At 50.6% G+C, this 56,994-nt stretch carries 55 protein-coding genes (2 of these 55 running past the window's edge); 32 read left to right on the plus strand and 23 right to left on the minus strand.

Annotation, left to right across the window (positions count from 1 at the left end; translation table 11 throughout):
- Positions 1–674, minus strand: the 5' portion of a protein-coding gene (locus ABDW72_RS12130) for a vWA domain-containing protein (RefSeq protein ID WP_347158832.1). Its footprint begins 1,216 nt before the window's first position; 674 of the gene's 1,890 nt are visible here — the first part of the coding sequence; its start codon is at positions 672–674; the stop codon falls past the left edge of the window.
- A gap of 97 nt (positions 675–771) precedes the next feature.
- Here ABDW72_RS12130 and ABDW72_RS12135 point away from each other — a divergent pair, with 97 nt between their 5' ends.
- From ABDW72_RS12135 to ABDW72_RS12165, 7 genes are all read left to right on the plus strand, one after another.
- The gene (locus ABDW72_RS12135) at positions 772–1,371 is read left to right on the plus strand and encodes an RNA polymerase sigma factor (protein ID WP_347158833.1); all 600 of its coding nucleotides are present in this window, start codon (positions 772–774) and stop codon (positions 1,369–1,371) included.
- Positions 1,358–2,722, plus strand: a complete 1,365-nt coding sequence (locus ABDW72_RS12140) for a carboxypeptidase-like regulatory domain-containing protein (RefSeq protein ID WP_347158834.1) — start codon at positions 1,358–1,360, stop codon at positions 2,720–2,722. The genes ABDW72_RS12135 and ABDW72_RS12140 overlap by 14 nt, the downstream gene beginning before the upstream one ends.
- Before the next feature lie 76 nt (positions 2,723–2,798).
- Positions 2,799–3,863, plus strand: a complete 1,065-nt coding sequence (locus ABDW72_RS12145; protein ID WP_347158835.1) for a 2Fe-2S iron-sulfur cluster-binding protein — start codon at positions 2,799–2,801, stop codon at positions 3,861–3,863.
- 158 nt (positions 3,864–4,021) lie between these two features.
- The gene (locus tag ABDW72_RS12150; RefSeq protein WP_347158836.1) at positions 4,022–4,897 is read left to right on the plus strand and encodes a WG repeat-containing protein; all 876 of its coding nucleotides are present in this window, start codon (positions 4,022–4,024) and stop codon (positions 4,895–4,897) included.
- A gap of 74 nt (positions 4,898–4,971) precedes the next feature.
- Entirely contained in the window at positions 4,972–5,829 is an 858-nt protein-coding gene (locus ABDW72_RS12155; protein WP_347158837.1) for a DUF5694 domain-containing protein, read from the plus strand.
- A gap of 29 nt (positions 5,830–5,858) precedes the next feature.
- Positions 5,859–6,548, plus strand: coding sequence for a 2'-5' RNA ligase family protein (locus ABDW72_RS12160; RefSeq protein WP_347158838.1), 690 nt, complete (start codon positions 5,859–5,861; stop codon positions 6,546–6,548).
- A gap of 157 nt (positions 6,549–6,705) precedes the next feature.
- Positions 6,706–7,374 carry an SGNH/GDSL hydrolase family protein gene (locus tag ABDW72_RS12165; RefSeq protein ID WP_347158839.1) on the plus strand — a complete coding sequence of 223 codons (669 nt, stop codon included), beginning with the start codon at positions 6,706–6,708 and terminating at the stop codon, positions 7,372–7,374.
- 108 nt (positions 7,375–7,482) lie between these two features.
- Here ABDW72_RS12165 and ABDW72_RS12170 read toward each other — a convergent pair whose 3' ends face one another.
- Both ABDW72_RS12170 and ABDW72_RS12175 read right to left on the minus strand, forming a co-directional pair.
- Positions 7,483–7,986 (minus strand): cupin domain-containing protein, encoded by a 504-nt coding sequence (locus ABDW72_RS12170; protein WP_347158840.1) that lies wholly within the window; start codon positions 7,984–7,986, stop codon positions 7,483–7,485.
- A gap of 337 nt (positions 7,987–8,323) precedes the next feature.
- A complete protein-coding gene (locus tag ABDW72_RS12175) occupies positions 8,324–8,752 on the minus strand; it encodes a hypothetical protein (protein WP_347158841.1) in 429 nt (142 codons plus the stop codon).
- 451 nt (positions 8,753–9,203) lie between these two features.
- On the opposite strand from ABDW72_RS12175, the gene ABDW72_RS12180 reads away from it, so the two are divergent.
- On the plus strand, positions 9,204–9,635 hold the full coding sequence (locus ABDW72_RS12180; RefSeq protein WP_347158842.1) for a hypothetical protein: 432 nt from the start codon (positions 9,204–9,206) through the stop codon (positions 9,633–9,635).
- 96 nt (positions 9,636–9,731) lie between these two features.
- Here the strand turns inward: ABDW72_RS12180 and ABDW72_RS12185 are convergent, their stop codons facing one another.
- Together ABDW72_RS12185 and ABDW72_RS12190 are read right to left on the minus strand one after the other, a co-directional pair.
- The gene (locus ABDW72_RS12185) at positions 9,732–10,001 is read right to left on the minus strand and encodes a hypothetical protein (RefSeq protein ID WP_347158843.1); all 270 of its coding nucleotides are present in this window, start codon (positions 9,999–10,001) and stop codon (positions 9,732–9,734) included.
- A 252-nt stretch (positions 10,002–10,253) separates the two neighbouring features.
- Positions 10,254–10,700: a nucleoside deaminase gene (locus tag ABDW72_RS12190; protein ID WP_347158844.1), complete on the minus strand. Its 447-nt coding sequence runs from the start codon at positions 10,698–10,700 to the stop codon at positions 10,254–10,256.
- Between the two features lie 184 nt (positions 10,701–10,884).
- On the opposite strand from ABDW72_RS12190, the gene ABDW72_RS12195 reads away from it, so the two are divergent.
- Complete coding sequence (locus ABDW72_RS12195) at positions 10,885–11,217, plus strand: thioredoxin family protein (RefSeq protein WP_347158845.1); 333 nt, start codon at positions 10,885–10,887, stop codon at positions 11,215–11,217.
- Between the two features lie 237 nt (positions 11,218–11,454).
- On the opposite strand, the gene ABDW72_RS12200 is transcribed toward ABDW72_RS12195, so the two are convergent.
- Positions 11,455–12,375, minus strand: a complete 921-nt coding sequence (locus ABDW72_RS12200) for a cation diffusion facilitator family transporter (protein ID WP_347158846.1) — start codon at positions 12,373–12,375, stop codon at positions 11,455–11,457.
- 226 nt (positions 12,376–12,601) lie between these two features.
- Between ABDW72_RS12200 and ABDW72_RS12205 the strand changes: the two genes are divergently transcribed.
- The gene (locus tag ABDW72_RS12205) at positions 12,602–13,081 is read left to right on the plus strand and encodes a DinB family protein (RefSeq protein WP_347158847.1); all 480 of its coding nucleotides are present in this window, start codon (positions 12,602–12,604) and stop codon (positions 13,079–13,081) included.
- A 29-nt stretch (positions 13,082–13,110) separates the two neighbouring features.
- On the opposite strand, the gene ABDW72_RS12210 is transcribed toward ABDW72_RS12205, so the two are convergent.
- Positions 13,111–13,521: a hypothetical protein gene (locus ABDW72_RS12210; RefSeq protein ID WP_347158848.1), complete on the minus strand. Its 411-nt coding sequence runs from the start codon at positions 13,519–13,521 to the stop codon at positions 13,111–13,113.
- 227 nt (positions 13,522–13,748) lie between these two features.
- Here ABDW72_RS12210 and ABDW72_RS12215 point away from each other — a divergent pair, with 227 nt between their 5' ends.
- Positions 13,749–13,940 carry a cold-shock protein gene (locus ABDW72_RS12215; protein ID WP_347158849.1) on the plus strand — a complete coding sequence of 64 codons (192 nt, stop codon included), beginning with the start codon at positions 13,749–13,751 and terminating at the stop codon, positions 13,938–13,940.
- 100 nt (positions 13,941–14,040) lie between these two features.
- On the opposite strand, the gene ABDW72_RS12220 is transcribed toward ABDW72_RS12215, so the two are convergent.
- Entirely contained in the window at positions 14,041–14,805 is a 765-nt protein-coding gene (locus ABDW72_RS12220; protein WP_347158850.1) for a creatininase family protein, read from the minus strand.
- 389 nt (positions 14,806–15,194) lie between these two features.
- Between ABDW72_RS12220 and ABDW72_RS12225 the strand changes: the two genes are divergently transcribed.
- Complete coding sequence (locus ABDW72_RS12225) at positions 15,195–16,379, plus strand: alpha/beta hydrolase (protein WP_347158851.1); 1,185 nt, start codon at positions 15,195–15,197, stop codon at positions 16,377–16,379.
- A gap of 163 nt (positions 16,380–16,542) precedes the next feature.
- Here the strand turns inward: ABDW72_RS12225 and ABDW72_RS12230 are convergent, their stop codons facing one another.
- Both ABDW72_RS12230 and ABDW72_RS12235 read right to left on the minus strand, forming a co-directional pair.
- A complete protein-coding gene (locus ABDW72_RS12230; RefSeq protein WP_347158852.1) occupies positions 16,543–16,821 on the minus strand; it encodes a hypothetical protein in 279 nt (92 codons plus the stop codon).
- Positions 16,822–16,904: 83 nt separating this feature from the next.
- The gene (locus tag ABDW72_RS12235; RefSeq protein ID WP_347158853.1) at positions 16,905–17,342 is read right to left on the minus strand and encodes an acyl-CoA thioesterase; all 438 of its coding nucleotides are present in this window, start codon (positions 17,340–17,342) and stop codon (positions 16,905–16,907) included.
- 280 nt (positions 17,343–17,622) lie between these two features.
- Between ABDW72_RS12235 and ABDW72_RS12240 the strand changes: the two genes are divergently transcribed.
- The 6 genes from ABDW72_RS12240 (at position 17,623) to ABDW72_RS12265 (ending at position 26,737) form a co-directional block, all read left to right on the plus strand.
- Positions 17,623–18,087 carry a GbsR/MarR family transcriptional regulator gene (locus tag ABDW72_RS12240; protein WP_347158854.1) on the plus strand — a complete coding sequence of 155 codons (465 nt, stop codon included), beginning with the start codon at positions 17,623–17,625 and terminating at the stop codon, positions 18,085–18,087.
- A 93-nt stretch (positions 18,088–18,180) separates the two neighbouring features.
- Entirely contained in the window at positions 18,181–19,611 is a 1,431-nt protein-coding gene (locus ABDW72_RS12245; protein ID WP_347158855.1) for a TolC family protein, read from the plus strand.
- Between the two features lie 24 nt (positions 19,612–19,635).
- The gene (locus ABDW72_RS12250) at positions 19,636–20,703 is read left to right on the plus strand and encodes an efflux RND transporter periplasmic adaptor subunit (protein ID WP_347158856.1); all 1,068 of its coding nucleotides are present in this window, start codon (positions 19,636–19,638) and stop codon (positions 20,701–20,703) included.
- 55 nt (positions 20,704–20,758) lie between these two features.
- Entirely contained in the window at positions 20,759–23,914 is a 3,156-nt protein-coding gene (locus ABDW72_RS12255; protein WP_347158857.1) for an efflux RND transporter permease subunit, read from the plus strand.
- A 144-nt stretch (positions 23,915–24,058) separates the two neighbouring features.
- A complete protein-coding gene (locus ABDW72_RS12260) occupies positions 24,059–24,535 on the plus strand; it encodes a DUF4126 family protein (protein ID WP_347158858.1) in 477 nt (158 codons plus the stop codon).
- A 141-nt stretch (positions 24,536–24,676) separates the two neighbouring features.
- Entirely contained in the window at positions 24,677–26,737 is a 2,061-nt protein-coding gene (locus tag ABDW72_RS12265) for a M13 family metallopeptidase (protein WP_347158859.1), read from the plus strand.
- Between the two features lie 201 nt (positions 26,738–26,938).
- On the opposite strand, the gene ABDW72_RS12270 is transcribed toward ABDW72_RS12265, so the two are convergent.
- The 5 genes from ABDW72_RS12270 to ABDW72_RS12290 form a co-directional block, all read right to left on the minus strand.
- On the minus strand, positions 26,939–28,039 hold the full coding sequence (locus ABDW72_RS12270) for a DUF4421 family protein (RefSeq protein ID WP_347158860.1): 1,101 nt from the start codon (positions 28,037–28,039) through the stop codon (positions 26,939–26,941).
- A 142-nt stretch (positions 28,040–28,181) separates the two neighbouring features.
- The gene (locus ABDW72_RS12275) at positions 28,182–28,580 is read right to left on the minus strand and encodes a lysozyme inhibitor LprI family protein (protein WP_347158861.1); all 399 of its coding nucleotides are present in this window, start codon (positions 28,578–28,580) and stop codon (positions 28,182–28,184) included.
- An 11-nt stretch (positions 28,581–28,591) separates the two neighbouring features.
- Positions 28,592–28,966 carry an arsenate reductase (glutaredoxin) gene (gene arsC, locus ABDW72_RS12280; protein WP_347158862.1) on the minus strand — a complete coding sequence of 125 codons (375 nt, stop codon included), beginning with the start codon at positions 28,964–28,966 and terminating at the stop codon, positions 28,592–28,594.
- 325 nt (positions 28,967–29,291) lie between these two features.
- Entirely contained in the window at positions 29,292–30,056 is a 765-nt protein-coding gene (locus tag ABDW72_RS12285; protein WP_347158863.1) for a metallophosphoesterase family protein, read from the minus strand.
- A 2-nt stretch (positions 30,057–30,058) separates the two neighbouring features.
- Positions 30,059–30,829, minus strand: a complete 771-nt coding sequence (locus ABDW72_RS12290; protein ID WP_347158864.1) for a nucleotidyltransferase — start codon at positions 30,827–30,829, stop codon at positions 30,059–30,061.
- 390 nt (positions 30,830–31,219) lie between these two features.
- Here ABDW72_RS12290 and ABDW72_RS12295 point away from each other — a divergent pair, with 390 nt between their 5' ends.
- Positions 31,220–32,119, plus strand: coding sequence for a dermokine domain-containing protein (locus ABDW72_RS12295; protein WP_347158865.1), 900 nt, complete (start codon positions 31,220–31,222; stop codon positions 32,117–32,119).
- Positions 32,120–32,400: 281 nt separating this feature from the next.
- Here ABDW72_RS12295 and ABDW72_RS12300 read toward each other — a convergent pair whose 3' ends face one another.
- Both ABDW72_RS12300 and ABDW72_RS12305 read right to left on the minus strand, forming a co-directional pair.
- On the minus strand, positions 32,401–33,255 hold the full coding sequence (locus tag ABDW72_RS12300) for a glycoside hydrolase family 25 protein (RefSeq protein ID WP_347158866.1): 855 nt from the start codon (positions 33,253–33,255) through the stop codon (positions 32,401–32,403).
- A gap of 32 nt (positions 33,256–33,287) precedes the next feature.
- On the minus strand, positions 33,288–34,406 hold the full coding sequence (locus ABDW72_RS12305; protein ID WP_347158867.1) for an alanine racemase: 1,119 nt from the start codon (positions 34,404–34,406) through the stop codon (positions 33,288–33,290).
- Positions 34,407–34,583: 177 nt separating this feature from the next.
- Between ABDW72_RS12305 and hemN the strand changes: the two genes are divergently transcribed.
- The 3 genes from hemN (at position 34,584) to ABDW72_RS12320 (ending at position 37,516) form a co-directional block, all read left to right on the plus strand.
- Positions 34,584–35,960, plus strand: a complete 1,377-nt coding sequence (gene hemN / locus ABDW72_RS12310) for an oxygen-independent coproporphyrinogen III oxidase (protein ID WP_347158868.1) — start codon at positions 34,584–34,586, stop codon at positions 35,958–35,960.
- A gap of 200 nt (positions 35,961–36,160) precedes the next feature.
- Positions 36,161–36,691: a CopD family protein gene (locus ABDW72_RS12315; RefSeq protein ID WP_347158869.1), complete on the plus strand. Its 531-nt coding sequence runs from the start codon at positions 36,161–36,163 to the stop codon at positions 36,689–36,691.
- 195 nt (positions 36,692–36,886) lie between these two features.
- Positions 36,887–37,516 carry a hypothetical protein gene (locus ABDW72_RS12320; RefSeq protein WP_347158870.1) on the plus strand — a complete coding sequence of 210 codons (630 nt, stop codon included), beginning with the start codon at positions 36,887–36,889 and terminating at the stop codon, positions 37,514–37,516.
- Between the two features lie 117 nt (positions 37,517–37,633).
- Here ABDW72_RS12320 and ABDW72_RS12325 read toward each other — a convergent pair whose 3' ends face one another.
- The 5 genes from ABDW72_RS12325 to ABDW72_RS12345 form a co-directional block, all read right to left on the minus strand.
- Positions 37,634–38,545, minus strand: coding sequence for an AEC family transporter (locus tag ABDW72_RS12325; RefSeq protein WP_347158871.1), 912 nt, complete (start codon positions 38,543–38,545; stop codon positions 37,634–37,636).
- A 183-nt stretch (positions 38,546–38,728) separates the two neighbouring features.
- Positions 38,729–40,636: a DUF294 nucleotidyltransferase-like domain-containing protein gene (locus tag ABDW72_RS12330; protein WP_347158872.1), complete on the minus strand. Its 1,908-nt coding sequence runs from the start codon at positions 40,634–40,636 to the stop codon at positions 38,729–38,731.
- Entirely contained in the window at positions 40,633–41,325 is a 693-nt protein-coding gene (locus tag ABDW72_RS12335; RefSeq protein WP_347158873.1) for a 3'-5' exonuclease, read from the minus strand. The genes ABDW72_RS12330 and ABDW72_RS12335 overlap by 4 nt, the downstream gene beginning before the upstream one ends.
- 270 nt (positions 41,326–41,595) lie before the next feature.
- Positions 41,596–43,371 (minus strand): aminopeptidase P family protein, encoded by a 1,776-nt coding sequence (locus tag ABDW72_RS12340; protein ID WP_347158874.1) that lies wholly within the window; start codon positions 43,369–43,371, stop codon positions 41,596–41,598.
- 78 nt (positions 43,372–43,449) lie between these two features.
- Complete coding sequence (locus tag ABDW72_RS12345; protein ID WP_347158875.1) at positions 43,450–43,884, minus strand: DoxX family protein; 435 nt, start codon at positions 43,882–43,884, stop codon at positions 43,450–43,452.
- Between the two features lie 321 nt (positions 43,885–44,205).
- Here ABDW72_RS12345 and ABDW72_RS12350 point away from each other — a divergent pair, with 321 nt between their 5' ends.
- From ABDW72_RS12350 to ABDW72_RS12390, 9 genes are all read left to right on the plus strand, one after another.
- Positions 44,206–45,450, plus strand: a complete 1,245-nt coding sequence (locus ABDW72_RS12350) for an efflux RND transporter periplasmic adaptor subunit (RefSeq protein WP_347158876.1) — start codon at positions 44,206–44,208, stop codon at positions 45,448–45,450.
- 66 nt (positions 45,451–45,516) lie between these two features.
- Positions 45,517–46,995 carry a TolC family protein gene (locus ABDW72_RS12355; RefSeq protein WP_347158877.1) on the plus strand — a complete coding sequence of 493 codons (1,479 nt, stop codon included), beginning with the start codon at positions 45,517–45,519 and terminating at the stop codon, positions 46,993–46,995.
- 41 nt (positions 46,996–47,036) lie between these two features.
- Complete coding sequence (locus tag ABDW72_RS12360; protein WP_347158878.1) at positions 47,037–47,408, plus strand: DUF3471 domain-containing protein; 372 nt, start codon at positions 47,037–47,039, stop codon at positions 47,406–47,408.
- A gap of 77 nt (positions 47,409–47,485) precedes the next feature.
- Entirely contained in the window at positions 47,486–48,184 is a 699-nt protein-coding gene (locus tag ABDW72_RS12365) for an ABC transporter ATP-binding protein (protein ID WP_347158879.1), read from the plus strand.
- A 4-nt stretch (positions 48,185–48,188) separates the two neighbouring features.
- Positions 48,189–49,433 (plus strand): ABC transporter permease, encoded by a 1,245-nt coding sequence (locus ABDW72_RS12370; protein ID WP_347158880.1) that lies wholly within the window; start codon positions 48,189–48,191, stop codon positions 49,431–49,433.
- Positions 49,430–50,611, plus strand: coding sequence for an ABC transporter permease (locus ABDW72_RS12375; protein WP_347158881.1), 1,182 nt, complete (start codon positions 49,430–49,432; stop codon positions 50,609–50,611). The genes ABDW72_RS12370 and ABDW72_RS12375 overlap by 4 nt, the downstream gene beginning before the upstream one ends.
- Positions 50,612–50,701: 90 nt before the next feature.
- A complete protein-coding gene (locus ABDW72_RS12380) occupies positions 50,702–52,084 on the plus strand; it encodes a sigma-54-dependent transcriptional regulator (protein WP_347158882.1) in 1,383 nt (460 codons plus the stop codon).
- Entirely contained in the window at positions 52,068–53,393 is a 1,326-nt protein-coding gene (locus ABDW72_RS12385; protein ID WP_347158883.1) for a sensor histidine kinase, read from the plus strand. Before ABDW72_RS12380 ends, ABDW72_RS12385 begins: the two co-directional genes overlap by 17 nt.
- 279 nt (positions 53,394–53,672) lie before the next feature.
- Positions 53,673–53,888 carry a hypothetical protein gene (locus ABDW72_RS12390; protein ID WP_347158884.1) on the plus strand — a complete coding sequence of 72 codons (216 nt, stop codon included), beginning with the start codon at positions 53,673–53,675 and terminating at the stop codon, positions 53,886–53,888.
- 185 nt (positions 53,889–54,073) lie between these two features.
- On the opposite strand, the gene ABDW72_RS12395 is transcribed toward ABDW72_RS12390, so the two are convergent.
- Positions 54,074–54,397, minus strand: a complete 324-nt coding sequence (locus ABDW72_RS12395; protein WP_347158885.1) for a hypothetical protein — start codon at positions 54,395–54,397, stop codon at positions 54,074–54,076.
- A gap of 1,154 nt (positions 54,398–55,551) precedes the next feature.
- On the opposite strand from ABDW72_RS12395, the gene ABDW72_RS12400 reads away from it, so the two are divergent.
- Positions 55,552–56,994, plus strand: partial view of an Ig-like domain-containing protein gene (locus tag ABDW72_RS12400; protein WP_347158886.1) — the beginning only. 5,799 nt of this gene lie beyond the right edge of the window; 1,443 of the gene's 7,242 nt are visible here — the first part of the coding sequence; it begins with the start codon at positions 55,552–55,554; its stop codon lies off the right edge, out of view.

Below are 56,994 nucleotides of genomic sequence, written 5' to 3' on the forward strand. Positions count from 1 at the left end.
GGCGCATTGCCGGTCGGCTGCGGATAATCGTAATGAAAGTAGTTGATCATCTCCTCCACCCGCACTGCATCAACTGGCGGCTGCTGTCCGTTGTTCAGAAACCGGCGCACATTACTATACGAGGCATTATCTACGTCTATGGAAAAGGTAGACAGCGGCACCTTCCGCGCCTCCTGAAAGGTGTTTTCGTTGATGTAAGCGTAGTTCTCAGTATTGTAATTCCCACTACTTTCCTGGTCATACTGTATAGATGGAGAAGCATACCGTACCGAGTTCTGTGTAGCAACCACACCGGCCACCCTTCCTTGTAAAGCCCCATTCATACGCCCCTCACGTTGTGTTCCATAGCCGGTTACCACCACTTCTTCCAGCGTTTGTATATCCGGTTGCAGCTGCACGTCCACCACCTGCCGCTTGCCCACTTTTACCTCCTGGCGCACATAGCCGATATAGGCGAACACCAGCTTCGCTTTCTCGCCGGGCACCATGATCTTATACTTGCCTTGCTGGTCCGTGACGGTGCCATTTGCTGTTTTGTTGATGGCGACAGCCACACCGGGTAGCGCCTGTCCGGTAGTGGCATCCGTAACCGTACCCGACACCGTTTTGCTTTGTGCCTGCGCCTGCAGCCCCACCAGCAGGAGGAACAGCAGCATGTAGAAAATCTTTTTCATGAGTTTTGTGCGTTGGTTTCTTACAGGATGCCGTAGCTGGTGCTTTTCCATAAGCGCATCTGAAAAAAAATTCTTTTCTTTAGGAAAGTGATTCCGGATGCCGCCCTTTTTTCTAAAGCTATTCTCCAGCACCAAGCCGCCGCCTGACGACGCGGAACTGCTCCGCCTGTACCGGCAGACTGCAGAACTGGTGCATGTAGGCGAGCTGTTTCAGCGACATTCAGAAATGGTATACCTGGTGTGCCTGAAGTATCTGAAGAATGAGGAAGAGAGCAAAGATGCCGCCATGCAGGTATTTGAACTCCTGCCCCAGGCATTGTTGCAGCACGAGATCAGCAATTTTAAGGGCTGGCTGTATGTTACAACTAAAAACCACTGCCTGATGCAACTGCGGGCCAGCAAGGGAAAGCAGCCTGTGCCTTTAGACGCTATTTCGCCGCTGCTTATGGAAAATTACGAGCCGCTGCATCTTACTGAGGCAGCGCAGACCGAAGAAACGGAACAGGCTTTGCAACAGGGGCTACAGGAGTTGCCCCCGGAACAGTGCACGTGTGTGGAGCTGTTTTACCTGCAGCAGAAGAGCTACAAAGAGATTGCCGCCGAAACCGGGTATGACGCCGGCAAGGTGAAAAGTTATATCCAGAACGGCAAACGGAATTTGAAACTATACATGGAGAAGAACCATGCCCCACGTTAAGCAACGCATACTTTGGGACGGAGGCGACCACCCCTCTACGGAACTGCTGCGGCAGTACCATAGCGCCACCGCATCTCCTGCCCTGCAGCACCAGTTGGAGCATCACCTGCTGGACTGCGAACTGTGCACCGACGTGCTGGAAGGCCTCACTCTTGCCGATTTAACCCGTACAAAAGCCGCCATAGCTGCTATTAACCGCCAGGTGGCCGCTCAGGTACAGCAGCGTAAAAAGCAGCAGTTGGTGCCGGTGTGGCAGGTAGCAGCCGCCATACTTTTACTGGTATGCTCGGCAGCAGGCGTGGTATACTATAACTTTAATCAACTGGCGCCTGCACCTGAAACTATGGCTGTAGATGCTAAAATAAAGCAGTCCACGGACCTGTCTGCTCCTGTCATAAGCGCAGCACCAGCTGCTGTATCTAGCACAGATCCTATAAAAACAGATTCCGCCGCACCTCTGGCTGCTGTTACTGCCAAGGTAAAGCCTATTTCGCCTGTTATCAAACCAGATGAAGAGATAATAACGACCCAGGACGAAATTACTGGTGGTAAAGCGTTAGCGGAGATAGCAGAGAGTCATCCGCTAATACAAAATGATCAGATCAGTCCGGATTCAGTGCCTGTTGCTACCTCATCTGCTGATCTGCTTAACCAGCGAAGCTTGGCGGATAAAACTGTACCTGAATCTATTGCTATCTCGCGGACTTTGCAGGGCCGTGTGGCAGGCGTGAGCATTCGCGGCGGCAGGTCTTTGCAGGCTGATGTAGCCGAGGGCAAATATAAAACAATTACGGGCAAGGTGCTGTCGCCGGAGGGAGAGCCGCTGCCGGGGGTAGCGGTGGTGCTGGATGGTACAGCGGCAGGTACTGTCACAGATTCAGCAGGTGCGTATGCCCTGCAGGTGCCTGCAGGCGAGCAAACCTTGCGCTTTAACTACATCGGTTATGTATCGGCAGAAAAGAAGCTGAACCAAAACGCCCGTTCTGCCGATGTGCGCCTGCAACCCGACATCCGGGCATTGGAAGAAGTCGTAGTGACGGGCTACGGCAGCACCCGGCAACAGCAGGAAGTGCCCGTCGTGGTACCTGCAAGGCCTATTATGGGCACCCGCAAGTATAAAAAATACCTGGAACAACACAGGCAGGCTGTGCCGGGAAAAGGCAAAGTGGTTGTGCAGTTTACCGTAGGGACAGATGGCAGGTTGCAGGATTTCCATATACAAAAGAGTCTCTGCCCCGCCTGTGATGCCGAAGCGCTACGCCTGGTAAAAGAAGGCCCTGCCTGGAAAGCCGCCACCTCTAACGACCAGCCCCTGACGCAACAAGCGCAGGTAAGTGTTCATTTTAAATAGCCAGGTATAAATGCTTCGCTTCTACTTCGCGCTGAAGCCCCGGACGCCCGTGCTGCGTAAGAGAAAAAGAAAACGCATGGCAGACCCGATCCCAGCAACATCCTCCCTCCTGAAACCACTCACCATAACCGGCATTGTAGAAGAAGTGCCCGGCGTGAAGACCTTTGTGTTCGGAGGCGATGATGCGAAAGCAATCACGTACAAGCCGGGGCAGTACCTCACATTTGTACACCAGAGCGCCGGGCAGGAGATCAGGCGTTCCTACTCCATTACCTCCACGCCTGTGTTGCAGGAGCCTTTAGCTATTGGAGTAAAACGCGTGGATAACGGCCTTTTTTCACGACGGCTGGTTGATAAAGCGCAAGTAGGCGATAAGCTGCTGACGATTGGTGCCACAGGCCTTTTTACCCTCCCCAACGACATGGACAAGTATAAACAGGTGTTTCTGCTGGCAGCGGGTAGCGGCATCACACCTGTTTACAGCCTCCTTAAAACGCTGCTTTTCGCTTATCCGCAGATCAATGTCGTGCTCCTGTACAGCAATCATTCAGCGCAGCATACCATTTACCGGAAAGAGTTGGAGGAGCTTGCCGGGCTATTTCCGGAGCAGCTCCGGCTGCAGATGCTTTTCAGTGACTCTCCCGACCTGACCCGCGCCCGCTTGTACAAAGACCTGCTACAGTTGCTGGTACGGCAACATACTACGGCAGCTTTCCAGCACACACTGTTTTACCTTTGCGGCCCCACCAATTACATGCGCATGTGCTTTTATGCGCTGCGGCAGGTAGATGTTCCTAATGATAATATCCGCCGCGAGAGCTTCAGCACCACCAAAGTAGCTCCCAACGTGTTGCCGCCTGATACTGCCCCGCACGACGTTATTCTTCGCCTCCGTGGCACCGAGTACCGGCTGCAGGTGCAGTACCCACAGACCATTCTGCAAGCTGCTAAAAAAGCACATATCTCCATTCCCTACAGCTGCGAAGCCGGAAAATGCGGCAGCTGTGCCTCCCGCTGCACGCAAGGCCAGGTATGGCTATCGTACAACGAGGTGCTAACAGAAAAAGACCTGCAAAAAGGCCTCACCCTCACCTGCGTCGGCTATCCGGTTGGCGGCAACGTGGTGTTGGATGTGTTGTAGAAAATTTACGAAGGTGCTTACTGAAATTTTGCTATATTGGATAGAGGGAGTTTTAGGGTCTACTTGCAGCAGCGATAGCAGTTCTATACATAATGCAGATAAGCCGAATAGACTTCCGTTTAGCAGTTAGTTACCTTCCATACTATAAATCTCCATCAATGATGAAGTATATTCTTATGACGCTTTTGGCGATGCTTATCTTTTTAGACTGTCACTCGCAGGACCTGTACCCATTTAGAGAAGCTACTCTTTGGGGTTACAGAGATAACCAAGGGGTAGTGAAAGTCGAACCGCAATTCCAATATGCTTCAAAGTTCAGGTACGGAGTTGCAATAGTTGCTAAAAATGACAGCCTAGGAGCTATAGATAATAATGGAAAAGTGGTCATACCTTATAAATATCAATATCTACAACCCCTAGATTCTTCTGAATTCCTGTTTGGCTACAGGGCTAAATACTTCGGTGAATATTTCATGGGGGTGATGTCCAAAGATGAAAAGGTTAAAGTCCCTGCCGAATACAGGCATATCACAAAATACAACAACACCTACATTGTAACTATAACACAAGATTCAATCATAGGCAAAGGACCAGTTGGGGATGTTCGTACAAGTAAAAGTTTTCACGGACTTGTGGATAGCAACGGCAAGTTTTTGATTCCTTGCGAGTACAGTTATTTGAAGTGGATTAACGACAGCCTACTTGTTGTAACTCAGGGTAGCGCGGGTACAAGCCAAGCACTATTCAACAAAAAAGGTGAACAACTAACTGGCTTTGAGTACATGGTATTTGGGGATTTCATCGAAGGGGTAGCAAAAGCAAGGATTGGCGACAAATTTGGTTTTATTCACCCAAGTGGTAAAGTGGCAATTCCAGTTCATTTTGACTATTGTGAAGATTTTAGCGGCGGCTATGCTCTTATAAAACAACAGGAAAAATGGGGGGCGATAGATAAAAGCGGTAAGGTGGTGGTTAAACCGATTTATAAATACGAAGAAGTGAAGGCTGAACTTAATAGAAAGTACAAAAGGTAACCACAACTTTACGGTAGCTACGCCACCGCAAAGCCAAGTACGTTATATATAATTATGTTAATTATCAAAAAAGAATGAAACTTCGACTTAGGCTTACTCTTCTTGTACTTGGACTATGCTTCAATGCTTTCGCTCAGAATAATAAGACAGAAATACTGATAGTAGGCTCAGACCATTTGAATCAAATCTATAAAGAGGATAACCCGAACACAGATGTTTTAACTCCCAAAAGACAAAAGGAAGTAGAAGAATTCACTTCACTTATCCTTAAATACAAACCAGACATGATTATGGTTGAAAAATTACCTGAACAACAAGCAGAAACAGATAGTTTATTTAACCTGTATTCAAAAGGAACTCTGAATTTCCAAAACATTGAGAATAGGAGAAGTGAAGTGTTTCTTTTAGCTTTTCGCATTGGCAAAGAACTTCAGTTACCAAAGGTTTATTGCGTTGATGCACCCGGGGGGACATCACAGAGCATCTTAGATAATGGAGACAATATAGGACTTTATAAGAACGAAACCCTTGAGCTAAGAAAGATTGTAGGTGAGAAGTATGCGGCGCTTCAAAATGGAAGTTTGTCTTTAAAAGACTACCTCATTTTCCTCAACCAACCTGAAAGCTACAATAAGATTTACCATCTGCGATACATCACGCCAGCGAGAATAACCAACGGAACCTTTAAGAACCCTGATGAAATGATTGACACTGCTTTTGTCAACCCAAGATATATAGGAGCCGAACTGACGTCTGCCTTTAAAAACAGGGATTATAAAATCTATTCTAATATTGTCACCAATCAGATGAGGCAAAAGCCTAAAAGGATTTTACTGATTATAGGGGTGGCGCATATTGGTTCTTTGAAAAACATCCTCAGTGATGACCCTGAATTTGCAGTTATTGATGCGAACAAATACTTGAAAAAATAAAAGCAAATCATTTATCTCTTTACCTCCTTTTGGATTTAACCACTTACTACGACAACCTCTACCAAGCCTCCACCACCAAAATTAAAAAGGAAGGGTGCGAAACGGATAGACTCATCAGCTCCGCCAACGATGAGCGGTTTGGTATTACGCTGTTGCTTCGGCCGCCGCTGGAAGTAAAGAACAGAATACAGCAGTTTCTTAGCGAACTGAAAAGCGTGGATGCCGCGCAGTATTATTACCCGAACACGGACCTGCACATTACGGTGATGTCCATCATCTCCTGCTACAGCGGATTTGAGCTAACGAAAATTTCTGTTCCGGTTTATGTTGAACTTGTTCAGAAAAGTATAGCAGGTATCCCTCCGTTCACCGTCCGGTTCAAAGGTATCACCGCTTCACCCTCATGTGTGATGGTGCAGGGATTTTTACAGAACGAGGCGCTGCATACGTTGCGAAATAACCTAAGGGAGAACTTCCGGGCAGCTGCTGTGGAGCAAACCATCGACAAACGATACGCGCTGCAAACCGCCCACGCTACCGTCGTGCGTTTCCGGAAAGAACTCCAGCAGCAAAAAGAATATTTAGCTATCTTGGATAAGTATAGAAGCTTCGACTTTGGCACTTTTACTGTGCAGGCGCTGGAACTGGTTTACAATGACTGGTACCAAAGGCACGAACATGTAATGTTGTTGCATCGTTTTAAGCTGAAATCAACGTAAAGCATTGCATAGCGACACCTATTCCTCATCTATACCAGAAAAATCTATGGATACGATATCATTTAAACCAACCCTTCTGTTGCTTTCTGCCTTTCTTTTTAGCGGGAGCATGGCATTTGCCCAACAAACTGCACCTGCTAAGCCAGCTGAAAAGACAATGGAACAGAAAGCGCAGGAGTACGACAACTGGACCAAACAGCGCGACGATTGGGCTAACCTGGGCCGCTACCATGAGGCCAATATGCAACTCAAAGCGCCGGCAGCCAACGAAAACCGCGTGGTGTTTATGGGCAATTCCATCACGGATGCCTGGATAAATGCCTCGCCCGAGTTCTTTAAGAACAACAACTACATCGACCGCGGCATCAGTGGGCAAACCACACCGCAAATGCTCATCCGCTTCCGCCCCGATGTGATTGCTTTAAAGCCGAAAGCAGTCGTGATCCTGGCGGGCACCAACGACATTGCCGGCAATACCGGCCCTTCCACCCTGGAGATGATTGAAGACAACCTCGCCTCCATGGCACAGCTCGCCAAAGCAAACGGCATCAAGGTGATCCTCTCATCGGTGCTGCCGGTGTATGATTATCCCTGGAAGCCGGGTCTGCAGCCTGCTGAAAAAATCATTACTCTTAACAACTGGATAAAAGACTACGCCGCTAAAAACGACATGATCTACCTCGACTACTTCCCGGCAATGGCGGATGAAAGGAACGGTATGAAAGCGGCCTATTCTAAGGATGGCGTACACCCGAACAAGGAAGGCTATACGGTTATGGAAGGGCTCGTGAAGAAGGCTATTGCCAAAGCATTGGAACAACGCTAAAACAAATGCGTGAATCCCGTAGGAGGAATGCATACTAAAATAAAAAGCCCGCTGCCTGATCTGCTGATGCAGTAGGCAGCGGGCTTTTTGAATCTCTATACGTTGCTTTTAACGCCCGAAATCGTCCTGCACGCGTACGATATCATCTTCGTCGGATGGCAGTTCAACATCTGTGTGTTGCCAGATTTCGGCTAATACGCCCCATTCTTTCAGACCTACCAGGCGGTGGCGCTCACCTTGTTTCAGCGTGATCAACTCACCTGGTTCCAGTTCTTTCAGATCACCTTCTTCGTCAGTATCGCTGGTTACTACTCCCACTTTCCCCTGCACTACTTTCCATATTTCGGCACGGCGGTGGTGGTACTGCCAGGAGAGACGTTTTTCAGGAGCCACAATCAGAATCTTCGGGCTCAGCTTGCCCGAAATTTTTAGTTGCTCAATAGGCATTCCATCAAAGTATGTATTGGCAAACTGCTGTGCCTGGTCTTCGTTTATCACGAAAAAACCGCCCCATGGGCGTGTCTGGTCCTGCTTGTCGATGGTGAAGCCCTGCACCTGCAGTTTCTGCTCCATTTCGTCAAATAGTTGCTGCTTATCTCGTTCGTTACTCATGTAGTATGAAACTGTTTATAGATTGCTTGTTACGTACTCTTCCTCCTAAAATTGCATATAAATTTTTAAACCACCAGTTTTTGACTGGCAATTACGTGTAGAGGTCCTGCTCGCGACCGTAATCAGACTAACAAAGCCAAAGCACCTGAAGTATAATACATACAAAATAAGCAAACAGTAGCCCTGAGGAGCTGCTTAGTTTTGAGGTTAGGAGCAATACAGGAGAAGAGAAGCAGCAACCAGTCGGCAACTGCACGATTGCAGGATGGTATTCTTAAATCAGATTAGGAAATAATAGATAGGAGGCCAAGCAGCTACCTGCAAGTATAAAAGGTATTCAGGAAATGAGCCACGCAAGGGCCGGTGCGTCGTCTGTGAAGCCGCTGATGCACAGGTTTTGCTGAAGCTGCCTTTCCATGTGCTGTTGTACTGTTGTACTGCCTGGGTCTGCGGCAGCAGAGCATACATACGCCACCCGCTCTATGGTAGAGGCAGACAATGTATGAGAGAAGGTGGCCGTAGCCCACACATTATCGGCTGGCAATATGGAAGACGTTTTGCGATAATCCAGGAGTACATAACGGATACGGTTAGTGAGCACGTATTCGTTCAGCCATAGCATTCCCTGCCGGTACTGTGCACTGCTAACAGGCTTCTGCCAGGCAAACACTGCTACCTTGTGCCAGGAGTTGAAATGCAGGCTAAAAAGCGCTGTCCGGCAGAATAGCTGAAGCGTAACTTGTTCGTTGTCTGAACCTGTCATCATGTTTTTGTTTATTGTCCGGTCTTCCGCTACAGTGCATCAGTACAGGAAAATCGGCACACGGCAGCTAACCAGGAACAGGTATATAAATAGTGTGCCTGATTTTTGCGTTGGCACAGCAGAAGAAACTAATACATTGCATAACAGCATTCTAAGTACTTGCGAAAGCTCTTTTGTGGCTGCAAATTATGCTAGCGCAGCCGCGGCTATACTTCTGGCTCCCGGAAATGGAAAGTATTTGCTCAAAAAGGGAAAAAAGGGCGCTGCTCCTGTCGCGCTGCTTTGGTCAGCTGCCGCCAAGGAGTGGCTCTCACGAGTAAAGGATATGCAGGCGCTGTTTTGAGGTTAGCCATTTTATACCAGCACTTTATTTATAGTCAGCCACCACTTTAAAGCAAAATTGGTCAGGAATTTGAAATACAACTTATAACTTAAAGTATAGCCCAGTAAGGGTATGGAAGAAGCAAAGGAAAAGCTGGCCTGTCAGGTAGATACTGCCAGGCAGTTGTTGCATAGCAAATGGCAGTGCCCTGCCAGCAGCGCCGTTTACCAGGAAGAAATGTTACGCCTGTATAGTATTATTCAAGCACAGCAGGTCTCGTTCTGGCTCTACGATGCGTCGTTGCTGAATACGCGTGAACTAACGGATCACAAATGGGTTTCAGAGTACCTGGCTTTTCTGCTGTCACAATGCTCCCTCAGGCAGGTAGCCATCGTGTACGCCCACAAAGCACAGGTACAACACAATTCTCCCATACGTGATAGGGTATATCGTATTTTCGGGAGAAAGGTACCCATAGAACTATTTGTTACAGAACAGGAGGCACTGACGTGGCTTTTCCCATCACTTAATGCTGTGCAACTGCCGGAAGTACAGGCGTTCTAAACCAGGCGCTGCACTATAAAAAAGCCCGGCAACAGGATTTAGGTCTGTTGCCGGGCGCATGTATATTGTGTAAAAATGCCGTATTATGCGAGTTGTTTACTGTAATTCCTGATAAAGCCGTTTGGTTCTCACACTTAATGTAAACCAGCCGTAGTTGCTTCGTAGCATATGCAGATTATCTCCCTCAATGATACCATTCACGCTCTTGCTTGTCAGCGCCTCTGCTAACACAGGATCCTTGATAAGAATATTATTCCTCACAAGTCCTTCCTGCACAAAAGAGCACTCCACTCCTTTTTCATGATACTTCAGCAATAATGTGTTGCTGTTTAGTAATCCTTCCTGAATTTTTTCTAGCTCCATCATAGTCCTTATTTACTGCTTACTAAACAGACATTTTCAGCCCTACTATAGTTCAATTTAATAGAAGATTAATTTAATATATATTATCTATATTAGAAGAATTAAATTTGAGAACGAGCTACAATCGCTATGTAGCACATCTTATTTAATTTTTCATATTAATTAAACTTGAAGTATAAAGCGACTACTTCACTATTGCTTTATTAAGCAGATGGATGCAGGACTTGTGAGACTTACAACATTGGCGATGTAGCGCTACACGCCAATGTCCTCATTCCAAAGGGTAGGTTGCTCCCGGATGAATTGTTGCATCAGCTCATAACAGTCCTGGTTGTCGGCTACAGTTACCGCTACGCCTCTCGATCTGAGCAGTTCTTCTTCTCCCATAAAGGTTCTATTTTCGCCAATGACTACCCGTGGTATGCCATACAACAAGATGGTGCCGGAGCACATCGGACATGGCGACAGCGTGGTATAGAGCGTGCATTGCTGGTATACCGCAGCGGGTTGGCGGCCAGCATTTTCCAGGGCATCCATTTCACCATGTAAAACTACGCTTCCCTCCTGCACCCGTTTATTGTGTCCCCTACCAAGTATACGCCCCTCATATACCAGCACCGATCCAATTGGAATTCCGCCTTTGGCATAGCCTTTTTGTGCCTCTTCTAAGGCCGCCTGTAAAAATTCGTCTTTATTTTCCATACGCTTAAAATTGTTTATCATTTTATTAGTGGTGCTATACGCATTGCCGGTTTAGGCGGCTGTTATTACCAAAACTGCGCCGATGCAGACCAGCGTCGGCTCAGGCGGTAATTTTCATATGTGAATTAGTTAGTTTAACTTGGTAGCAACGACTCCCGTTTACAAAGTTATAACTAAACACACAATGCCTATAGTAGATAAAGCAAGTGACGAAGACCTCAGGTCGCTCGTTTACAAGTATGAATATGTGATAGTAAAGTTTGTGGACGAGAAATGCCCGGTGTGTAAAAAACTAGCTCCCTTCTACAAAGCTTTAGCAGAGGATATAGCTTACAAAGGTGTACTGTTTCTGCGGATGAATGCCTCTGAAAATCCAGTGTCGCGTAATGAGGTGCGCCTGACAGGAACACCCTTCATCGCCATTTACCGGAAAGGAATGCTGCAGGAGTGTGGACTTGTAAAAACTGCTGAAGAGCTGAAAGGCTTGCTGGATAAACTACTCATTCCCAGGGCTTAATTTAAAATTAGCTGAACAGTACCAGGTCAGCAAGCTTGTTCCGTTAGTAGCTCAACAGCATTATTCCCGCGTACGATCACACCGCCTTTCACCTCCGCTTCAGAGTTCGTGCTGTTTTTCTGATTGCCACAACCTGATCGCTCAAAACAAACTTAGCTTTTATACTCCGCTCCAGTAATTCTATGGCCTTTGCCTGTGCTCAGGCGAGTAACATCTATAGGTATAGGTACTTTTTTCCTAGACCGGAATGTCTTTGCCAGGCGGCAACTGGGGCTGAATAAATATCTGCTTGAAAAGCGGATGATCCTGCTGTATCTTTTTTCTAATCCTGTTTACAGCATCCGCCACATCGGTGCTTTGCAGCTGATCATGAAAAGTGATAAGCAGCACCACGATTATTTCTTCCGGCGCCAGGTGCATCGATGGGGCGTGCACTACCTTCTGCACTGCATCATCGGCTTCTGCTAAAGCAACGACGGCCTTCAGTTGCTCCGTATCAGCGCTTTCGCCCATCAGCAGGCTCCGGCTCTCGCGGGCAAGCAACAGGGATACCCCAATGAGCAACAGCCCGATAATGATAGAGGCGACTCCATCGAGATAAGGGTTGTGGAGCACCTGCCCAAGAAAAATGCCCATAAAAGCGACAAACAAGCCAATCACGTCAGCGGCGTCTTCAAACAAAACCACAAACGTAGAAGGATCTTTGCTGCGGTTTACTGCTTCCCAAAAGGGTTGGTCGCCCCGCTGCCGGTTAAACTCTTTGATGGCGGTGATAAAAGAGATACCATCAAACACCATCGCAACGCCAAGTACACAATAATTCCAGAAGGGCTGCTCGATGGGCTCAGGTTCCAGCAGGTGCAGAATGCCTTCGTAGAGCGAAATACCACCTCCTACAGCAAAGATCAGCAACGACACGATAAAGGCCCAGAAGTATAACTCCTTGCCATAGCCAAACGGCCGGACCGCATCAGCTGGCTTCTGGCTCCGGCTTATGCCCAATAGCAACAGCACTTCATTGCCTGTATCTACCAGGGAGTGAATCCCCTCCGAAATCATGGCAGAGCTCCCCGTGATGAACGCTGCAATAAATTTGGTAATGGCAATCGCCAGGTTTGCAAACAATGCTGTATAAATCGGAACTTTAGACGCCGCCATGAGAACAGTTTAAATAGAGTTATCTTAAACGCCTAAGCCGCGCGCATTGTTAACTTTTGAGCCTCCGCTATAGCAGCACCGCAGTATTTATCAAACGGCTAATTTTCTTTAGAAGCAGTGTGCCTGTTAGTTATAGCTGCTTAGAACAGCAACAGCATGAGCGAAGCTTCCAGCCACAGTTGCCTAACTGGCGTAAACTACAACAAGCCATAACAGAAGCTATAATATGAAAGACGATCAACAACAACTTAGGGAACACCTGACAGCACTGCTGCGGGGCGGCCAGTCGTTCCGGCCGATGGAGGAAATTGTGCAGGGTATAACGCTGGCAGATGCCGGACGTAAGCCAGAGAAACTGCCGTATACCTTGTGGCAATTACTTGAACACCTGCGCATAGCACAATGGGACATTCTGGAGTTTAGCCGTAATCCGGAGCATCAGTCACCAGCATGGCCCGATGAGTACTGGCCTGATGCCGAAGCTCCTGCCAACCAGCAGGCGCTGAACCGCACCTTAGATGCTTTGGCTGACGAGTTGGAAGAGATGATCCAGCTAGTGCAGGACCCGAAGAATGATCTGTATGCCCCCATTACACATGGCGACGGCCAGACCCTGTTGCGCGAGGCCCAGGTATTAGCGCAGCACAATGCCTACCATTTGGGCGAAATAATAGTGGTGCGCAGGTTACTGGGCGAATGGACTTAAAGGCAGGTATCCGAAGCTTAGCAGAGATGTTAATCCTCCCGTAGCCATGCCAGGGCACTTACTTCGTCGGCAAAGCTTTTATACGGAATATCGATCTGCACTTGCTTTTCTACTTTTGCAGTAGCCCTTTCTACTTTCTTCTCTCTGCTCATGTCTAACGTCTGCAGGCGGGCCACTTTCATCAGGCGGGTAGAGAGCAGGTTGCGGCTAAAGTCCAGCATCAAATCAGCATACTCCTCTTCGGGCAACTCCACTACCCTGCTTCTGGCATCGATCAGGAGTTTTTTGATATCGTAGTGCTTCAGGGTATCGATCAGTTTCTGAAGGGCGTATCCTATTTCGGAACGGGTAAAGCCGGTCATATCGGGCCAGCAGACGGTTAAAATATCGGTTGCTACTTCATAATTCAGTTCAATTAACCCGTCTTTGTGCAGTAGCATAGTAAGTATGAATAAGCTATTTTGGTTTAGTGCCTAAAGGTAGCACGAAAAGCCGGGCAAAATAAGGGGTTTACCCTGTAAATACCCGAACTAAGCCGGATGTTTTGCAACTTAAAACAGCACCTGAAAGCGTTTAAAGCCAACTTTTAAAAAATTTTCCTATTTTTTTTCAAAAAACGAACATTTTCTTTCGCCCAAACGTCTATAGGTGTATAAAAATCAATATCATGAATAAAGGAAAAGTAAAATTCTTTAATGACGCCAAAGGCTTCGGTTTTATTAAAGACGACGAATCAAACCAGGAGTACTTCGTACACGTAACCGGTCTGATAGACGAAATCAGAGAAAATGACGACGTAACCTTTGAACTCAAAGAAGGGAAAAGAGGACTGAATGCAGTTAATGTAAAACGCATCTGATTTACATATACAAGTCACTTACAAAAAGCCTTACACATTGATGTGTAAGGCTTTTTGTTTATAGCCACTTTATACTTGCTGCCTGCCAAAGCGGGCTTAACTAGCGGCTGTAGCGTTTGTTTATATCTACGGCAGATAGCTCTACCAGCAGGCCCGCTACTTGCCGGGCAGCAGCTTCCAGAAATGCTTTCCCTTTTTCAGCAGTAGCGGCCTGGGGGTTGCCAATACCAGTATCTTCCGATACCATCGACCACTTTCGCTCAGACCAGGCCCACCCTTCGCGGATCCCTTGGATCACTGACTTCTTTTCGCTTCCTGCACCGGCTTCCTCCAGCGGCAATACCAGTTCTGGTGTCAGATGCAGCAGCAGGCTTGTCTCCATTTCGTCGGCATGGTCTCCGCCGGCCTCAAAGTACAGCATTTTATCCACGGCCTGAAACCAGGTGCAGCTTACCAGAAACATATCCGGGAAGCGGAGCCCCAGTTCCCGCAGCATCGGTTTAAAATCGTTGCCACCGTGGCTGTTCAGTACCAGGAGTTTCCTGATCTGCTGCCGGTTAAGCACTTCCACAATATCGCTCAGAATGGCTAGTTGGGTGCTCGGGTTCAGGTTTATATCCAGCTTGATGTCGGCTTGCCCGGTATTTACACCAAAAGGGATGGTCGGGAGCACCATGACTTTAGCTCCTTCTTCCCAGGCAATTTTGCCGGCTGCCGCGGCAATCGCATCGGCTTCAATATTGTCGGTGCCATAAGGCATGTGGTAGTTGTGGGCTTCGGTTGCGCCCCAAGGCAAAACAACAACTTCCACTTGCTGCTCTTTTACAGCTTTCCAATTTGTTTCAGCAAGTATGTAAGGTCTCATGTGCAGCTATTTGTTTTTTTATAAGTAAGGTTAAGCTTATAAAGTATAAAAGTAATTTATTTTAGCCAAGTTTCCCTTCAAAATATCGAATAAGCTTTCCTAAGGGAAATATAACTTTATCGCAATACTACCATAGCACACAATATTTTAAACATAATAACCAGCACGCCGTTAAGGTAATAACAAAAGAAACACAGGTATTTTTGCCACTTCGGACTACGCACAACCTTATTTGCATAGCACCCTTCCTTAAACAATTATAGTACTTTGCTGTTATCATCACCAATACAGCTCTCTCACTATAGCAGGCTGCTTCAATACCTTTGGCTGCTGCATATCCTTCTTTTGCAGGACTTATTATACACTTTTACTAACCTAAATTTTTATCTATGAAGAACAACTTAATACCTAAAACAAGTATGTTTCGCACTGCTTCACTTCTAAAGCGGTCGGCCAGAGGTGCCAGGCTTTTTGCCACGCTTCTTTTTATGTCCGCTTTCCTGCTCAGTTGCGATCAGATACCAGGTTTAAGTGATGTGATACCGGGCACTGGCAAGGATACCGCATCCGAAGCTGACAAGATTAAGCCTGATGGCCCGAATCCGGAATGGGGACCCGATATTGACCCGCAGATGCTGGCCGTGATCGAGCAGTTCCAGAGCTACCATGTGACACCGTACAATGAGCTAACAGCGGATCAAGCGCGAGAAGAGCCGAACTTCCACACCGCGCTGGTAGACCTGCTAAACAAAAACAACATCAGCCCTGAACCAGCCAATGTGACAATCAAAAACATGACCATACCAAACGGTACAGATCAGGGCTTGCTGGTGCGCACCTATACTCCTAAAAGTGGCACAGGCCCTTTTCCGGTGATAGTGTATTACCACGGCGGCGGCTGGGTTATTGCTAACCTGAATACGTATGCGCCATCGGCTAGTGCTTTGGCAGAGAAAACAGGTGCTATCGTTGTGTCAGTGGCTTATCGCCAGGCGCCGGAGCACAAGTTCCCTACGGCCCACGAGGATGCTTTTGCGGCCTATAAATGGATACTAGAGCATGCCGCCGAAATAAACGGTAACCCGGCTAAAGTAGCAACGGCAGGCGAGAGTGCCGGTGGCAACCTGTCTGTTGCTGTGGCATTGATGGCGAAGGAGCGTGGCGTAGCACTACCGGTGCACGTGCTATCAGTATATCCTATTGCGGATGGAGATATTGAGTCGCCGACATATGAGCAGTATAAGAAGGCCTTGTTCCTAAACAAGCCGCTGATGAAGTGGTTCCTGGACCTGTATGTACCTAACTGGCAAACAGAAACCAACCCGCTCATATCGCTTATTCATGCGGACCTGAGCGGCTTGCCTGAAACCACGATCATTAACGCTGAATTAGACCCGCTCCGTTACGAAGGTGGTCAGTTGGCCGAGCAATTGCAGGCGGCAGGCGTACCTGTACAGCGGAAAGTATACAATGGCGTAACGCACGAGTTCTTCGGAATGAATGCTTTGCTGAACCAGGCAGTAGATGCACAAAACTTTGCTGCCCAGCGCCTGAAAGCCGCTTTCAGAAAGTAAACGGCTGATTAGCATAAAAAGCAAAAGCTGCTTTATCGCTAGCGATAAAGCAGCTTTTGCTTTTTATGCACCTGGTAACAGAAGCCTGGCCTGGCAACTATACTTTTAGCTAAGTAGCAACTGTTCGTTTAAACGGATCATCACTGCTTCTTATGCAGCTATGTTACCGAGGCAGGTCACATTTGAAATAGTCCTCGTCGTAGCCGGGTGCCGATAGATCTCCTATGCGCACCAGCCGGTCCAGCCGGATGGCTTCGCCGGTAGCAAGTATAAGGTATGCTGCTTCATCTTGTGTACGCAGCTCTCTTAAAATGGCGCGGGTAGTGAAAAACTCGTGTATATCGCTGAAATACTGAATATGCTCGTAAGCCTGCGCCGCCACCAGGGCTTCTATCGCCTGCTGGAAATCAGCATCAATTGCTTTGTAAGTATCGTCTGCCATCCGCTTTGGTATAAATGATTTAAGTCTTTCGGATTTCCGCCAGAATTTTAGCATTTGTCCCTAGCTATACTTGCGCTTATACTTTAAACAGCCATTTCCTCATAATCGAGGCTTTTAGGCATGTTGGTAAATGCTTCCGCGAGTTTGGCAGGTAAAGGAGCCAGTTTGCGCTTTTTTGTATCCAGCCAGGCGCCATCCACATTAATGATCGCTGCTTTTACACCGTCGTTTCTGAAAACGAGGTGCCGGATAGACCATCTTGATCCGTCAGGGCGGCTTTTGATCAACTCCGAGGTTATTTTAAGGGTATCGTTAATGCCTACCTCCCGCAAGTATAACGTCTCTTCTCTAAACAATATAGGTCCGATATGTTCCTCCTGAAAGGCATTAAAGTCCAGCCCCAGTTCGTCCAGCGCGGCAATGCGGGCCTGGGCGGCAAAATCGGCATAGGCAGAATGGCGCATGTGCATGTTTGCGTCCAGGTGCGCCCACATCACCTTTGCCTCATAAGTATAGTTCATAAAATCTAATATGGCTGAAACAAGAACAGCAGGTACTAAGCTTGCTGTCAGCCCCAAAGATACGGTATACAAGTATAAGGCAGAAAAAAATTATTAATACCTACATGCAAAAGGTATGATAACAGACAGATACCAGGAAATGGAGCCACAGAAGTATTCTGCTAAACGTGGCAACCTGCAAAAATTAACCAATAAATTTGGTTCATAAATTTTTGAACTAACAGAACTAACTTCTACCTTTGCCTTGTTCTCTCTATGTATGAGTACCGAAACAAAGAAAATGAAACTAACAGAAAAGCAGAAGGCACTGGTTGAGAAGATCGGCATTTTTCACGAGAGCGTAGGCATGCAACCTGCCGCCGCGCGTGTAATGGGCCTTTTTTTCGTGTCTGATAAATCGGAGATCGCTTTCGACGAGGTGACCGAAACGCTAGGCATCAGCAAAAGCGCCACCAGCAACGCTATTAACCTGCTGCTGCAGACCGGACAGATCGACTATACCACCTTTTCCGGCGACCGCAAGCGCTATTTCCGGCTAAAAGCAAAGAACTGGCGTGAAGGCTTCTCCAAGCACATCGATAAAATGACGGGCTTTAACGTGTTGCTCCGCGAGGTGCTGGAAGTAAAACGCAGCGAAAACATTACCTGCGATTGCGACGACCTGGAGGAACTGGTAAATTTCTTAGATTACCTGCACCAGCAGTTACCACTGTTGCTAGCTAAGTGGGAACAAAGCCGCAAATAATTTTTAACTAGTTAGTTCTTTTAATCCTGAACTAACTACCAAAACAAGAACTTATCAATAACAAAGTTTAAGAATAGAAAAGATAGCTTAGCTATGTCACAACAAAACAAATCTACCTTGTTCGCCTGCCTGCGCGGTCTGGTTTTGCCAGCCCTGCTCTCGGTGGCAGCTGTAGCGCCGGCTCTGGCGCAGGAGCAGCAAGAGGCACCGGTGGCACTCTCTATCCGGGAGGCACTCAATTATGCCGGCCAGCACAGCAACAATGTAAAGGTCGCCCGTTACGACGAGGAGATCGCGCAGCAACAAATAAATGAGATTAAGGGCACCGGGTTGCCACAGGCCAACATCACGGGCAACTTTTCTGATAATCTCAAGCTGCCCCAGCTGGTTTTAGCCGGCAACTTTCCGGGTACCGGCCAAGCAGGGGAAGGCGCAGAAGCCACCAAGATTACCCTGGGCCAGAAGTATAACTCCACGCTTACAGGCGAGGTAACACAAATGGTGTTTAACCCCTCGTTCTGGGTAGGACTAAAAGCGGCCAAGGAGTCTGTGCAGCTCTACCAGCAACAAACCCAGCAGGTATCAGAGGCAACCGCTTACAATGTAGCCAACGCCTATAACCAAGTAATTGTGCTGGACAAGCAATTGGCTTTACTACGCAGCAATCTCGAAAACACCAATAAGATATTGCAGACCACTAAGCTGCAGTTCGAGAATGGTGTCGCCAAAAAAGTGGACGTGAACCGGCTGCTTGTTAACGCCAGCAACCTGGCGTCGCAACTGCACCAGGCGGAGCTAAACCGCCAGCAGGCGCTCAACAGCCTGAAGTACCAGATGGGCATGCCGTTAAATGAGCCGATCGTGTTGAGTGATACAACCCTGGACTACTCCGCTGACCTGGCTGCCGTTGCGTTGGCCAACGTGGAGGAGGACATGTTTAAAAACAGGTTGGAGTACAAGATCCTGAAGACAAACCTGGCGCTGCAGGAACTGGATCGGAAAAACAAGGCCGCAGGTTATCTGCCTTCGCTCTCGGCTTTTGCCAACTACGGCTATTCAGCACAGGGAGCAGAGCTGGGCTTATTCAAAACACCGAACAATAACTGGATAGACTATACCACGTCTTCGGTGGGCTTGCGCCTGAACATACCGGTATTTGATGGCTTACAGCGCAACGCCCGCATCCAGCAGTCTAAGTTAAAGGCAAAACAGCTGGAGGAGCAAATCAACCTGACCAAACAAGGCATCAACCTGGAAATATCAAATGCCTTGACGCAATACCGCAACACGCTACAACGCATCGAGGCCGAGCAGCAGAACGTGGACTTGGCCCAGCAGGTGTATGAGGTAACCCAGTTAGAGTTCCGGGAAGGTGTGGGCTCTTCTACCGATGTGGTGGAAGCTGAAACGTCGCTGCGGACGGCGCAGAACACCTACATTACCACCTTGCTGAACCTGTATACTGCGCGCCTCGACCTGGAGAAGGCCAAAGGCAACTTGATCACCTACCTCAACTCAAAATAACACACGACAGAAATTACCTTAAGAATGAAAAAGATACTCACCATTGTAGCAATCATGGTCATCGTCGGTTTAGTGGCGTTCCGGTTGGTTAACAACAAAAAAGAGATCGATGCCAAGAACCAGGTCGTAGATAACTCCAATACCACCATCGCCGTGAATGTGGCGCCGGTAGTGAGCCGCATCAGCGAGCAGAACCTGAGCATGGTCGGCACGGTGATCCCCGACAAGGAGATCGAAGTGAAGCCGGAAGTGCAGGGCCAGATCACCAGCCTGAATGTGGACCTGGGCGACTATGTAAAAAAAGGCACCGTGATTGCCCGCATCGACAACCAGGTACGGGCGCTGCAGGTAGCCAATGCCGAGCAGGCGCTGGCCGACGCGCGCCAGAACTATGAGCGCTACACCAACCTCTTTAACGGCGGAGCAGCTACCAAAGCACAGTTGGACCAGTATACTCTGGCTTACGAAAATGCCCAGAACCAGCTGAAGCAGGCCCGCAAAGAGCTTTCCAACACAGTAGTGCAGGCGCCCATCAGCGGCTATGTTACCCAAAAACCTGTAGAAAGGGGCGCTTTCATCAACATCGGCACTCCCATCGCTACGCTGGTAGATGTGTCGCAGCTGAAAGTGCAGCTGAGTGTGCCGGAGCGGGATGTGTACGCCCTGCACGTTGGCGATCCAGTTAGCATCACCACCTCGGTTTACCCCGGTGTGACCTTTGACGGCAAGCTAACCTTTGTGAGCCCAAGAGGAGACGAAGCACACAATTACCCTATCGAAGTAGCCATTGACAACCAGGAGAAGAACCCGCTCAAAGCCGGTACTTACGTGGATGTGACTTTCAACAAAAAGAACGAAACCCCTAGCCTGCAGATCCCGCGCGAAGCGCTGGTAGGAAGTATAAAAGATGCCCGCGTGTACGTGGTGAACAGCAACAACCTGGCTGTGCTTAAAAACATCACCATCGGTGCTGACAACGGCCAATACCTGGAGGTGCTCAAAGGGCTGGATGCAGGAGATAAAGTGGTGACCACCGGCCAGATCAACCTGACCGACAGCACTAAAGTGACGGTAGTAGCAGCCGGCAAGTAAGAACAGGCGCAGGCACTTACTGCCTGCCCAGCTATAAAACCTAGAAAAGAACGAAATGTCAATAACCGAATTATCCATTAAACGCCCGGCACTCATCATCGTGATCTTTACGGTGTTGGGCATTTTGGGACTCATCAGTTATAGCCAGCTGAGCTATAACCTGCTTCCCAAGTTCGATGCGCCTGTAATGACGATCGCCACTATTTACCCCGGTGCCGCCGCCGGCGAGGTAGAAACGTCTGTGACTAAAAAGGTAGAAGACGCCCTCTCCTCGCTCGAGAACCTTGACAAGATCCAGTCATCCTCGCAGGAGGGTGTTTCGATCGTGATTGTTAAGATGCAGCAGGATGCCGACATCAACCAGTCGGTGCAGGATGCGCAGCGAAAGATAAACTCCATCATGGCTACCCTGCCTGAGGATGTAGAATCGCCGACTATCAGCAAGTTCTCTACCGATGATTTGCCGATTTTGCGCCTGGGCATTACCTCAGACATGAAACCGACCGAGTTCTACAAGCTCGTGGAAGACCGCATCCAGCCTGCCCTGGCCAAAGCCGAGGGGGTGGGCCAGATCCAGATCATTGGCGGCGACCGCCGCGAGATCCAGGTAAACGTAGATCCGGAGAAACTGCGCGCTTACAACCTGTCGGTAAATCAGGTATTGCAAACCGTGATTAGTGCCAACCAGGACTTCCCGACAGGTAAAGTAGAAAGCACCAACCAGCAGTATAGTCTGCGCGTGGCTGCCAAATTTACCTCGCTGGAGCAGATCCGCAATCTGGTGATCTCGAACCAGCCAAATGGCAGCCGTATTACGGTGGGTGATGTGGCCGAAGTGGTGGATGGCGTTGCCGAGCGCAGCACCCTGAATCGCATCAACGGCCGCTCTTCTATTGGTCTGAGTATCCAGAAGCAAAGCGATGCTAATGCTGTGGAGGTAAGCCGCCTGGTAAAAGAGGAAATAGCCGACATCGAAAAAACGTATGCAGACCAGAATCTGAAGTTCAGCATCGCCAGCGATAGCTCAGTGTACACTTTAGCCTCTGCCGATGCTGTGATGCACGACCTGATGCTGGCCGTGGTGATCGTGGCCATCGTGATGCTGATCTTTTTGCACAGCATGCGCAGCTCCCTGATCGTAATGGTGGCCCTGCCAACGTCCATGATCTCTACCTTTATTTTGATGTATGTGGCGGGCTTCTCGTTGAACCTGATGACACTGATGGCACTCTCACTGGTGGTGGGTATCCTGGTCGATGACTCGATTGTGGTGCTGGAAAACATTTACCGCCACATGGAGATGGGCAAAGACAAGCGCACTGCCGCCCTGGAAGGACGTAACGAGATAGGCTTTACCGCCATGGCGATTACGCTGGTGGACGTGGTGGTATTCCTACCCATGTCGCTGGTGCAAGGCCTGATCGGTAACATTGTGCGCGAGTTCTCGCTGGTGATCGTGTTCTCCACGCTCATGAGCTTGTTCGTATCCTTCACCATCACGCCTATGCTGGCTTCCCGCTTCGGCAAGCTCGACCACTTTACCCGCGATACCCTGTGGGGCCGTATCTCGCTGGGTTTTGAAGACTGGTTTACCGGTTTGCAGAACAGCTATGCCAACATCCTGAAGTGGGCTCTGAGTCACCGCTGGACCGTTTACCTGGCTACTTTCCTGCTGTTCATCGGTTCTGTCGCGCTTGTTCCGGCCGGTTTTATCGGTAGCGAGTTTGCTGCACAAAGCGACCAGGGTGAGTTGGTGGTACAGCTGGAGATGGAACCCCAAACCACACTTTACCAGAACAACCAGACGACAGCAAAGGTCGAAAAGATGATCCTGGCGCACCCGGAGGTGAAGAAAGTGTTCAGCAACGTAGGCTTTGGCAGTGCGCAGACGTTTGGTACCTCTACCAATTACCTTTCTGAAATAACGGTAGTGCTGGTAGATAAAACAGAAAGATCAATTGGGGTGAGTGAGTTTGGCGATCAGCTGAAAAAAGAGATCCAAAAACTGCCCGGCGTAAAAGCCAAGGCAGCCCCGACCGGTATTACCGGTAATGCCAACAACGCACCAGTGCAGATTATCTTAAAAGGCGCTGAGTTGGACAAAGTACAGCAGGCAGCCAACACCGTGCTGGGCGTAACTAAGGGTGTGGCCGGTACCACTGACGTGGAGTTTTCCATCGAGGACCCGCGCCCGGAACTGCAGGTGCACATCGACCGCGACCGCATGGCGGCCTTAGGCCTAAACGTGGCGGAAGTTGGCAGCTCCCTGCGCACCGCTTTTAGCGGCAGCGACGACTCCAAATACCGCGAAGGTGGCTACGAATATGACATCAAGGTGTCGCTGGACCGCTTTAACCGCAACAGCCTGGACGATGTGAGCAATCTAACCTTTATAAATAACCAGGGCAAGCTGGTGACGCTGAACCAGTTTGCCACCGTAACCCAGGAACTGGGTGCCAGCAAGTTGGAGCGTAACGACCGCATGAACTCCATCTCAGTGAATGCGCAGGTGGTGGGACGCCCAGTAGGTACCGTGGGTGCCGAGATTCAGCAAGCAATGGCTAGCAAAGAGCTGCCAAATGGCGTGACCATTGAATATGGCGGCCAGTTGGAGCAGCAAGGCGATGCCTTCGGCAGCCTGGGCCTGGCCATGGTGGTAGCGATCTTGTTTGTATACCTGATCATGGTGGCCCTGTATGATTCGTTTATCTATCCGTTCATCGTGTTGTTCTCGCTTCCGGTGGCGCTGATTGGTGCCCTGCTGGCCCTGGCGCTTGCATCCGAAAACCTGAGCATCTTCTCGATGATCGGTATGATCATGCTGATGGGTCTGGTGGCTAAGAACGCCATTCTGCTCGTGGACTTTACCAACAACCTGAAGGCTCAGGGCGTGGCAGTGCGTGATGCCCTGATCGAAGCTGGCCGTGAGCGTTTGCGCCCGATCCTGATGACGACGCTAGCCATGGTACTGGGCATGTTGCCGATCGCATTGGCTTCCGGCGCCGGTGCCGAAACCAAGAACGGCCTGGCTTGGGTAATTATCGGTGGCCTGAGCAGTTCACTGCTGCTCACGCTGGTGCTGGTGCCGTCGGTATATCTGACAGTGGAGAACGCGCTGGGCAAGATCAGAGCCCGCTTCGGCAAAAAGGATTCGGACCTCTCTCCTACCCTAAACAAGCCGGCGCATGTGCTGGTAGAAACTGAGGAGTAAACAACTCCCATCGTTTAGAATATATAAACGTGTGCGGGCTGCCAATTAGCGGTTGCCGCACACGTTTTTTATTGCCTTGCCAGAACCTGCCGGGTAACGCCAGCCGCAGGTTTTGCCGTATACATTAGAAACAAGTATAAAGCTATGAAACAAGACACGAAGAAATACTTTCTGAAGACGCTGGGTATGGGTGCCGTGGCGGGTTTCCGATCCATGTCGGCCCCAGCCCAGCTCAGTAAACAGCTGCACAACATGCCATCCGAGGCGCTGAAAGATAGCCCTCTACGCTACCTGCAGCACGGCCCTGTAGCCATCGGACTGAACCTGATGTCAGCCTCTGAAATGATGGCAGACAAGCTTCCCGGCATCCCTGACCGGATTTCGCCGCCGGTGCTGCTGGCGCGGGTAGGCTCCGGCGCGTTGGTGGGTGCCACCATTTTTACAGCCAACCGCGATAAGTGGCTGAAGGGAGCCGCTCTTGGCGCGACGGCAGCAGTGGCCGCCACCTACGGCAGCTATTACCTGCGGATGTTCATGAACAAGTATGCGCCCAACGCCGTGAGCGGTGCCCTGGAAGACGCCCTCACCCTTGCCAGCGGTATAGCCATCTCCAAAGTGTAAGCATAAATTGCATCACAGCACAAAGGCTCCTGCAACAGTTGTTGCAGGAGCCTTTGCTTTTTAAGCCGATCGGGCACGTGGGTATACTTGCATGTTTTGATCAGAATATTTTGTAAGTTTAACTGTAAATTTAACCTACGGATGAAAAACAAAGCTTTTTTGAAACGGCTGCTGGTCGTTTCGCCCTTGCTGGCGTTGGGCCTGGTCGGCTGCCACAAGTATGATAAAACTGCGGAAGCTAATAAGCCTGATCTAATCAGTAGCAACCGCGACACCACCGTGGCTCCTGGCGATGACTTCTTTGCCTATGCCAACGGCACCTGGATCAAAAATCACCCGATTCCGGCGTCGGAGAGCAGTTGGAGCATTGGCAAGGAGGTGCAGGAAGAAATGTACGGCCGCCTGCGGGACATCAGCGAAAAGGCCGCTCAGTCTAATGCCGCGCAGGGCACCAACGAGCAGAAGATTGGTGACTTTTACCACACCGGCATGGATACTGTGGCTATTGAGCAGCAGGGGCTGCAGCCACTGAAACCAGAGCTGGACAAGATTGAAGCAATCAAAACACCTGCCGATGTACAGGCGATGATGGCGCAGCTGAAACCCTACGGGGTAACTTCTCCGGCGGGCGTATTTGTGGAGCAGGATGCCAAAAATAGTGATAAGATGGCGCTCTATCTGTGGCAGTCTGGCCTGGGTCTACCCAACCGCGACTACTATTTTAACACTGATACACGCACAGCTAACATCCGTGAGGCTTATGTAAAGCATGTGGCCAACATGTTTGAGCTGATAGGACAGGATGCACAAACTGCGCAGCAGAATGCCGACAAGGTGATGAAGCTGGAGACCGCTATGGCAAAATCTTCGCGCAAGTTAGCTGACCTCCGCGATCCCTACGCCAACTATAACAAGATGTCGGTGGAGCAGCTCAACAAACTTACGCCGAACATCGATTGGAATAACTGGCTGGCCCAGATGAACGTGAAGCAGGTAGACAGCGTGATTGTAGGGCAGCCGGAATTTTACAAAGCAACCGCTAAGCTGCTAAACTCCGTTTCTATCGACGACTGGAAAGCTTACCTGAAGTGGCACCTGGTGCATGCCTACGCCGACAACCTGAGTAAGAAATTCGATGACGAGAATTTCCATTTCTATGGCACCGTAATGCAGGGCCGCACCGAGCAGCGCCCCCGCTGGAAGCGCGTGCTGGATTCGGAGGAAGATGCAATGGGCGAAATGCTGGGCCAGCTGTTCGTAAAAGATTACTTCTCCCCCGAAACCAAACAGCGCTATGAAATCCTGGTCGATAATGTGGTAGACTCCTTCCGCGAGCATATCAAAAATCTGGATTGGATGAGCGATTCAACCAAGCAGAAAGCGCTGGTTAAGCTCAACAAGATCAATAAAAAAGTGGGCTACCCGGACCAGTGGAAAGATTTCTCAAGCCTGAAGGTAGACCGCAGTTCTTACGCCCGCAATGTGATGCGCGCCAACGAGTGGTGGTATAACTATAACTTCAACAAGCTGGGCAAACCCGTAGATCGTGCCGAGTGGAATATGACGCCGCAGACCTACAATGCTTATTATAACCCGAGCAACAACGAAATTGTGTTGCCTGCCGCCATCTTCGCGGTGCCCGGCCTGAAAGACAACGAAGCTGATGATGCCATCATTTATGGCTATGTGGGGGCTTCTACCATCGGCCACGAGCTTACACATGGCTTTGATGACCAGGGCAGCCAGTATGATGCCGAAGGCAACCTGCGCAACTGGTGGACCGCTGAAGACAAGGAACAGTTTAAGAAAAAGGTGAACCAGATTGTGCAGCAGTTCGATAACTATACGGTGCTGGACAGTATGCACGTAAACGGACGCGCCACCGCCGGGGAGAATATTGCTGACCTGGGCGGCATCGTGATCGGCCTGGATGCTTTCAAGAAAACGGAGCAGTATAAAAAAGGAGAGAAGATCGGCGGCCTGACACCTACACAGCGCTACTTCCTGGGCTATGCCCTGGGCTGGCAGGACCACCAGCGCGATGAGAAACTCGCCCAACAGATCCTGACGGACGTACACTCGCCTGCCAATCTGCGCGTAAACGGTCCTTTTTCGGATGTGCCGGCTTTTTACAAAGCGTTTAACGTGCAGCCGGGCCAGCAAATGTACCTGCCGGATAGCGCCCGCGTAAAGATTTGGTAAGTATAAATTGTAAAAAGTTTAAAGGGCTGAAGTTTATACTTCAGCCCTTTTATTTTGGTGATCTTTTAGTATGACTAAGGATTAATGGATTTGCAGGATTGTTCTGCTTAAAAACAGATCATTAAGGTGCTAACAACACTTATTCTTTAAACATCTTTCTATCCTGGAAATTCTTATTCGGCCAATTTGAATATTTGCTCATCAAAAACCCGGCACTTTGCTGAGAATACCTTTAGCTTTGTAACCAAACCGTCTGCCAAACACCACCTGCATTTCGGTATAGTAGCTGCGCTGGCGGTTGCTGCTCTCCAGGCTGCTGGAAGAAACGAGCATGCTGGCCGTAATGCCGCCATAGTATTTGTCACTGTTGAAGCCGAGTGTACCCCGGCCATCCCCCTGCAGGCCCAGCTTCAGTGGAATTACGGTAGCAGTCTCATCTGGCGTGGTGCCTGTCTGGTGCCGGAGCCCAAGCCCCGGGCGGAAAGAAGCGGAGACAAAGAAGTATTTCTTAAACACATACGTATAAGCATAGCCCACATTCACACTGTAATTAATAGTCCGGTAGCGCAGCAGGTTTGATTCTTTTGGGAAGTAAGACTGCACTTTTACCGGCACAAGCGATGAATCGCCCTGCACCTGCGAAAAGACAAGCGTGCCCCCCAGCAATAAGGAGCCGGCACTCTTCATCTGCCGCTCCCGCTTAAACATAGTGGCCGGATGTGAAAACCGCTCATTGTTAAAGGTATAGTATACCCGCGCATAAAATGTTCGGGAGTCAATATCAGGCCGCAGCGGGTAGGTGTCGCTTTGCTGAAACCAGTTGGCATCCAGCACATCGGTGTTGTACAGGTATAGCCCTTTGTACTGCTGGTAATTAGCATTAAACTGCACTTTCCGGCCGTTAAAGCTAAGGCCTAGACGCACCTGGTCCGTTTTGCCGCGCATAGCCTGCGCACTGCGGGCTTTGGTACGCAGGGTCGCGTCAAAGCTCAGCCAACTGTAGCTCACACCAATACCGGCCGATGAAGAAATGTTGGGTTTATAGATCAGGCGCTTTTCATTATTGATAAAGCGTAGCGCATAGTCGGTATCCTCCAGCAGCAGGTGCACATGCAGCATTTGGTTATAGTTCGTAATATAGGTAGTATCTATGCGCGGAGGTTTCGGTGTAAGCAGGGTATCCAGGTTGATGCCCAGTATGTTAAGGCCATTATCCTGTTGAGTAGTATCCTGCTGCGCCAAAGCACAGGGCCCCGCCAGAAGCAAGGCCGCCAGGCACAGTAGCATGAAGTGAAATCGCATAGGCAAACAATAAGTATAAAATTGCTGGTTTTACCCAGCTCAACGCTCTACATGTACTATTTTGGGCCCGTATGGTTATATCCTGTAGCCAGTACAACCTGTAGCGTATGCCGTAACAAGTCTTCATTGCCCAGCTCCGCTCTTACTGCTTTACCCGCACAGAGCCCGCACATGCATCGCCTTCTGCTGCACCTGTTAACCATTTCTGAAGGGTATAAATTCTTTCTTGGGTGAGTTGCGCTAAGTAGCTGGCGCGGCAAACCGGGTGCAAAGAACCATAAAACCCCGGCTCCCGGTCCGGGTACAGTGTTTTCAGTTCTGCATCCCTGAACCTAATCCAGAGCTGTTGGGAAGCTTTCAGGTTATGGATGAAGGTTGTATCAGCGGCATAGGCTTTCAAAATTTTCCCGTATACCTGGTTCAGCTCTTTGTCTGTTTTCTGGTAAGTGGCATATGCTTCCCGGTTCATTTCTGCCTGCGTCTGCCCGAATACATAGGTCATGCAAAAGGTAAAAACGAGGGTGATCAGTACTTTCTTCATTCGGTTGGCAGTTATAAAAGGGTGAGCACTTTTTCGGGTGGCCTGCCAATAACGGCTTTCTCGCCATTCACCACAATCGGTCGTTCGATCAGGATCGGGTTCTCGGACATGATTTGCACCCACTCTTCGGCAGTATGCACCTGGTTTGCAAATTTTTCTTTAAAAAGCGGTTCACCCTTGCGCAACAACTGCTCCGGTTCTATACCCAGTTTCTGTATAACCAAGCGTAGTTCCTCCGCAGTCGGGGTTGTTTTGAGGTATTCGATTACCTGCACCTCCTGCCCTTGCTCCTGCAACAGTTGCAGTGCCTGGCGGCTCTTTCCGCAGCGGTTATTATGATACATCTGTAGCATGGTCGTGTATGATTTGGGTGATGCGATTGCCATGCAGTTCGCCTCAACTTCAGAACTCCTGATTAAAAGTAACCCGGCAGAAGTATGATTTGTTTGAATCTTCGCCAGCAAGGTATAGGGGAACAACTCAGCCAGACACCCCTTTTGCTCCGCTGGATTGGAGTACCTGTTTCGCTACGCAAAAGTAAAATAATACTGGTTTCGTAACGCCTGCCCTGCCGATTGCCTGTACGTTAAAGTGAAAGGCCGAAGTAAGAGGCGGAACAAGTATAAGTACCCAGCATTTACGCAGCACAGCCTTGCGGCAGCTCCTGTAAAGCTATCGCAGGGCTGTGCTGCTTTCATATTCGTATAACGGCTATACTTCGAGCAGGAAAACGGCCGGCTGAAAACCTTCTTTTACAAGTATAGGCAGCGACACGTTGTATACTTTCACCCCTTTCGAGGTTTCGCCTTCGAGCCTGCCAATATGAGCATGGCCATGAAACGCCGCTACTACCTGCCGCCGGTTGATCGGTTCAGCCAGGCGGGAGGAGCCCAGGAACGGAAATATCTGCTCCGGCTCCCCTTCTACCGTAGCCCGGATAGGCGCATAGTGCAGCACAGCAATCTTTTTGAGGTCTACATGTTCACTGTCGAGGCGGGAGAGTGCTCCGTCTAGCTTCAGGGCTTCATCTACGGCTTCCTGCACAAAATCTTTGATCATCTGCTCGCCAAACATGCCCAGCATGCCTTTGTCAAAGCCGCCGCCAAAGCCTTTCACACCTGCAAATCCCACATTGCCGATCACCACACAATCGCCGTCAAGCAGGTGCACGTTCTCGTTGATCATCAGCTTCCGGATTGCCTTGCCGTTGTCGCGCTCAAAATCGTGGTTGCCGAGCACCGCGACTACCGGTATAGTGCATGCTTTCAGCTCATGGGCGAGCACTTCTGCTTCTGCTATTCTGCCCGTATCGGTTAAGTCGCCACACAACAGCAGCACATCGGCTTTCTCCGATACCTGCCTGAAATATTCTTCCCACTTGCCCTGGTCGGTTTCCCGCACGTGGATATCGCCAACAGCGGCAATTCTGGTTTTAGAGGTGTTATTTTCCGGTATGTTACTTTCTGGTTGCATCATAGTTAAACGGATCTCATCGTTACTACCTTATAGCCCCATTCGGTGATATCGGTTGCGTATTGGGTCTGATCAATGAGCGGACCGAGACAAATTTTATCTTTTGGCGTCGGAAGGTCAAACTGCTCCTGCGCCCGTGTCAGCAGTTCATCAAAAAGCCAGCGCGGTATCAGGTCGCGGTCGGAAGGGTAAACGAACTGAAACGAAAGCAGCTGCGCGAATAGCAGTTGCCAGTGCTGCTCCATATGCATCCAGAGCCACTTCCAATCCAGGTTTTTGCCCCAGCGCAGAATAATATGGTTGATATCGCTGCCATCGTAGCGCTCCCGGTTCTGCACATACAGCTTAGACCAGACCAGTGCTTCTGCCGGAATATACCTCACTTCTACGCCAAAAAGCTCTCCTTTTACAGATCGCTCCAGCCAGCTGTCGTCCACGGCACAGTGGTTGCCGGGGTTGTTGAAGATCACATCTACAAAGTTATCGCCGATGATGGCTTTGGCCAGCCAGCGCGGGTCCGTCAGCTCGGTTTCATAGCCCTGCTCGTTAAACCACTTCATTATGTGCGGGCACTCGCCTGATTTGCAGAAAACGTCCAGGTCTTTGGTGTCGCGCATTATACCGGTGTACTCCCGCAGAGCAAAGCCCCCGCCCACCAGAAAATCTGTACCGCTTTGCTTCAGCATCTGCAGCGCGCGTTCATAAAATTCGTTCGCTGCTTTTTTCTGATGCTCGTCTTTTTCCTGCACGTGGTTCTCTTTTGCTTCTTTCGCCATACTACTTCTAAACAACAGCTTTTAAAATTCTACAGGGAGGAATTGGTCCGGCAAAACCGGTAGCAGAATTTGCACTCCTTCACTTACTGCCGAGGTAGATGCTTGTACTGATTTCTTGACCTTGAAGTTGTATAAAAATAGTTCAGCCGGCTTAAAATCAAGTTAATGGCTGAAAACGAAAGCAGCGACAACGCCTTTAAATTGGAGTATTCTGAGTGTAGCCACTAGCCTGCTCAATAAGCAGCTTCTCAAGGCTTTCCAGCACATTCACCCGCGCCTTTTCTGCAGCTACGGTGAGTACCCTTAATTCCAAATTCATCTAACCCCTCCCTACCGCTCTCGTTAAATAAGTACAGACATTTTTGTACCACATTTAAACAATTAAAAGCTATGAACAGAAACCAATCTGACCATTACGACAATTCAGAAAACTTCCACACCAACCGCTCCGAGCGTTATCGCCATCCAGAGCAGGACGGCAACTATGGCTTCGACAACTACGGTTCGTCGGCCCGCGGCGGCTACGGCAACGAAAGGTATGGCAATCAGGGCGACGAAATGGGCGGCTCGCGCAAAACCAGCAACCAGGATGCATATGGCACCTACAGCAGCTCCCGCAACTATGGCAGCATGGGCAGTTACGGCGGGGCACAGGGCTTTGGCTCCTCCAGAGGGGGCCAACATCCGTCGCAGCGCTATGGCAACGATAACGACAGCGGCTACAATTATTACAGCGGCACGGGCAGCCCTGACGAGGCCCGCCAAAGCAATCTCAGCAGCCCCAGCCGCGGCAATTCGTATGGCGGCAGCAGCAGTTTTTACAACGACAACCGCAGCTCGGGCCGTGGCTCGGATAGGGGCTTAAGCTCTAACTCCAGCGACCGCGACCTTTATGGCAACGACACCTCGCGCCGATTCGGAGGCGAAAGCCAGGGCCGTTATAACTTCCAGAACGACGATTACAATACACACAGCTTCGGCGGCGGATCGCGTGGCAACTACATGGGCAGCGGCTACGACCGAACTTCCGACAGAGACAATTATGGCTCAAGAGGTAACTCCGGCAGAGGCAACTATAACTCCGACCAGGACCGCCACATGTATACCGCAGACGACCGATACGCGCATGGCAGCTCAAGCACCAGCGAGCCTTATGGCATGAGCGGTTACTTTAATCAAGGCAACAACAATTCCGAGAGTGACTACCTCCGAAGCCGCAATCAGACCCGCACCTTCGACCGTAACCACGACCGGCGCGATAGCGACAACAGAGATTATGATCGCTACTAAGTATAACCGTTAAGCGCAACAGTAAAAAAGGCGGTACACTAGCTTAGTGTACCGCCTTTTTTGTGCAGAAGCTATTTAACGTCTTGCTATATCCCTGGCCTTTTTACTACCTGGTAAGCAGTAATTCTAAACTGCAGCGTATTCTAATTAAGTGCAAAGGCAATTGGAGCCGGTAAAAGGCTGCCGAAGATTTAAATCCCGCGTTAAAATAAATATTGTACAGCTCTGAAGTATAAAACGAAGCCTGCTCCTGCGCATGAATCATTTATACTTTAGGGCTGCTATTTTATACATACATCTCTTAAATCGCGCATGCTGCCGTAGAATACATTGCAGTCCACCACGCCTTCTATGCCAGCAACGGCGCCGCCATCCGTATGCTGCCAGAAAGCCAGTTTCAGCCGGTTTGTTTTCTCCAGCTTTAGCTTGGATACATTGTAATGCGCTATCCACAGGTGATAATCATCGAAATGGCCGGCTAGGTAATCTTTATAGAACGTGTAATTGGTGTAGATGATCGGCTTGGCACCGTAGGCATTCTCCACCTGCCGGAGCCATACCTGCAGGTCGCGGCGCAACTGCTCTTTTGTTTTACGTCCTTTCAGCTCCACATCCAGCACAGGTGGCAGATCACCAGGCTGCAGCGTCACATGTTTGATGAAGTTTTTTGCCTGCACCTCCGGCTTGAGGTATGGGATGTAAAAATGATACGCGCCGCAAAGTATACCTGCTTGGCGGGCCTGCTGCCAGTTACGGTCGAAATAAGCATCCTGCAGCGTAGCGCCTTCAGTAGCTTTTACAAAAGCAAACGATACTTCATTTTCGCGTACCAGTTGCCAGTCGATGTCCTTCTGATATTTGGATACATCGACGCCGTAAACGCTGTATCCCTCCGGCCATACGACGTGCCGCTTCTCCACAAAAAAATGCACATACAGCACCAGCAACAGCAGCAAAGCCAGTGCAGCAGCTCCTACCCAGAACCGCATGGGCGTAGGCTGCTTTTTCTTTTTCCGGCGTTTGGGCGAGGCAGTCGCTACCCGTTTGACCGGCTTAGGCGCCTTGGATGGGGGTACTTTATACCTCGGAGGCGCTGCTTCGATCTTGTCCCAGGCATCCTCCTCTGTCGCGTTCATAAACGCAGGCCGCTTTTTTTTTGGTGCTGCCATTAGAAGAGCACTTCCTGCTGTGGCACACCCGAAAGGTGTTCCAAACGCTCGCCGTTTAACGTCAGGTAGCCCCGCATCAGGTCGGCCGTAAGGCACGAATGTACAGGTAGCAACAGCAGCAGGTCGCCAATGTGGTACTTCTCAAACTGCTCAGGGCTTGCCTTCACAATGCTATGCTCCTGCGACAGAGATACGATTTCCAACCCTTCGATTGGTGCGCCCCAGCCTTCCCCGTTCAGTTCCACGCCACGGCCATAGATTACAGAGCCGTTCTCCAGGGGCAGGCTTTCTTTCGAGAAATGTACGCTGCCGCCGTAAAGGATCAGTTCCCCCCGGTCGGCGTGCTTGGCCACTACGGGGCAGGCCACGCTCACGGCAATGTCCTGAAAGGTACAGGAGCCGATGCGTTGCTGCGTAAGGTCAAAAAACACAAAGTTGCCCGGCCGGATCTCATCCACTCCGCTTAGGTGCTCTACAATGCTGCAGGAAGGCGTATCGCCAATAGAAAGCTGCAGCTGCGGAAACTGCCCTTTGTAGCGTTCTTTTAAAAGCTGCAACTGGTATACCGATGTATTATGAATGGTGCGGACCGCTTCGATATCGGTTTGCTTGTACGTATGGCCGTCGTGCACCACAAAACCGCTGAAGTGCAGCTTATCGCTCTGCTTTATTTCTGTAAGGATGCTGTCGAGTTCGGCATGGCTGTGCGGCAGAATGCCGGTGCGCCGATAGCCGGTATCGATCTTTACCCAAATATGGACGGGATACTTCAGCTGCGCCGCCAGCAACTCTACGGTTTCCTGGTTCACGGCCAGCAGGTGCAGCTGTATGCGGGGTGCCAACTCGTTAATGCGGTCTATCTCCAGCACATTCGCCGGAAAAGCGACCATAATATCCGCCCAGCCGTGGTTGGCAAAATAACTGGCCATGCGCAGTGAGGAAACCGTAATTGCTCCGACTCCCATTTCCCGGAACCATTCGCCGATCTGGGCCGACTGGTGCGTTTTAAAATGTGGTCTCAGCCGGACATTATTTCTGCTTGCTTTCTCCACCATCCTGCGGATGTTACGCAGGCACTTCTCTTTGTCTAAAAGCAATGTTGGCGTAGTAATTCTCATAAATCTGAAACGCGCTGTAACTGGCAAATTATGTGAAGTTACTAATCTTTCTTCAAAACAAACAGCCAGGTCATAACTGCGGATGATAATTGTCATTTCTTAAAGCGCTGATTTGCCACACCTTTGCCTGTAGTAAAGCCGTTGCTTTATAGTATAGCTTCTAAAATACTTAGTGAAATGATCGCTTCCCTCAACACTGCTTCTGCTGACCTGCTGGCCAAGTATGATGTGCCCTCGCCACGGTATACCAGCTACCCCACTGTGCCTTACTGGGACGAGAAACCGCTGACACAGGCGCAGTGGCTACAGCATGTGCGGCAGGCTTTCCGAAAAAGCAACAGCACGAATGGCATCAGCTTATACTTGCACCTGCCCTTCTGCGAGCAGCTCTGCACCTACTGCGGCTGCAACAAGCGTATCACCAAAAATCATCAAGTAGAGGAGCCCTACATGGCAGCTCTTTTGCAGGAGTGGGCGCTATACCTGGCCACATTTGATGAGAAGCCACGCCTGACAGAGCTGCACCTAGGCGGCGGCACGCCTACTTTTTTCAGTGCGCAAAACCTGAAAAGCCTGCTGGAGCAACTGCTGGAACCGGTGGAGGTAACCGCAGGAGCAGCCTTGAGCGTGGAGGTGCACCCCAACGCTACCAATGCCGCGCAGCTGCAGGTGTTGTATGATCTGGGATTCCGGAGGTTGAGCGTAGGCATTCAGGACTTCGATCCGCGCGTGCAGTTTTTAATCAACCGCATCCAGACCTTTGAGCAAACAAAACAGACGTTTGATGACGCCCGCGCTATTGGCTATACCTCCATTAACGGCGACATCATCTACGGCCTGCCCCACCAGACAACCGACAGCATCCGCCACACGATCGAGAAAGTGAAAGAGCTCCGGCCCGAGCGCATCGCCTTTTACAGCTACGCCCACGTGCCCTGGAAAAGCAAAGCACAGCGTCGCTACTCCGAAGCCGACCTGCCCGCGCCTGCTGACAAGCGCGCCCTGTATGAACTGGGCCGAAACTTACTGGAAGAAGCCGGCTATAATGAGATCGGGCTCGACCACTTTGCTTTGCCCGAAGATGAGCTATATCTGGCAGCACAGACGGGCACGCTGCACCGCAATTTCATGGGCTATACACCCCGCCCCACGCAGCTGCTGATCGGCTTGGGCGCTTCCAGCATTTCCGATACGGGCACCGCTTTTATACAGAATGTGAAAGAAGTGGAAGCTTATGAGGCAGCGGTGGCGGAAAACCGGCTGCCCCTGCTCAAAGGCCATGAGCTGACTGATGAAGACATGCGCATCCGCCAGCACATCCTGAACCTGATGTGCCGCTTTGCCTCTTTCTGGGAAAAAGCAGAGCAGCCATACTTGCAGGATGCTTTGCAGCGCCTGCAGCCGCTGGAAGACGATGGCTTAGTCGCATGCAGCGATATGGACATCCAGGTGCTGCCTGCCGGACAGCCGTTTCTGCGCAACATTGCCATGTGCCTGGATGCGCGCCTGTGGCGGGACAAACCGACTACGCCAGTGTTCAGCAGGTCAGTTTAAGGTGGCACTGCCGGGTAAAGGCTTTCCATCCAAATAGTACTTACCCTCTCAGCTTTAGCCCTCTCCTGGCGCATTTCTCCGGACATGCGCCAGGTTTTATTTTAGGCTGTTCTCATGTGCGCTGCGCCTGCTGCTACCCGGCTATACCTGAATTTAACAATTAAGAAGTACCTTTGCTGCCGGATTTATACTTGCTACCGATGAGCTATTCCTACATCAAAGCGCTGCACATCATTTTTATTGTTACCTGGTTTGCCGGCCTGTTTTACATTGTGCGGCTGTTCATATACTTTGCCGAAGCTGCGGAAAAGCCGGAGCCGGAGCGGAGCATCCTGCAAAAGCAACTGGCACTAATGCAAAAGCGGCTGTGGTATGGCATCACCTGGCCGTCGGCTATCCTCACGCTCATTTTCGGACCTACCATGCTGTACCTCTACGGCGCAGTGCCCGACTGGCTGGTCTGGAAGCTTTGCTTTGTAGTCGGCCTGTATGTATACCACTTCCTTTGCCACCGCCTTTTCCGGCAGCAGCAGCAAGGCATCTTGAAGTATAACTCCACCCAGTTACGCATCTGGAACGAAGTTGCCACACTTTTCCTCGTCAGCATCGTGTTCCTGGTAGTACTCAAAAGCTCTCTCAGCATGTTATGGGGCATCCTGGGCCTGATCCTCTTTTCCGTTATCCTGATGCTGGCTATCCGCCTCTACAAACGAGCCAGAGAGAACGGTTAGAGAGTTGGGGAGTTAAGAAGTTAGAGGGTTAAAAAGGTGGGAGTGTTATTTAGGCTGCTTGTTGGAAGAATAGCTTTGGGATAAGTGCCAAAAAGGCGCCGCTACGAGTACAAAGTGCCTCTCATCCACTTCTAAACTTTCTAACCCTCTAACTTCCCAACTTTTTCCCATTTCATTTCTTCCTATCTTTGTAGTATGAACGATACAGCACTGAAAGCAAATGAGCGGGAGTTAGTGAAGTTGATCCGCTTTTTTAGTAAGCGCGCGGCGCTGCTGATGGAGACGGGCGAACTCAGCCAGGAACACGAGCAACTCACCAACGCTTGCCAGAACCTGGAGGCGCAGCTTTATACCCACGCGCAAAACCGAACCGCTATTTTGGATAAACGGGAGCGGTTAAAAAACATCATTGAAGACAACGCGGTGTGCCCCAAATGCAATAAAGCGGACATGCTGAAGAAAAACGGTGTAACGGCCAGCGAGCTTGGCTGGAAGAGCAATACCTACCGTTGCCGCCGCTGCAACATCACCTTTACCTGGAACCGGCCAAACACCCCCTGGCACATGGTGAAGTTTCTGGAAAAGTACATTCAGGAGCTGGAAGAAGGTGTCGCAAATGAATCGAACGAGGAAATTCGTCGCCATACGACTGATGCCATTGTGCAGTTGAATGACAGCCTCGACCGCCTGCGCCCGGTGCTTCAGACTTCAGATGAGGAAATGGAGGCTTTGGAGCAGAAGGAAAAGGAAATGGACAAGCTCATCCACCAGTTCAAAAACTACCTGCTTATAGAAAAGATCAGGCTGGACACGTACGAAGAGTAGTTTTCATTCTGTGTTGTGCGTTGTGCGGGAATGCGTTCAAAGCTGAGCGCCATACTTGTGCAACGCTGCGTAGCCTTTATCCCTCGCCTGTGGCTAGCCCGTCTTTCCTGTGACCACTTATATCCCCTGCACCAACCAGTACCACACCGTTAAGGTAAGTATAGAAACGGGAATACCGATGCCGACCATCATGTTGGCCAGGCGCGGCTTCAGGCCATACGATGAGGCTACAATGCTAGCCGTGATCATAGGTGCCATTGCAGCCTCCAGCACACAAACCTGCACCGTTTGGCCATGCTGCCCCAGCACCGGCACATACAGCACCAAGATCAGCAGCGGGGCAAGTATAAGTTGGTAGGCCAGGCCTAACGCCAGAAATCCCCAGTGTTTGCTGCGCCGCTCCAGCGTGAGTTGCATTCCTACTGAAACCAGCGCCAGCGGCGATACCGTATTGCCTAGCCGCTGCAGCACATCTTTTATCTCAGGGGAAAAATGCCAGCCCACCAGGTTCATCGCTAGGGCCAGCACAAACATTAGGAAAGGCGGAAACTTAATGATGCGGCTGAAGATCGTGCTGCCTTTGCCCTGCCCGCTTGAAAAATAGGCTGCCAGCGTAATGCCCAGCGTGGAGAGCACCATAAAGGTGCCGGGTTGGTCGATTAGTATAGCCGTTTGCAGCCCGGTTTTGCCATACACCGCTTCTATTACCGGAAAGCCGATAAACGATGTGTTGCCAAAGCCTGCTGTAAGTATAAAGCAGCCGATGAGCTTGCGCGACCAGCCCAGCGCTTTACCAAGGCTCCAGAACAGCAGCACCGCACCGGCAAAGCAGATCCACCCTACTGCCACCGGCAGCAGCACTGCGCTGTTTAGCTTTATCTCTGGTATAAAGTATAACGCCAGCGCCGGCATCGAGATGTAAATGATAAACTGGTTGAGCACCTGCGGACTGTTCCGCGGAAAGTCGGGCAGCCGCCGAAGGAAGATACCCAGCAACAGGCATCCGAACAAAAGTATAAAACTGCTCATGTCGTATAGATCGCAGCCGGAACAGCGGCTTGCTTTGCAGCAAAGGTAGTGGCCAGCGCCTTAGCCCGCACCTTCTTTGCTAAAAGAGGCTTCTGTTGCCGCTCAAATATCACCAAACCTACTTAAGTACTTTGACCTGGTATTGCATTTAAACTGCTGTTGTGCTGCGGCTACTTTGGGTCGCTATTCAAAAAGCGAATTCGTGAATTTCACTTTCATACTTGTCTGAAAGTTGGCGATGGTCTTGAAGATCTCCTTTAGGGTAACCTGCTCTATTTTTGTCAAATTTTGAATATCAATGTAATTCTCCGGATCTGCCTTATCATGGATGATCTGCACTGCCTGTTTTTTCAGGCGCATACTCATCAGGTAATAGTACGACTGCATCAGCTCATGATACTCTACTTCGGTAAAGATGCCGTTGTTCTTTAGCGCTTCGAGGCGTTCGCCGGTGTTAGTCGCGAAAATGCGGTTCTTCAGCGCGTGTACGCGTACCAGGTCCACGATCGGTGTCATCGCTTTTTTGATGTCGAACACCTCCTGGCTGCCTTTGGTGAAGGTGCGGATATTTTTGAAGTACGTCAGCGGCGGCACATATTGCAGCGCATTGTTAGCCATGTGGTAAAGGAAGCGGCCCAGCGGCTTCTGCAGCTCCTCATCCAGAAATTCGCGCAGCTCCTCCATAATAACCGGCTCGCCATATATTAGGCGGCAGTCAAAGAAGGCGGAGAACTTCATCACAGTGGCCGGCTCCGGCTCTTTCATCCAACTTTCATAGTTGCGCTTCCAGTGCGAGAGCGAGTGAGTCCACTTGGTATTCTTAGCCATGTAGCCGCCTGTGCAGTAGCTGAAGCCAATATGGTCGAGGCATTCTGATACCCGCTCGGCAAACTTCAGGAAGTATTCCCGCACCAGTTCACGCTGTTCGTTGGCCTTATCTTCGTAAATGATGGCGTTGTCCTGGTCCGTTTTGAGCGTCTGCTCTTTGCGGCCTTCGCTGCCCAGCACAATAAAGGCAAACTTGGCAGGCGGTGTGCCCATGGTATCAATCGTACTCTCAATCACTTTCAAGGCAATGGTATCCGATACCGTCGTGATTACCTGGTTCACGATCTCGGGCTTCACGCCACGGTTCAGCAACTGGTATACTATCTCGGGCACCTTCTGCCACTTTTTGCGCAGTTCGTCCACTGATTGGGCCAGCTTTACGGACTGAATGAACACGAATGGCGACTGCGCCTGCTCACTGAGCAGCCTGTTGCGGCTGGTAAACCCTATGTAGCGGCCGTTCTCCTCTAGCAACAGGTAGCGGGTTTTGGTATGAAACATTAGCAGAATAGCCTCATACACAAACGCCTGCGTATTGATGGCAACCACCGGATTATCCATAATGCCACTAACGGGGCCGCTGACATCTGCCTGCCGGGCCACCACATTGTCGCGGAGCGTAATATCGGTGACGTAACCTACTACTTTCTCTTGCGCATTGGTTACAAACAGGCAGCTTACCTTTTGCTCCGCCATCCAGCGGGCAACTTTGTAAATCGGTGTATCGGCGGGGCAGGAAACCAGTTCGCGGTATTCCACGCTTTCTATCTTGCGGGAGTACAGCTGGTCTGACGCGATGTAATTCTGCTCAAAGGCAGTAGGCCGCTTCACAAAGTGGGAATATTCATCATCCAGCATGCGTTTTCCAAACTCAGTGGTGAAGAAGTGAAAGAACTCCTCATATGCCTGGCACAGCGCCCTGAAATCGCGGCGAGGCAGGAAGTATACAACCGTACCTTTTTTAGCGATAACCGAACGGAGGGATCGCTTCCGGTTCAGCAGCACCGATAAGCCCCCGTAGCAGTAGCCCCGGGTGTGGTGCTCTACCACCCGCTTGTTCTGTTCGCTGTCGTAAAAAAATGCCTCGTACTCGCCCTCCGCAATGAGATCTACCCCTTTCATCTTGGTGACCTCCTGGTAATAAAGAGCCGTATCTTTGGTATACCGTACCTCCTGCAACAGGTCAATTACGCCTTGCAGTACATCATCCGGCAGCTTGTCGAAGGGTTTTACCGTTTTCAGGAATTGTAGTTGCTCACTCATAACCAGTAGCTTAGGAAGATAATTATCAAAAGAAACAATACAGAAAGGCTGCAGCCACCTTTATACCAATGCTTTTTTTCCGGCTTTGGCGTTTGCTGGGCCTCGATGGCCGCATCGCTGATGTCGCCCCGGCGGTGTAGTTGAAAAAAGCATTTTGCTGTTGCCAGTGCATCTGCCAGGGCATTGTGGTGGTGCTCAAGGGGTTTGCCGAACAGCCGCTCGTACAGTTCCCCAAGTCGCAAGCTTCTGCGGTGGGTATAGATCAGGTAACTGGCCGATGCCTGCATGGTGCAAAAGGTTGGCAGGCTGGCCATAGGGTTATCAAGGCCGGAGCGGTAGAACCCCACCCCTGCCATGTGGTAATCCAACTCCATAAAATGCCCTACCACCAAGGGTCTATACTTGTTGAGGTCGGCGGCTAAAAGCTCAAATACAAATTTTCGGTCCTCTCCGTGCACTTCCAGAAATGCGCTGGTAATGCCATGTATCTTTTCGGCTCCCTCCGAGATCTCAAAACCATCGTTGCGCACGTAATGATTTTCTGCTTTTACCTGCTGCCCATACTTGGTGTACACCACCCATGCCACCTGCACCGAGTGCGGCCATGCAGCATCGTTGGCATAAGGTGAATTAAAGTCTTGAGGAATACCGGTGGTTTCAGTATCTATAAACAGCACGTAATCTTTCACAAGGTCAAGGTACTTATATTCGTGCTGGCGTAGCAAACAGGATTCGAATTATTTTGCGGTGGCAGTGCTGATGCGGCTCCAATCGGCCCGCCTGCGCTGCATTCCTAAGCTTATACTTAGGGGAAATGACCTGCCCCCTCGCCAAGAAAGATGTGCCTACAGTCTGAATTCTGGGCTAAGTTGAGAAAACCAAAGCCCTGGCCACCATTTGTGCAGCCAAGGCTTTGCTGATCATTCCTATACTTACAAGAAGTATGAGATACGCTATACTTAAATAGCCTTCGCTTTCTCCTTCAGCCAGGCAAGTTCCGCTTCGTTCAGGTGCGGTCCCAGTTGCTCCACCACCCGCTGATTGTAGGTATTCAGCCATTTTATGTGGTGCGCCGCCAGCAACTCTTTTTTCACAGGCGTTGTATCGATCAAAGCCAAAGTGAGTTGCTCAAATGTATAAAACTCGCCAAAATCGTTGCTTTCATCTTTGATGGTGAGTACCAGGTTCTCGATGCGGATGCCATACTTACCTGGCCTGTAAATACCCGGCTCTACCGAAGAAATCATGCCGAGTTCGATGTCAACAGCAGTTGGCGAAGGGTTTAACACGTGCGGCCCCTCGTGCACATTCAGGAAAAAGCCAACGCCATGGCCGGTGCCGTGGCCATAGTTGCGGGCCTGGTCCCAGAGCGGCTTGCGGGTAATGGCATCAAGCTGGTAGCCGCGCGTGCCTTTCGGGAAGCGTGCCGAAGCGCCGTCGATCATGCCTTTCAGCACCAATGTATAATCGGTGCTTTCCTCGTCAGTCAGTTTGCCAAGCGATACCACCCGCGTAATGTCGGTGGTGCCGGTTCGGTACTGGCCGCCAGAGTCTAGCAGGAACAGCCCTTCTGGCTGCAGCGCCACATCGCTCTCGGAGGTTGCTTTGTAATGCGGCAGCGCGCCATGCGCTTTATAGCCGGCAATGGTATCAAAGCTCTCACCCACAAAGCCCTCCTGCTCCGCCCGGAAACCCCGCACCTTCTCAGCTATCGAAACTTCGGTTATGTTCTCTTTCCCCACATTTTCCTCCAGCCATTTAAAGAAACGGGTGAGGGCCACCCCGTCTTTGATCATCGTTTGGCGGGTATTCTCTACCTCAACCTCGTTTTTCACAGCTTTGAAGAAGGTGGTCGGGTTCGTTTCCTGCACCACGCGCACCTCTTTGGGTAATTGCTTGTATAATGCAAAGCAGTTACGGCGCGGATCAAGCAAGATGCTATTGGCCGGAATGCCAGCCACTGCCCGTTCAATCATATCATAGGTTTCCAACTCCACGCCGGCAGCTTTCAACTGTTGCTGGTCTTTCTCACTTAGTTTAGCGGCATTGATAAAAAGCATGGCTTTGTCCTGGCTGATGAGAGCGAAGCTCAGCACCACCGGGTTACACTTCACATCGGAGCCTCGTATGTTAAAGAGCCAGGCAAGGTCGTCAAGCGAGGAGATAACGTGATAGTCGGCGCGGTGCTTTTTCAGGGCTGTACGGAGGCGCTGCAGTTTACTCTCCAGCGATTCGCCGACGGTATCCTCATCCAATAAAAAAGCCGGGGCAATCGGCAGGCCGGGGCGGTGCTGCCAGATCGGCTCCAGGTAATCGCGGTCACTGTTAAGCCGGATACCCAAAGGTTGTAGTTGCTGCTCTAAGAGCTGGGCCAGGGCCACAGAAATTAGCTTGGCATCAAAGGCAACGGTAGCTCCCTCCGGCAGGCGCTCCGCCAGCCACTGGATGTACTCCGGAGCATGCTGCGTCTGCAACTTCACCAGTTCAAAGCCAGAGCCTTCAAGTTGCTCTTTGGCCTGCACAAAATAGCGGGCATCGGTCCAGAGCCCGGCAAAGTCTTCGGTGATCACCAGTGTTCCTGCCGAGCCGGTAAACCCGGAAGCAAACTCAATGCATTTATAGCGGTCAGGCAGGTATTCGCTGATGTGCGGGTCGGCAGAAGGGATGATGTAGGCACTTATGCCCTCGCCTTTCATCTGGCTGCGGATAGCGGCCAGTCTTTCTTTATGGTTCATAGTGTAGGGTATCGGTTTGAGGCAAATTAACGAAAGCTGGGGAGATTTGCCCAACCCAAGCCGGAAAAGCAGCCGAAACTACAGGGCTTGGGCCTGTTTCTTTTTGATGCGGCGCCCGCGAATGCCATTGTCGATGGAGTAGCGGTTATACCTGTGTTCAAAGGCCATGAGCCCGGCAAAGTATACGCCATAAAACATCTGCACCGCCACATTATTCCAACTTTCGAGCAGACAGGAGCCAAAGATCAGTACTACCATCAGCAGCACCCCCATTGCCGACACTACCCGCGTAAACAATCCCAACAGCAGCAAAGCACCGATGTTGAGCTCCAGGTAAGGCAGAAAATAGGCGAACTGCTGCACCACCGCTTCGGATAGCCAAGAGTCCTTAAAGCTGCTAGCCAGCCCCTCACTAAACTTTATCAGCTTAGGTAGCCGCACCAGCCCATGCCCGAACATGCTCATACCAATAGGCAGGCGGGCGAAAAGGTAACCGAGGGATGCATTTTTCATAGGTACTGAGAGGTACGTAAAACACAAACAGCGAGGTTTTAACAAGCGACATTGACCTAGCCGTTTATACCTGAATTTATACTTGTGCAGAAGTTACCGTTAGCGCTTTGCCCAGCCTTCTCTACCTTGCTCCTCCTTTCCGCCAGAGGCTATTAAAAGCATAATTTATACCGCTTTCAAAACCGCACACCCTGTTCAATAGTGAACACCTCCTAGTGCTTCAAAATCAACTTATTATTGTATAATGTATTGAATTACAGATACTTAATCTATTGGCACTTCTTTTGGCTATATAGCAGCAAGGAAGCATAAAATAAGACTATGGACCGCGAACTTTCTCTCTCAACTAAACAAGCCAACCAGCGCAAAAAGATCTGGCAGATCTGCTTGGGGCTGGTGGTAGTGGCTGTTGCCATCTTCGGCTTCCGCAGCCTGCTGAAGCCCAGCCTGCGCCGCGACGAGATCAGAATTGCGACAGTAGAGCAAGGTCCCGTAACGGCTACCCTCACCGCCAGCGGCCTGGTGGTGCCCGAGCACGAGTTAGCCGTTACCAGCCCTATACAGGCGCGCATCGAGCAGGTAGTACACCAAACTGGCGACCATGTGCAGCAAGGGGACCAGATCCTGCTGCTCGACAAGGCCTTTACGCAACTTGCCTACGAAAAACTCAAAGACGAGGAACAGCTTAACCAGCACAAGCGCGTGCAACTGCGCCTGCAACTTCAGAAAAAACTCAACGCCCTGAACTCACAGCTGGCCATCAAGCGCATGAACGTGAAAAGCCTGCAGGCCCAGCTGGAAGACGAGCAATACCTGCTCAAGATTGGTGGCGGCACGCAGGAGCGCGTGAAACAGGCGGAACTGACGCTGAAGATCGCCCAGCAGGAGCTTGCCGAAATTGAAAAAGACATGGACACCGAGCACCAGCTGCTGCAAGCCGATGAGCAGGAACTAGGCTTTACGATGGCCATCCAGAGCCGCTCGATCGAGGAACTGGAGCGCAAGATGCAGCAAGCCGAAGTACGCGCCTCCCGCCCTGGCGTGGTGACCTGGGTGAAGAACGAGATCGGCAGCACCGTGAATGCCGGCGACGTGATCGCCCGCCTCGCCGACCTGAGCAGCTACAAAGTGCAGGCCACCGCCTCCGATGCCTTTGCTGACCAACTACATGCCGGCGGACAGGTGACCGTACGCATCAACGACACCGACCTCACCGGTACCATAGCCTCTGTGGAGCCGACCGTAACAAACGGCACCGTTACCTTTTATGTAGCCCTTGCCGAAAATAACAACCCGCTCCTGCGCCCCAGCCTGCGGGTGGATGTGTACGTGACCACTGCCACCAAACCCAACACCCTGCGCGTGCAGAATGGCCCCTATTTCAACGGCAATGTCAACAATCAAGTGTTTGTAGTGCGCGGCGATGAACTGCAGCGCGTGCCGGCCCGCATCGGCGTAAGCAACACCGATTACGTGGAACTGGAGAACGGCGTGCAACCCGGCGACCAGGTGGTGATCTCCGATCTGAAGGATTACATCACCACGCAGAAAATAAGCCTCCACTAACGCCTGTTCCGAGTTATGAAAGCCTTTGTCAGAAACCTATTCGCGCCATCAGTACAAAATAAACTTATGAAAAAGCATTACTTGTTTTGTTTGTTGTTTGGAATGCTGTGGTTGCCCTGCGCCAGCGCTTTTGCTCAACCTGCCGTGCGCCCGCTGCGCCTGCAGGAGGTGATCGCCCTGGCGCAGGAGCAATCTACAGTAGCCAAGCAGGCGCTAACCAGCCGCGAAACCAGCTACTGGCAGTGGCGCAGTTTTAAATCGGATTACAAACCGCAGCTGAGTTTAGAGGGAGTTTTACCGGATTTCAGCCGTTCCATTACCCCCGTTACACAGCCCGATGGCACGCTGGAATTTCAGCCTGTATCGAATAACAACGCCGAACTGGGCCTCACGCTGAGCCAGGCGATCGGACCCACCGGCGGCAGCATCTTTGTGACTTCGCTCATGCAGCGCTTCGACGACTTTGACCGCAACCAGACCCGCTACAACGGCAACCCCGCCATCATCGGGCTGCAGCAACCGCTGTTCGCTTATAACAAGCTGGCATGGGCCCGCAAGATCGAGCCGCTCAAGTATGAGGAGTCGCAGCGCAAGTACCTGGAGGAGCGCGAGAAGATCGCCGTGGATGCCACCAAGCTATACTTCGATTTGCTGCTGGCGCAGGTAAACAAAGGCATCGCCGCCAAAAACCTGGCAAACAACGATACGCTTTACCAGATCGCGCAGGAGAAGTATAAACTCGGCCGGCTCTCGAAAAATGATTTGCTGCAACTGCGCCTGGCCGTGCTGAACGCGGACCTGGCGCTGGCCCAAGCGACACTGGATGCCCAAACTGCATCACTGGCGCTGAAGACCTATGTGGGCATCGAAGATAAGGTGCAGCTGGAGTTGGACGTGCCGCAAACGATACCTGCCACCGTGGTGGTGCCCGAAACCGCGCTGGCAGAAGCACGCCGGAACCGCAAGGAAAGCATCAACTTTCAGCGCCGCCGCTTAGAGGCTGAGAGCGACGTAGCCAGAGCCAAAGGTGACAACGGCCTGAATGCCAACCTCTACGCCACCTTCGGCCTCACCAACCGCGGCGCCAACTGGACCGACATTTACAACCGCCCTGATAACCAGCAGGTGGTGCGGATGGGCTTCACGCTGCCGGTGCTGGACTGGGGCCGCCAGCGCTCCATCTATAAAGCGGCCGAGCTGCAGCAGCAACTGGTGCAGTATACGTTGAGTCAGGAAGAGGCTAATTTTGAGCAGCAGGTGCTCACGCAGGTGAACCAGTACAACACTCTCCGTGCTCGCATCCAGACTACTGCCGAGGCAGACGATATTGCGCAGCAACGCTACGAGATCGCCAAGAACACCTTTGTGATTGGTCGCATCAGCATCACGGACCTAAACATTGCGCTAGCCGAGAAAGATCAGGCGCGCCGGGCTTACATTGCCGCTCTCAGCGAGTTCTGGACTGCCTACTTCAACCTGCGCCAACTGACTCTTTTCGACTTTGAGAACCAGACGGCTCTTGTAAACAAAACCGAAGGAGAATAGCCTTAATTTCAAATAGAATATTCACCAATAAACCTACTACTATGAAAAAGTTACTTTTAATGCTCCTGCTCTCTCCAGTTGCGGTAATTGCAGCAACAAACTCACCGGCAGCTCCTGCAACCATCGTTTCCTGCTTTGCTGCCAGCACTGCTGCTCCTGAGGAGGCCTTGCAAAAATTTGTAGGCGTGTATCAGTTAAACGAGCAGTTTTCCATCACCATATCTGCGGAAGGCGGCAAACTCTACGGGTTAGCACCAGGCGATGCAGAAAAGACAGAATTCACGCCCATTTCCGGAAACAAATTCCGCATCAAAGGTCCCGAAGCGGAGGCTGAATTCCAGGAAGAGAATGGCAAAGTGCAGTACCTGTTTATCCACATGCAGGGCGGCTTAAAGCTCCAGAAAGTGAAGTAATTCCTGGGCAGTGATATTAACTGAGCAGCCTTTCCCAACTACTTAGAACGAATTGATAAAAATCTTAACTTAAAATTATGATCACGCTATCAAATATCGAAAAGGTTTACCAAACCAAATCCATTGAGACGGTGGCCCTGCAGCACGTGAACCTGGCGGTTCCGAAAGGGGAATTTCTCTCGATCATGGGCCCCTCCGGCTGCGGTAAGTCTACATTGCTCAACATCATGGGCCTGCTGGATGTGCCTAGCAAAGGCGTTGTAGCCATCGACGGGCAGCCCATCAAAAGCTACAAAGACAAGGAATTGGCGCATATCCGCAACGAAAAGATCGGCTTTGTGTTCCAGAGTTACCACCTGGTGCACGACCTGAGCGTGCTCGACAATGTGGAACTACCCTTGCTCTACCGTCCCGGCGTGTCGGCTTCCGAGCGCAGCAAACGTGCAAAGGTAGCGCTGGAAAAAGTAGGCCTCAGCGCCCGCACCAAGCATTTCCCGAGTCAGCTCTCTGGCGGTCAGCGCCAGCGCGTGGCCATTGCCCGGGCCCTGATCGGTGAACCTGAGATCATACTTGCCGACGAACCGACCGGTAACCTGGACTCGGTGATGGGCGAGGAGATCATGCACATTCTGCTTAACCTGAACCGCGAGGACGGCACCACCATTGTGATGGTGACGCACGACGAGAACATGGCCATGAAAACCGAACGCCTGGTGCGCTTCTTCGATGGCCAGCAGGTGTCTGACGCCAAAGTATACGACTTCCAAAAAGCATAAGGCCATGCTGAAGAATTACCTAAAAATCGCCTGGAAGGTGCTCTTGCGGCGCAAGTTCTTCACCTTCATCAGCCTCTTCGGCATTAGCTTTACTTTGATGGTGCTGATGGTGGTCTCCTCGCTCTTCGACCATACCTTCGGCCCCCAGATGCCGGAGCGCGATACGGACCGGATCCTTTTTGTGAACATGCTAAGAGAGCACAACGACGAGATCGGCTCCTTTATGAGCGGCCCACACAGCTACTACTTCCTCGACCACCACGTGCGCACGCTTAAAACTCCGGAAGAGGTCTCCATCAACTCCGTCTTCGTGCCGGTGAACAGTTATGTGAACAACCGCAAATTGGCCTTAGACTTGAAGTATACGGACCGGGCCTTTTGGGATGTGCTCGACTTTAACTTTGTAGAAGGCAGCGCCTTTAGCCAGCAAGACGTGAAAAGCGCCAACCGCGTAGCCGTAATCAACGAGAGCACCCGCAACAACTACTTTGGGGAAGGCAGCCCCGCCGTTGGCAAAACCATGGAAGTAGACCAGGTAAAGTATAAGGTGGTGGGTGTGGTGGAGGATGTGCCCCTGCTGCGCATCCAGTCTTACGCCGAAGTATGGGTACCGGTCTCGCTCCGCAGCCAAGACTTTAAAAACAACGAAAACAGAGGCAACTACTTCGCCATCATCAAAGCCGCAAAACCCGCTGATATTCCAAAGATCAAGGCCGAGTATGCCCAAATGATGCAGGAGGTAGAGCGCCAGGCACCTAAAGGCACCCAGATCGATTCCTTCCCCGAAACGATCTTCCAGAACTTTGCCCGTACTTTTTTGGGTGGCCCCGACAATTCGGCCGTTACGCTGCTTTATACTATACTTGCCGGGCTGGCCTTTTTATTCATGCTGCTGCCAACGATCAACCTGGTTAACATCAACATCAGCCGCATCATGGAGCGCTCTTCCGAAATTGGCGTGCGCAAAGCCTTTGGCGCCACCTCCTCCACCATCATCGGCCAGTTCATCGTCGAGAACATTTTCCTGACGCTGCTGGGCGGCCTGCTGGGCTTCGGGCTCTCCTACCTGGTGCTGTGGCTCATCAACGACAGCGGCGTGATCGCCTATGTTAACTTGGGCCTAAACCTGCGGGTGTTTGGCATAGGACTGCTGCTCTGCCTGGTGTTCGGGTTTATCTCGGGCGTTTACCCTGCTTATAAAATGTCGCGTTTACATGCCGTTGAGGCGCTGAAAGGAGGTACCAAATGATACGCCATCTCTTTAAACTGATCTGGAACAGGAAAAGAAGCAATTTCCTGCTGATAACAGAGATCTTCTTTTGCTTTCTGGTGCTGTTTGGTGTGCTGAGCCTGGTGGTGTACAACGTGCGCAACTACAGCAAGCCACTCGGCTATACTTATAACGATGTGTGGCTACTCAGCCTACAGCCGGAAGGCGACTCTGCTGCCCAAAACCGTCGTGAACTGGAGCAGGTGCTACAACGGGTGCGGGCTTTTCCTGAAGTACAGGATGCAGCCCTCTCCAGCAGTAATGCGCCCTTTGCCTTCAGCCAAATGAATAATAACCTCTCTTATGGCCAAACAAAGGACGTTCTAACGGACTTTTACGAAGTGCAGGACGACTTTAAAGATGTGATGCAAATGCATGTAAGCCAGGGCCGCTGGTTTGGCCCGCAGGACGATGCCTCCAACCACACCCCTGTCGTGATCAATAACATGCTCAAACAAAAGTTCTTTGGTGAGGAGACGGCACTGGGCAAAATAATACCGGAAAATGACTCCACTAGCTATCAGGTGGTAGGTGTAGTAGATTATTACCGTGCCTACAGCGAGTATGAAGCCGAAAAGCCAGCCATGTTCACGCGCATCAACCTGGCTAAAAATAAGATGGGCTTCTGGAACAGTATCGTCATACGGGTGAAGCCCGGCACGGGCGTAGGATTTGAAGAGAAGATGGTGCGCTCCCTCTCCGGCATTGCCCGCAACTGGACGCTGGAAGTATCTACGCTGGAGAAAATGCGCCAAAACAAAGCAAAACTAGTTATGGTGCCTATGATCGCACTGGGCCTGGTTTGTGGCTTTCTGATCTTTAATGTGGCCTTGGGCCTGTTCGGGGTGCTATGGTACAACATCAGCCGCCGCAACGGCGAGATTGGCCTGCGCCGGGCACTGGGGGCCGCCGCCAGCCAGATCTACTGGCAGTTTATCGGCGAAGTGCTGGTGCTCACCACTTTCGGCCTCTTACTCGGTGCTTTCTTTGCCGTGCAGTTCCCGCTGCTGCAGGTGTTTCAAGTCGAGTCGGAAGTATACTTCATTGCTTTGCTGTGTGCCGTCGGTATCATTTACCTGCTCACTGCTGTCTGCGCCTTTTACCCCAGCCGCCAGGCAGCGGCCATACAACCGGCCTCGGCCCTGCACGAAGAATAAGTTATACATTCAAACCCGGTAGGTTTTAAGCGCCTGCCGGGTTTATACTTGCTACAATTTGCTATATTTATACTTGTAACTCTACACCGCATGATCCTGGTTATTGACGATGATATGGCCGTTCGTGCCTCGCTCAGTCTGATGCTGAAGCAGGCCGGATATAAAACCAAAGAAGCTGCCGGCCCGGAGGAGGCGCTGCAACTGGCAGAGCAGCATGCTTTTGAGTTGGCGATCATGGACATGAACTTCTCCATTGATACCACCGGCCATGACGGCCTGGCGCTGCTGGGCAAGTTCAAGAAGCTGCTCCCGCAAATGCCTGTTATACTTATTACTGGCTGGGGCTCCATCAGCCTGGCTGTGGAGGGAATGCGCCTGGGAGCCGCCGATTTCGTGACCAAGCCCTGGAGCAACGAGTACCTCCTGCAGGCCGTGCGCACAGCCCTTAGCTTATCGCAGCAACAGGCGCCGGAAGCGCCCGATGCCCTCTCCCGCAAAAAGCTCGACCAGCAGTACGACCTGGGCTACATCGTGGGCCAGGACCCACAGCTGCTCCAGATATTAAAGAAAATTGGCCAGATTGCGCCCACTGATGCCTCTGTGCTGATAGAAGGAGAGAGCGGTACCGGCAAAGAACTTATCGCCGAGGCGGTGCACCGCAACAGTGGCCGCAAGTCGCAGCCTTTTGTGAAGGTGAACTTGGGCGGCATCTCGGCAAGTTTGTTTGAGAGCGAGATGTTTGGCCACAAGCGCGGCGCTTTTACCGATGCCAAAGCCGACCGCGCGGGGCGCTTCGAACTGGCCAACAAGGGTACCATCTTCCTCGACGAGATCGGGGAACTGGACCTTAACAGCCAGGTAAAGCTGCTGCGCGTGCTGCAGGACCGCACCTACGAAGTGCTCGGCGACAGTCGCTCCCGCAAGCTCGACATTCGTGTAGTGTGCGCCACCAACAAAGACCTGGCCAAGCTGGTGGAGGAAGGCAGGTTCCGCGAAGACCTATACTACCGCATCAACCTGATCAAGGTGAAACTACCAGCCCTGCGCGAGCGGGAGGATGATATTCCGCTGCTCGTAAAGTTCTTTGTCGATAACTTAAAGAAAAGTTACCACCGCCCGGAGCTGCAGGTGAGCCCGCGGGCGCTGCAGTGGCTGAAGAACCTGCCCCTGCCCGGCAACATCCGGGAGCTCAAAAACCTGGTAGAGCGCACGGTGCTGGTGGCGGAGAATGAAGTGCTGGAAGCCGAGGACTTTCAGGCCCAGGCACAGCAGAGCCCGACCAAAGCCGGCGACAAGGCCTTGCCTGCCGTGGGCACCATGACCCTAGACGAGCTGGAGGCCTCCATGATCAAAAAGTCCATGGCCTATTACCACAACAACATCAGCAAAGTGGCCCGGGCGCTTGGTTTGAGCCGCGCCGCCCTCTACCGCCGCCTCGACAAATTTGACATTCCGTATGAGCCTGCGGACTAAGTTCATCCTCTTTGCCGTGCTAGTGCATGGCCTGCTCATCGGCCTGGGCTTTTTCCTGCTACTGGAGAACAAGTTTTTGTTTCTGGGGATGGAGCTGGTGATCCTGGTTTCTATCTACGTAACCGCGCAGCTTTACCGATCTTTTTTTCAACCGTTGCAGCTGATCCGGGCGGGCATCGAGTCTATCAAGGACAAGGACTTTTCGACCAAGTTTGCGGCCGTGGGCCAGCGAGAACTCGACGAGCTGGTGAACGTGTATAACCGCATGATCGACCAGCTGCGGCATGAGCGGGTAGCGCAGGCCGAAAAACACTTCCTGCTCGATAAGCTCATCCAGGCCTCCCCTGCCGGCATCATCCTACTGGGCTTTGATAACCAGGTGGAAAGTATCAATCCGGCGGCAGAGCGCTATCTGGGGGCAAGGCAGGAGGAACTGCTAGGCAAGCACGTCAGCGAGCTGCCCGAGGCTTGGGCGGCGCAGCTCAAGACGCTTCCAACCGGACAGTCGGCTACCTTCCGCATTCACGGTACCTGGATCTACCGCTGCCACCGCGCCCATTTCCTGGACCGCGGCTTTCAGCATTACTTTATTATTATTGAGGAACTCACTGAAGCGATCCTGCAAAACGAGCGGCAGGCGTACGAAAAGGTGATCCGGGTGATGTCGCATGAGGTAAACAACACCACCGGCGCCATTAACTCCATCCTTGGTTCGCTGGGCTTTTATACCCCGCAGCTGGAGACTGAGCACCAGGAAGATTTTACACATGTGCTGCAGGTAGCTACCGAGCGTAATGCCAACCTAAGCCGCTTTATGAGTAATTTTGCCGAAGTAGTGCGTCTGCCCAAGCCGCACAAAGAAGTTACAGATGTGCACGAGCTGCTCCAAAGCCTACATCGCCTGCTGCAACCTGAATTGGAGCGCCGCCACATTACGCTGGCATGGGAGTTGGCCCCGCAGCCCCTGGTGGTGCCGCTCGACGGGCAACAGATGGAGCAAGTGCTGCTCAATATCCTAAAGAATGCCATGGAGGCAGTAGATCGGGAAGATGGGCGGATTCGGGTAAAGACTCAGCTGTCTCCGCCATGCTTGTCGATCTCCAACAACGGCCCAGGCATACCGGAGCAGGTGCGGCCCCACCTCTTCACCCCCTTTTATACTACCAAGCCCAACGGCCAGGGCATCGGCCTGACGCTAGTGCGCGATATTCTGGTGAACCACGGCTTTGCTTTTACCTTAGGCACTAACAGAGAACAAGGCAATACCTGCTTCAAAATCAATTTCTTAACACAGGACACCTCTTTGTAAAGTATAATTAATAAAATCTCCTTCCTTCAGCCACTATTGTTATTCAAAGTAGTTACTTTATGTCTCCGTCAAGGCGCCACAAAGAAAGCTTACGCCTGTTTATTGCTCAAAAAGCAACAAACAGGCGTAAAGAGTATCAACTATTTAAATATTACTTACAAATCGCTTAAACATACCAAATTTTAGAATTGGAAAAACTTTTTTAATTTATTTTCGTAGCGAGCCATACAACTTATTAAGTTAATAGCTACATTGGTTGTACCATTAAGCACAATCATTATGGAGTACAATATCATAGTAGCACCGAACTTAGAGTCGCTTGCAACGCAGGTGGCGGGCCTTATCCCAATGGGATGGAAACTAAAAGGAGGAATACTGGAGCATACAGAGGGATTTGCTCAGCAATTAACGCGTACCCCAACTGACACGATCAAATCGCAACGTAAGCGCACAACTGTGGCTGCGCCCCGTAAAAGAACGAAATGGATCGAGTAACGGCTAGTTTATACTTTGTGGAAACCTTTGCCTCAGGATAGATAGCGTTTGTTATGCTGCCAGTACAACAGCAAACAATAAAGGATGTGTGCTATTAGCAGCTATAGAAGCTAACTTCCTGCTGGAGAAACGAAACGAAGCAAGAGGAGGGGCTATATAGCCGGGATTCGCCGACAACATGTTCCCTATGCTACAGCAGATTTCATGTACGAGAGCACCTGATATAACAACATACGGCTTAGCAGAATTAGTGCTGCGGTTGCACCATATGTATAAAGCAAAGGTAAAACCGGAAGATACGACAGATCAAAGATTACTACAGTTCCTAGCAGCAGCAGCGCATGCAGCACGAAGGCATTTAGCAGGTTCGCTACTTTCCTTCCGCAGGTTATAAACCCATCGACACGTATAATGAAGTGCGTAAAACCTGAAACAACAGCCCAGATTAACGCAAAAGCCCCAAAGAATAGCATGTACTGCTCACTTACATGAGGCGTCTCCTTGCTCATGAAGTCCGATAACTGAAAGGAACTTGCTATAAGCGCAAGATCAAACATCAAAAAAGAGCACCTGTCTGTGCTAAAGTAGTGGCTGTATTTACGCATAACCGAACGATGCTATATCGTTATTGTGACTGGTGATTTTAAAAGGTGTAATGCAGTTTTCCAGATCAGCTTTTCCAACTTCATTTCCTCTTCAGCAGCAGTCCAAAAAAAATTTATATATACAAAAAATACAATATTCTTTTCTCCTCCACAAACCCCTCCTTTGCCCAACTTTGCTTGGCTGACCTCCAGTACGGCACTATTACCTGTAAAGTTTATAATTATTTTATAAAAATTGTTTTATTTCCAAAAATCGTGCTGCAAGCATCCGGATAAGCTATTTTACACATACTCTAAAAGTACTACCTGCGTCGCAAAAGCAGTCCTATTTTTCCGCATGGCACCTAAGCGCATATATCCACAGCCAATACCAGATCAAGACGCTATTGCCGCGTGCTATAGTACCTAAACTTCTTGGCGCTACACTTATGCAGACAGTGGCCTTACGCTGGCTTGCTTAGTTACTTTGACATTGCCTTACTATAGCACAGAAAGTAGCAGTATTTCACGCTCAACGCCTTTGACAAATCAACAACACGCACCATACAAATTCTACCACAAGTACAACTCATTTTATGAATACATATATATTTTACTATATTATTTAAATGACTGCAGCACTCCTTTCCAGATTTATTTACTTTAAAATTGTTTTGTAATACTATCAATATCTATACTTTAGTAGCAAAAAAGCTCCTAAAGCTGAAAACAATTAATAATGCATTACGCATCATCATATTAACAAAAGTATATTCAATATTAAATTGGAAAATTCATACTACATATGTCAAACCTATACTTCATCTCTCAATTTGATTTATCAAATAATTTTTTCAGGCTTAACTTCGGGTGTACGCTGTAATTAAGGCAAGGTGGCGCTGCTAACGCCTTGGCAAGAAGGAGGTATCTACCCTTTGTTACTGCGAATATGAACAGCCAAAGCTACTGCGCTTATCAAGTACAGTTCAGGGTCATTTTTGCTTTGAAACAGGCAGCAGCACACGTTTAAACCGCTATAAATAGTATAAAAAATTTTACACAATTTAGCCATGCAGCTAATGTATAAAGGTCTCCTGTTGCCCTTCTTATTTCTTTTGATCGGGCTATGGACAGGTGGTGAGAACGCCTATGCACAAAACTGTACTCCTGAAATCACTGCCTCAACTGCCAGCCTTTGCAGCAGTGGAGTGGTTACGCTTACCGCCAGCACGGCGGCAGCATACAAATGGTCAACGGGAGCTACAACACAGCAAATCAAAGTCACACAGGCGGGCACTTACTGGGTAAAAACAACCACAGCAGAAGGATGCGAAGGAACTTCGGCAAACTTTGTGGTGACAGGCACACCCGATGCCAGCCTGATCAATCCGGTTTATAACTTCACGTATTGCAGCTATTCCGGCAATTCCGCAGCTTTTACGCTGAAGGTTAACAACAATTCCACGACAAGCGACACCAACCAGCAGTATGAGATCAGTTGGGGAGACGGCGCCACCGACATATACGACCAAAGCTTTGCAAGCGGGAGCCATACTTACAAATCGGCTGGCTCATACGACCTGTTGCTGAAAGTGACAAACATTAATGGCTGCAGCAGCACCAAAACGGAGCGGGTGTTTATCGGCAGTAACCCGGGCCTGGGCATCTCCAGCAAAGGCAATAGCACCAACTGTGCCCCAGCTACCTTTAACTTTACGATTTCAGGTATAGAGGGCAACTCCCCTTATACCGTTTATACTTTCCAGTTTGATGACGGCACAGCGGCTTTAAACTTTACCCAGGCACAGCTGCTCCAGTTACCCAGAGATCCGACCACGAACGAAGTCATCCTGTCACACACATTCACAGAGTCCTCAGAAGGTAAACAGAACGGCTTTACATTATCAGGTACCGCCGAGAACCCCTGCAGTTCCTCCAAAGCTACTTTTCAGGGTATCCGGATCTCGAAAGGACCGGTAGCGGATTTCAGCACCGGCAATGGCAGCAAAACAGGCTGTGTAAATGTACCTGTCCTGTTTACCGACTTGTCAAAAGGCGGGTATGATGCTTCCACGAGAACGGACATGTATAACCGGCAGTGGGAAATTACACCGGCAACAGGCTGGCAAATATACCAGGGCAACCTGGAAGACCCGCGCCCCAGTATAAAGTTTACGCAAGCAGGCGAATATACTATGACACTCTCGGTGTCGCCGCTGGATCCGAACTCCACCTGTTCCGGTAGTTCCAAAGACATGACGATCACCATCAACGAGCCGCCGACAGCAAACTTCACAATAGCCGGCAATGGCACCTGCGCCCCAGCCACCTTCACCACCCAGAACCTCTCAACGGGAGACGACCTGCATTATACCTGGCAGATAACACCAGCTACAGGATGGAGCTTTGCTGCTGGCTCGGATGCGGCTTCTGCGGCTCCATCGTTCAGCTTCACCCAGGCAGGGTCTTACAAGGTTGCCTTGGTGGCCAGCAACAACTGCAGCCCCGACAGTCGCAAAGAA

Source organism: Pontibacter chitinilyticus (genome assembly GCF_039748935.1).
Classification (GTDB): Bacteria; Bacteroidota; Bacteroidia; order Cytophagales; family Hymenobacteraceae; genus Pontibacter; species Pontibacter chitinilyticus.

Bases quoted from the DNA above. Each gene is read 5' to 3' on its own strand.
- ABDW72_RS12145 (WP_347158835.1), top strand. From the start codon at position 2,799: ATGGCAGACCCGATCCCAGCAACATCCTCCCTCCTGAAACCACTCACC.
- ABDW72_RS12210 (WP_347158848.1), bottom strand. From the start codon at position 13,521: ATGCTACTGCACAAAGACGGGTTAATTGAACTGAATTATGAAGTAGCA.
- ABDW72_RS12330 (WP_347158872.1), bottom strand. From the start codon at position 40,636: ATGAGTGAGCAACTACAATTCCTGAAAACGGTAAAACCCTTCGACAAG.
- ABDW72_RS12375 (WP_347158881.1), top strand. From the start codon at position 49,430: ATGATACGCCATCTCTTTAAACTGATCTGGAACAGGAAAAGAAGCAAT.
- ABDW72_RS12300 (WP_347158866.1), bottom strand. From the start codon at position 33,255: ATGAACGCGACAGAGGAGGATGCCTGGGACAAGATCGAAGCAGCGCCT.
- ABDW72_RS12240 (WP_347158854.1), top strand. From the start codon at position 17,623: ATGAAACTAACAGAAAAGCAGAAGGCACTGGTTGAGAAGATCGGCATT.
- ABDW72_RS12345 (WP_347158875.1), bottom strand. From the start codon at position 43,884: ATGAAAAATGCATCCCTCGGTTACCTTTTCGCCCGCCTGCCTATTGGT.
- ABDW72_RS12225 (WP_347158851.1), top strand. From the start codon at position 15,195: ATGAAGAACAACTTAATACCTAAAACAAGTATGTTTCGCACTGCTTCA.
- ABDW72_RS12170 (WP_347158840.1), bottom strand. From the start codon at position 7,986: ATGAGTAACGAACGAGATAAGCAGCAACTATTTGACGAAATGGAGCAG.
- ABDW72_RS12320 (WP_347158870.1), top strand. From the start codon at position 36,887: ATGAACGATACAGCACTGAAAGCAAATGAGCGGGAGTTAGTGAAGTTG.
- ABDW72_RS12230 (WP_347158852.1), bottom strand. From the start codon at position 16,821: ATGGCAGACGATACTTACAAAGCAATTGATGCTGATTTCCAGCAGGCG.
- ABDW72_RS12205 (WP_347158847.1), top strand. From the start codon at position 12,602: ATGAAAGACGATCAACAACAACTTAGGGAACACCTGACAGCACTGCTG.
- ABDW72_RS12185 (WP_347158843.1), bottom strand. From the start codon at position 10,001: ATGATGGAGCTAGAAAAAATTCAGGAAGGATTACTAAACAGCAACACA.
- ABDW72_RS12220 (WP_347158850.1), bottom strand. From the start codon at position 14,805: ATGAGACCTTACATACTTGCTGAAACAAATTGGAAAGCTGTAAAAGAG.
- ABDW72_RS12250 (WP_347158856.1), top strand. From the start codon at position 19,636: ATGAAAAAGATACTCACCATTGTAGCAATCATGGTCATCGTCGGTTTA.
- ABDW72_RS12315 (WP_347158869.1), top strand. From the start codon at position 36,161: ATGAGCTATTCCTACATCAAAGCGCTGCACATCATTTTTATTGTTACC.
- ABDW72_RS12155 (WP_347158837.1), top strand. From the start codon at position 4,972: ATGAAACTTCGACTTAGGCTTACTCTTCTTGTACTTGGACTATGCTTC.
- ABDW72_RS12370 (WP_347158880.1), top strand. From the start codon at position 48,189: ATGCTGAAGAATTACCTAAAAATCGCCTGGAAGGTGCTCTTGCGGCGC.
- hemN (WP_347158868.1), top strand. From the start codon at position 34,584: ATGATCGCTTCCCTCAACACTGCTTCTGCTGACCTGCTGGCCAAGTAT.
- ABDW72_RS12150 (WP_347158836.1), top strand. From the start codon at position 4,022: ATGATGAAGTATATTCTTATGACGCTTTTGGCGATGCTTATCTTTTTA.
- ABDW72_RS12325 (WP_347158871.1), bottom strand. From the start codon at position 38,545: ATGAGCAGTTTTATACTTTTGTTCGGATGCCTGTTGCTGGGTATCTTC.
- ABDW72_RS12165 (WP_347158839.1), top strand. From the start codon at position 6,706: ATGGAACAGAAAGCGCAGGAGTACGACAACTGGACCAAACAGCGCGAC.
- ABDW72_RS12135 (WP_347158833.1), top strand. From the start codon at position 772: ATGCCGCCCTTTTTTCTAAAGCTATTCTCCAGCACCAAGCCGCCGCCT.
- ABDW72_RS12195 (WP_347158845.1), top strand. From the start codon at position 10,885: ATGCCTATAGTAGATAAAGCAAGTGACGAAGACCTCAGGTCGCTCGTT.
- ABDW72_RS12365 (WP_347158879.1), top strand. From the start codon at position 47,486: ATGATCACGCTATCAAATATCGAAAAGGTTTACCAAACCAAATCCATT.
- ABDW72_RS12395 (WP_347158885.1), bottom strand. From the start codon at position 54,397: ATGAGCAAGGAGACGCCTCATGTAAGTGAGCAGTACATGCTATTCTTT.
- ABDW72_RS12290 (WP_347158864.1), bottom strand. From the start codon at position 30,829: ATGGCGAAAGAAGCAAAAGAGAACCACGTGCAGGAAAAAGACGAGCAT.
- ABDW72_RS12360 (WP_347158878.1), top strand. From the start codon at position 47,037: ATGAAAAAGTTACTTTTAATGCTCCTGCTCTCTCCAGTTGCGGTAATT.
- ABDW72_RS12270 (WP_347158860.1), bottom strand. From the start codon at position 28,039: ATGCGATTTCACTTCATGCTACTGTGCCTGGCGGCCTTGCTTCTGGCG.
- arsC (WP_347158862.1), bottom strand. From the start codon at position 28,966: ATGGCAATCGCATCACCCAAATCATACACGACCATGCTACAGATGTAT.
- ABDW72_RS12215 (WP_347158849.1), top strand. From the start codon at position 13,749: ATGAATAAAGGAAAAGTAAAATTCTTTAATGACGCCAAAGGCTTCGGT.
- ABDW72_RS12140 (WP_347158834.1), top strand. From the start codon at position 1,358: ATGCCCCACGTTAAGCAACGCATACTTTGGGACGGAGGCGACCACCCC.
- ABDW72_RS12305 (WP_347158867.1), bottom strand. From the start codon at position 34,406: ATGAGAATTACTACGCCAACATTGCTTTTAGACAAAGAGAAGTGCCTG.
- ABDW72_RS12390 (WP_347158884.1), top strand. From the start codon at position 53,673: ATGGAGTACAATATCATAGTAGCACCGAACTTAGAGTCGCTTGCAACG.
- ABDW72_RS12285 (WP_347158863.1), bottom strand. From the start codon at position 30,056: ATGATGCAACCAGAAAGTAACATACCGGAAAATAACACCTCTAAAACC.
- ABDW72_RS12175 (WP_347158841.1), bottom strand. From the start codon at position 8,752: ATGATGACAGGTTCAGACAACGAACAAGTTACGCTTCAGCTATTCTGC.
- ABDW72_RS12265 (WP_347158859.1), top strand. From the start codon at position 24,677: ATGAAAAACAAAGCTTTTTTGAAACGGCTGCTGGTCGTTTCGCCCTTG.
- ABDW72_RS12235 (WP_347158853.1), bottom strand. From the start codon at position 17,342: ATGAACTATACTTATGAGGCAAAGGTGATGTGGGCGCACCTGGACGCA.
- ABDW72_RS12180 (WP_347158842.1), top strand. From the start codon at position 9,204: ATGGAAGAAGCAAAGGAAAAGCTGGCCTGTCAGGTAGATACTGCCAGG.
- ABDW72_RS12245 (WP_347158855.1), top strand. From the start codon at position 18,181: ATGTCACAACAAAACAAATCTACCTTGTTCGCCTGCCTGCGCGGTCTG.
- ABDW72_RS12275 (WP_347158861.1), bottom strand. From the start codon at position 28,580: ATGAAGAAAGTACTGATCACCCTCGTTTTTACCTTTTGCATGACCTAT.
- ABDW72_RS12255 (WP_347158857.1), top strand. From the start codon at position 20,759: ATGTCAATAACCGAATTATCCATTAAACGCCCGGCACTCATCATCGTG.
- ABDW72_RS12355 (WP_347158877.1), top strand. From the start codon at position 45,517: ATGAAAAAGCATTACTTGTTTTGTTTGTTGTTTGGAATGCTGTGGTTG.
- ABDW72_RS12295 (WP_347158865.1), top strand. From the start codon at position 31,220: ATGAACAGAAACCAATCTGACCATTACGACAATTCAGAAAACTTCCAC.
- ABDW72_RS12260 (WP_347158858.1), top strand. From the start codon at position 24,059: ATGAAACAAGACACGAAGAAATACTTTCTGAAGACGCTGGGTATGGGT.
- ABDW72_RS12200 (WP_347158846.1), bottom strand. From the start codon at position 12,375: ATGGCGGCGTCTAAAGTTCCGATTTATACAGCATTGTTTGCAAACCTG.
- ABDW72_RS12350 (WP_347158876.1), top strand. From the start codon at position 44,206: ATGGACCGCGAACTTTCTCTCTCAACTAAACAAGCCAACCAGCGCAAA.
- ABDW72_RS12385 (WP_347158883.1), top strand. From the start codon at position 52,068: ATGAGCCTGCGGACTAAGTTCATCCTCTTTGCCGTGCTAGTGCATGGC.
- ABDW72_RS12340 (WP_347158874.1), bottom strand. From the start codon at position 43,371: ATGAACCATAAAGAAAGACTGGCCGCTATCCGCAGCCAGATGAAAGGC.
- ABDW72_RS12380 (WP_347158882.1), top strand. From the start codon at position 50,702: ATGATCCTGGTTATTGACGATGATATGGCCGTTCGTGCCTCGCTCAGT.
- ABDW72_RS12190 (WP_347158844.1), bottom strand. From the start codon at position 10,700: ATGGAAAATAAAGACGAATTTTTACAGGCGGCCTTAGAAGAGGCACAA.